Origin of the sequence: Burkholderia sp. BCC1988 (assembly GCF_905339895.1) — a bacterium.
GTDB lineage: Bacteria > Pseudomonadota > Gammaproteobacteria > Burkholderiales > Burkholderiaceae > Burkholderia.
The window spans coordinates 169,999-227,669 of sequence record NZ_CAJPHA010000009.1; the positions used below are offsets into that span (position 1 = coordinate 169,999).

The following is a 57,671-nucleotide window of genomic DNA, read 5'->3' on the forward strand; positions in this document are numbered from 1 at the left end:
ATCGGCCCGCCGAATCCCCAGATGTTCCGTTCGACGAGCGCGATCCTGCGCTCGCGCAGCGCGGGCACGAAACGCCACACCGGCGAATCGAGTTTCGACGACAGCGGCACGTCCATCCCCGTCGCGGTGACGAACAGCACGGCGAGATCGCGTTGCCGGAGCAGATCGGCGGACGTCACGTAGAGCGTGCCTTCCCGCGTCGGCTTCTTCGGCCACGGGTCGAGCCCGAGCGCGCGCGCGAGGCCGGCCGACGTGCTGTTGCCCGTATAGGCCCAGTAGCGGTCGGGCAGCCCGAGATCCTGCAGCAGTGCGATGCGTTCGCCGCCGCGGCCCGCGGCCGCGAGCCGCGCCGCATTGCGCGCGATCCCGGCGTCGAGTTGCGCTTCGACCGCCTGCGCGCGCGCCTCGCGCCCGGTCACGCGACCGATCGTCCGGAAGATCTGGCGCATCCAGTCGAGCTGCGTGACGGGCACACCGTCTTCCGACACGTTCGGGCTGAACTGGAACAGGATCGTCGGCGCGATCCGGTCGAGCGCGGCGAAGATCGGCGCATGCCGGAAGCCGACGCCGATGATCAGGTCGGGCTTCACCGCGGCAATCGCCTCGAGCCCCGGCTCCTGCCGCGAACCGATGTCGGTCACGTGCGCGAGCCGGTCGCTCTGGTAGCCGAGCCAGCCCGGATAAAACGCGGTATCGGCCATGCCGACCGGCACGAGGTCGAGCGCGATCACGCTTTCCGCGAACATGAAGTCGAGCGCGACCACGCGCTGCGGCCGCAGCGGCATCGTCGCGCTCGCCTGCGACACGACGGGGTTGGCGGCGAGCGAGCGGTCCGGTTGCGACGGCGTGCCGCCCTGCCCGGCGCGCGCGCCGTCCGCGATCGCGACGGCCGGCGCACCGCAGCACGCGGCGCCGAGCGCGGCCAGTGCCGCGAGCGCATGGCGGCGGCCGGCATGCGGTACCGGCATCACCGGATCGCATCCTGCCCGGCCAGCGCCGCGTCGTCCATCGTCAATAGCAGCGGGCAGCTTCCACACAGTTGCGTTTCTCCAGGAATTTCATAGCGCAGGCAGCACACGCGGCGCGCGCGAAACGGCGTCGGCAGCAGCGGCGAGCGCGGCACGGCGTCGCGCACCGGCATGCGCAGCGGATTCGGCTCGCCGGCGACGCACGACGCGCCGAACAGCCAGTCGGCATCGCGAACGGGATCGGCCGCGCACGGCAGCGCGCGGTACGTGTCGAGCAGATAGTCGAGCAGGTTGCCCGCGTTGCTCCACAGCACGCGCGGCGTGACGCGGCCCATCGCCGCGAGCACGTCGATCACCGCGCCGAGATGCGCGACGAGCCCCGCATAGCGCGGCGCAGGTTCGTCGCACGGCGCGCCGAGCGCGTCCGGCGCGACGTACAGCGCGGCCGGCATGCCGTCGTCGAGCGCGACGAAGGTGCGCTCCGGCGCCAGGTGGAGCGGCCGGCCGAGCGTCAGCGCGGCGACCACGCCGGCGGGCGCCGCGCGGCCGAAGTAGTACTTGCTCCATTGCGACACCAGCGCGCGCGCATGCAGCGCCGGATCGCCGCCGTAGTGGCGGACCATCGCGTCGAGCACCGCATCGCGATGCTCGGGCAGCGCGCTGACCGGCACGACGATCCGGCCCGGCGCGTGCGTGTCGTCGGGCGTCCCGAGCCACACGGCGTCGAGATGCGCGGCGAACGGTTCGGGCGCGAACGCGGAGAATCGCGTGGCGCGCGCGCCGTCGAGCGCCGGCGTCATCGCCCCGCGCGCCGGGCACGGCGCCCCTCGAGGATCAGCAACCCGAGCAGGTAAGGCGCGCCGATCAGCGCGGTCAGCACGCCGGCCGGCACTTCGCGCGGCGCGACGACCGTGCGGGCGGCCAGATCGGCGAGGCCGAGAATCAGCGCGCCGCATGCGGCCGCGAGCCACAGCCGCGTGCGATGCCGGCGCGCGCCGAGCATCGTCGCGACGTGCGGCGCCATCAGCCCGATGAAGCCGACCGGGCCGACCGCCGCGACGGCCGCGCAGGCGGCGAGCGTCGCGATCGTCAGCGCGAGCGGCCGCAGCGCGGCGACCGGCAGGCCGAGCGCGGCCGCCTGGTCGTCGCCGAGCGCGAGCATGTCGAGCGGCCGCGCGAGCCATGCGAATACCGGCAGCGCCAGCACGCACCACGGCAGCAGCATCGACACCTCGCCCCAGCTGCGGCCGTAGGTGCCGCCGACGAGCCAGACGACGAAGCGCGCGGGCTGCACGCTTTGCTGCGTGATCAGCCATTGCGCGAGCGTGGTCCACAGCGCGCCGATCACGATGCCGGTCAGCGCGACCGCGAGCGGTGCGTAACGATGCCGGTGATTCAGCACGAGCGTGATCGCGAGCGACGCCGCACCGCCGCTCAACGTGGCCGCCGCGAGCGTCACGTGCCCCATCAGCGGCCACGTCGACAACGCGAACAGCGTGACGAGCCCCGCGCCCTGCGTGACGCCGAGCACTTCGGGGCCGGCGAGCGGGTTGCGCACGACGCTCTGCATCGCGACCCCGCTCACCGCCAGCAGCGCACCCGCTAGGAGCGCACACAGCAGCCGCGGCATGCGCAGGTCGATCAGCATCCGCGCGACGGCATCGTGACCCGACAGCGCGGCGGACCAGCGTGCCGGCGACAGCCATTCGGGGCCGGCCGACACGCCGACGAACACGACGAGCGCGCCGGCCACGACGAACAGCGCGGAGCGCAGCGGCCAGCCGAGCCGTTCGAGCCAGCCGACCATGCGCGTCGCCCCGCCGCCGGCCGCGCGTTCGGCTTGTGCGTGCAGCACGCCCGACCATGCGGCGCCGCGCCGGATCATCGCGAGCATCAGCGGCGTGCCGACGAGCGCGATCGCGACGCCGGTCGACAGCGTCGCGTCGAGGCCCGACGCGAGCACCGCGCTGTCGGTGACGAGCACGAGCGCACCGCCCGCGAGCGCCGACAGCGGCACCAGCACGCCGAGCCGCGCCGCGCGTGCGCCGCGCACCTGGCGCAGCAGGTTCGGCGCGACCAGCCCGACATACGACAGCGGGCCCGCGATGCTGACGGCCACGCTGGTGAACGCGACGGCGACGATCGTCGCCGCGAGCCGCGTCGCGTCGACACGCACGCCGGCCGCGGCCGCCGCCTCGTCACCGAGCGCGAGCGGATTCAGCGGCCGGATCACGAACGGCAGCGCCAGCAGCGGCACGACGAGCCAGCGTGCGGCGAGCGCGAGCCCGGTCGCGCCCGGCTGATAGAGACTGCCGTTGGTCCACAGCGCGGCGCCCGCGATGTTCTGCTCGAAGAACGCGAGCACGAGCGTCGACAGCGCCGCGAACAGCAGCATGCAGACGCTGCCCGCGAGCACCAGCCGCAGCGGCGTCGCGCGCCAGCCGCCGGCCGCGACGATCGCGCACGCGGCGGCGACCAGCCCGCAGACGAACAGCAGCGGCACCGATGCGACCCCGGCGAGCGCCGGCACCAGCATCGCCGCAAGCAGGCCGAGCTGGGCGCCGCCCGTCACGCCGAGCAGATCGGGCGACGCGAGCGGGTTGCGCGTGAGCGACTGGAACAGCGCGCCCGCGATGCCGAGGCAGCCGCCCGCGACGAGCGCGGCCGCGACGCGCGGCAGGTTGAGATCGAACAGGAACACGCCCGCGAGCGCGGCCGCGTCGCTGCCCGGCACAGCGTTCCACCACACGCGCAGGTCGGGTGCGATGCGCAGCACCGCCAGCACCGCGATCAGCGCGACGAGGCCGAGCGCGAGCGCGCCGGCGCGGCGGCCGGCTACCGCACCGTGGGCGCCCTGCCCGCTCGCGGCGAGCCGCTTGCGCATCGCGAACGTCGTCATACGGCGATATCCCGCTGGACTGTGCGATCGAACGCGTCCGGCGTGCCGGATGCCGGCGGCCCGTAGGCCGGCACGCACATCGGCGCGCCCGTCTGCGGATGCGCGAGCTTCAGCATGTCGACGCCGAACGCCGCGCGCAGCCGCGCCGGCTCCAGCATCGCGTCGGGCGAGCCCTGCGCGACGAGGCGGCCGGCACGCATCAGCACGATCTCGTCGCTGTACGCCGCCGCCTGGTTCAGGTCGTGCAGGACCCACACGATCGTCAGCCCGCGCGCGCGGTTCAGCGCGCGCAGCGCGTCGAGGATGTCGAGCTGGTGATGGATGTCGAGATAGGTCGTCGGCTCGTCGAGCAGGACGATCGGCGCCTGCTGTGCGAGCGCCATCGCGATCCACGCGCGCTGCCGCTCGCCGCCCGACAGCGCACCGACGTCGCGCCCGGCGTCGCCGGCGAGGCCGCTCGTGTCGAGCGCCTCGTCGATCGCCGCATGATCGGCGCGCGACAGCCCGCGCAGGAAGCCGCCGTACGCGTAGCGCCCGTACGCGACGAGCTCGCGCACCGTCAGGCCCGACGGAATCTGGTTGAACTGCGCGAGCATCGTGAGCTCGCGCGCGAGCGCGCGGCGGCGAAACGACGCGAGCGGCTTGCCGTTCACGTCGACCTGGCCCGCACGCGCGGGCTGCAGGCCCGCGAGCGTGCGCAGCAGCGTGCTCTTGCCGCAGCCGTTCGGGCCGCACAGCGCCGTGACGCGGCCGGCCGCGATCGACAGGTCCAGCCCGTCGATCACGACATGGTCGCGATAACCCACGCTCAGCCCGCGCGCGGCCAGCGCGGCGGTACTACGCGTCATCGGTCCTCCGTTCGGTCGCGCGCGGGACCGTGTAACTCTGCGCCATCGCGACGACCACCTTGCGCGGCCCCTCGAACGGATCACGCGCGTGCGCGGTCAGCATGTTGTCGAGCATCAGCACGTCGCCCGTCCGCCACGGGAACACGATGCGCTGGCGGTCGAGCACGCCGCGGATCTCCGCGAGCGCGTCGGCCTCCAGCGGCGCGCCGTCGCCGTAGTACACGTTGCGCGGCACGTTCTCGAGCCCGACCGCGTCGACGAGCGCTTCCTGCATGTCGTCGTCGAGCGCGGACAGGTGAAACAGGTTCGCCTGGTTGAACCACACGCGCTCGCCCGTGCGCGGATGGCGCGCGACGGCCTGGCAGCGTTCGCGCGTGCGCAGCAGCAGTTCGCCGTCGTCGTCGGTGCGCCATGCGCATTCGATCCCGCGCGCCGCGCACATCCGCTCGACCTCGGCCGGCACGTCGGTGCCGAACGATTGCTGCCACGGCAGGTCGAGCCCCTGGCCGAAATTGCGCACGTACAGCAGCTCGCGCTGCTCGAAGCGCGCGATGAGCGCCGGATCGAGCGCGCGATAGACGGCGCGGCTGTCCGCGATCGGCGTCGCCCCGCCCTTCGGCGCCGCGAGCGCGCAATGAAACCAGATCCGCAGCGGCCACTCGCGCGTATACGACTGTTCGTTGTGCAGCGGAATCGCGCGGTGCGGCGGGTATTCGGTCGACGTGTAGACGGCGCCCTCGACCTGGCTGCGCGGCGTCGACGCGTATTCATAGCCGATCAGCGGATCGCCGAACGATGCCGCGAACCGCTGGAACGCATCGATCGACGGCACGTGAAAGCCCGTGAACAGCACACCGCCCGCCCGTTCGAGCGTGTCGGCCGCGATCGCATGCGCGAGCGGCGCGATCTCGTCGATCGAAATGCCGTCGGCGCTGCGCGGCGACACGACGGTGGGCAGCCCCGGCTCGATACGCAGGTCGTCGAGCGTCGGCAACGAAAGCAGAGTCATGCAACGTCCTCTTCAGGTGACGCGCCGGATCGCGGCGCGGCGGGTCACGACGTGCGCGTCGCGCGCTCGCCGTCCATCGCGCGGCGCAGGCTCGCGGGGCGCATGTCGGTCCAGACGGTCTCGATGTGCGCGAGGCAGTCGGCTTTCGGGCCGCGCACGCCGACCTCGCGCCAGCCGGCCGGCACGGGCCGGAACGTCGGCCAGATCGAATACTGTTCTTCGTCGTTGATGACGACCGTGTAGACGAGGTCGTCGGTATCGGCGGAAGGCGTCGTGGCTTGCGTCATGATCGAAAAAACGGGAAGCGGTTGAAGGATGCGAAGCGGCAAGTGACCGGACCGTCGGATCGTTGGACCGTTGAATCGGCCGCTCCTGTCTTGAAGACGATTGGCCGGCGCGTTTTTTTACCGTCGCCGCGCGCGCCCGCCGAGAAACACCGGGCACGCGACGCCGCGATGGCATGCGTCGAGGCATTCCGCGCAGTGCCGCTCCGCGTCGCGCACCATGAAATGCACGAGGGTTTGCGACACGTTCAGCGCGCGCGCCGCGGTCTGCAGCGTCTCCTCGCGCAGCCGCACCATCTCGAACGCCGCACGGCTGCGCGCCGGCAGGTCGTCGAGCGCGGCCCATACGCGGCGCAGCGTGTCGCGCGTCAGCAGCGCGGCCTCGGGCGTCGGTTCCGGCGACGGCACGTCGAAGCCGTCGTCCTCTTCCGTGTGATAGACGTTCTCGAGGCTTTGCCGGCGGCACGCGTCGATCGACGCGTTGCGCACCATCCGCGTCACGTACGCGACCGGCTGGCGCACGGCGTCCTGGTTCGGGAATTCGACGAGCTTCACGAACACGTCGTGCACGACGTCCTCGGCCTGGCTCGCACAACCGACGAAGCCGTGCGCGACGTTGACGAGCATCGCGCGATGGGCGATCAGCACGTCGAGCAGCGCGCCCTGCGCACGCGGCTGCGCGCCGCGATGCGCCCGCGGTGCGGGACGTGACGGGAGGTCCGGACAACTGCCGAGGAACGGGTTCGCCGCTGTGGCCGCCGGCCGTTCGAGCACTTCCGCCATTGCCATCGATCTGCTCCGTCAGATTTCGAGATAGCGCAATTTAACGTAAACGCAAATCATTCTCAATACGATTACGAAATGCCCCTTCAGATCATCAGGATTTGTCTGATTAATTGACGGGATCCGTGTTTTTGTCGGACGGGATGGCTGGCGCGGAGCGGTGGCGTGGGGAAAGCTTTCCGCGGGAAGGAATTGGCATGGCACCGTAAACGGCCCGCGGCGCCTGGTGGGTGTGGCACGGTGTCGGGAGCGCCGCAAAGACGCGCCGGCATGCCGGCGCTTCTTTCATGGCGCGCGCGGCTCGTCCGGCCGCGCACGCAGCGCGCGTCAGTAGATGAACAGCCGGATCGTTGCGGTTGCATCGAACCGCCCGATCTTCGGCGGCCCGAACGATTTCAGCACCGCGTCCATCCGCACGCTTTGATTCATCACGTTCGACGGAAACTGCGCGAGCGTGAACTGCTGGTTGAACGGAATCGCGTTGCCCTTGCTGTCCTCGATGCCGATCCCGAAATTGCTGTCCTTCGCCGGCACCAGCAGGCCGTTCTGCAGCGGATAGCTCGTTTCGAAATAACCGTCGACGCGCACCGCGACGTTGCACTTCTTGGACAACGACAACGAGAACGGCTTGCGCGGCACCGCGGGCAGGAAGCCGTTACCCACCGCCTGCACCTGACCGAAGTTGACGATGCCCGGTTCGGGCGTCACGAGCACGTCGACGAAGCACGGCGTCGGCTTGAGGTTGCGCAGGCCGCTCAGGCGGTACTGGAAGCTCGTGCCGAATGCATTCAGCCCGAACTCGCCGTCGAACTGGAACACCGTGTAGATATCGCTCGGCGGCTGGACCCAGTTGCCCTTCTTGCGCACGACGACCTGGTAGTCGATGCTGATGCGGGTCTGCTCGCAACGCCTGTGATCGAAGTCTTCCCTGCTGCACGGCGGCACCGCATAGCCGGTAAACACCCCGCCGCCGCGATTGCTCGTCTTGTCGAAGTAGTCGACGCCCTTGTAGCGGATACCGATCTCCAGCCCCCACGCCGCCGGGTTCGTGCGGTTCGGATTCGCGTAGAAATAAATGTTGTCGACGACTTTCAGGCTGTCGGCATCGCCGAGGTCCTTGTAGCAATACCCCGACGTCGTGCGGACCGGCGACACCCAGATCACGTAGCCGTCCGGCGCGTCGGTCGGATACGACGCCACGCCGCCGATCGGTTCGGTCAGCGAGGTCGCGCCGCTGTTCGTCAGGCATCGCAGCGCCCACGCCGGCTGCGCCGCCGCGACCAGCAACGCAAGCACGAGCCAGCGCAGCCACGCTGCCGGCCGTTGCCGTTCGCGCATCCCGCCGCTCATCGCTTCACGCTCTTGCACGCACCGGCGTCGCACGCGTATTCGACCGCCACCTGGCCGCCGTAATCGTCGATATGCGTGACGAACAGCGTCGACGGCGTCGCGGCCTTGAACGGCACGTCGGCCGTGCTCATCGGGCTCACCATCACCGGCTCGATCGGCACCGGCGTCTTCTGCGCGCCGGCCGTCACCTCGACCACCGTCACGTGATACGGCGTCGGGTTGTCGAACACGAGCCTGTGTGCAGCCGGGTCCACCCGCAGCGTCATCGGCAGCGTCCAGTCCTCGTCGCGCGCGGGCTGCACGGCCTTCGGCCGGTAGAACAGCTTCATCTGCGTATGCAGCGCGATCTGCAGCGTGTTCGGTATATCGGACTTCGGCGGCACTTCGCGGATGTTCAGGTAGAACACCGATTCGCGATCGGCCGGCAGCGCGGCACCGGGCAGCTTCGCGATCCGCAGCACGTTGCGCTCGTTCGCCTCGATGCGCTGCAGCGGCGGCACGACCATCAGCGGCGACGCGATCTTGTTGCCCTTCGCGTCCTCGAGCCACGACTGCACGAGATACGGATACGTCGTGCTCTTGTTCGTGATCGTGACGATCGCGGCCTGTTCGCCTTCGTTGAAGATCACGCGGGTGCGGTCCGGGACGATCGCCGCGTGCGCGACACCGGCGAGCAGCGCGCTCGCCGCGCTCAGCATGCACGACGCGCGTCGCAGGAAGGAAAGGGAGAAAACGTGGTTCATCGCTGGATCCGTGAAATCATCGTTCGATCCGTGCGGCCGCTGCGTGCGACTCGCCGGATGCCTGGCACGTCACCGGAATCGGCGTGCCTTCGAGTTGAAGCTGGTTCGGCAGCACGTCCACCGTGCACAGCGTGCGTTCGCCCGCGCGCACCGCGAGCGCGGATTTCGGCTGAACCTGGGTCAGGAACGCCGCGCCGCCCTCGCCGACGATGCCGAGCTCCTTGCCGTTCGCCGCGTCCTGCACCGATGCGCCGAACGGCAGCGGCTTGCCGGCCGCGTCGGTCAGCGTCAGGTACAGGTTGCTGCCGCGCGCCGCCGAAAACCTGACGAAGCCGATCGCGCCGTCGGTCAGCACCATGCGCTGGATCGGGTTCGACACCTGCACTTCGAGCGGCAGCTTCTCGACGTTGACGGTCGCGTCGTACACGTTGTACGGCGAGATCCCGTCGAGCACCGCATAGCCGCGCGAGTCGGTGTGCGTGAGCGTGCCGGACAGCGGCACGTCGCGCACGCCGTCGGTCGAGACCAGGAGGCGCGTATCGCCCGCGTTGCCGTTCGCGTGTGCGGCCAGCCCGTACTGCGTCGCGACGAGCGAGCCGTCGACCTCGAGCGACGCGGCCGCATACGCGTTCGCGACCGTCGACGCCTGTGCGGTCAACTGGTAGGTCGACGTGCGCTGGCGGAAACTCGCGTTCGCCGATGCGCGGCCATCGGTCGCGCCCGCGTTGACCTGGTAGGTGCGGCCGTCCGGATCGTCGTAGATATAGCCCGCGTTCGCGCTCGTGCTGCCGTTGCCTGTCGTCAGGTTCGACGTGACCGTGTGACGACCGCCGATCGGCAGCGTCGCGGTCACCGAGAACTGGTTGCCGCTCGTGCCCGCGCTTTGCGTCCGGAACGCCGACAGGCTGACGTTCAGGTTGCGCAGCGCACCGATCGAGAACGCACGCGTCAGCGTGAGGCCGATGCGCTGCTCGGACGAGCGCGCCCAGTAAGTCGTCTGGTCGTACGAAAAATAGGTCGACGTATCGCCGAAGCGCTTCGACAGCGTCGCCGAATAGCGCTGCTTGCTGTTGGCGAGGCCGTATGCGGTCGGGTCGCCCGAGAACTGCGCGAAGTTCGTGTATTCGCGCTCGGAAAAGCGGTAGCCGAAAAAGCGCACGTCGGCATCGAGCGTGTCGAAATGCTTCGAATAGTTGATCCGGTACGAGTTGCCGTTGCGCGTCGCGCCGTTCCACCACAGGCGCGCACGCGCATGCGTGACGTCGGCCGAGACTGCGCCGAGCGTGCCGAAATCGCGCCCGACACCGAGCGCGATCGACGTATAGCCCGACGCGGCGATGAAGCCGCCGTACACGGTGAAATCCAGCGGCAGGCCGTACGCCGCTTCACCGAAACCGAAGAACGGCGTGATGCCGGCGCCCCCGAACTGCCGCGGCTTGCCGACCGCGGCCTTGTAGCGCAGCTGTCCGGTGCGCGCGAGAAACGGCACGGCGGCCGTCGTCACCTGGAAGCGCTGCACGCTGCCGTCTTCTTCCTCGACCGCGACGTCGAGCGTGCCCTGCACGCTCGTGTTGATGTTCTGCAGCGCGAATGCGCCCGGCGACACGCGCGTCACGTACAGCACGCGGCCCGCCTGCGAGACGGTCACGGTCGCATTGGTGCGCGCGACGCCCGCGATCAGCGGCGCATAGCCGCGCAGCGAAGGCGGCAGCATGCGGTCGTCGCTGCGGATCGACGCGCCGGTCAGCGCGAACGTGTCGAAAATGTCCGAACTCAGGTAGTCGTCGCCGAACGTCACCGTCGACTGGATCGACGGCAGCGCACGAAATGCGTAAAGCCGGCTGAAGCGGAACGTGCGATCCGCGTACGCGCTGCTGCCCGCGTTCGACTGCGCCTGGTAGTCGCCGCGAAAGCGCCACGCGTCCCAGTTCGCCCCGATCGTTCCGTAGGCCTGGATCGAATTCGTCTGCTCGCCGCCCGAACCGAAGTTGCGGTTCGTGTTCGCGATCACGCGATAGTCGAGCATCGCGCCCGGAATCCCTTCGGACCAGCGCTCCGGCGGCAGGTAGTTCGAATCGGTGAATTCGAGCGCGGCCTGCGGAATCGTGATCTTGAGCCGACCGTCGCTCTTCAGGTAACGCACGGTGACGCCCTCGATCGCGCCGAGATCGACGCAGCGACCGCCCTGGAAGCGCGGCAGGTCCTTCGCGAGCGACGGCTTCAGCCCGAACTGCGCGACGAGTTCCGGAGGCAGGCACGGCTTGCCTGCGCCGGACGGGTCGAGCGCGATGAACTGGATCGCCTGCAGCCCGTAGAACAGGTCATTGACCTGCACGTCGAGCATGTATTCGCCCGGCAGCGTGAAGTCGGCCTGCGCGAACTGCGACAGGTCGACGTTGTTCGAGCCGTCGATGTCGAGGAACGACGAATTGAATTCCGTCGCATGGCTCTGGCTGCCGACCACCAGCACGGAGACGCAAAGGAAGGAATGTCTGATTCGCACGCGGCGCTACCGGAAGTCCGAGAAAAAGCTGGGCAGGAGGACAAGCCGGAGAAAGGGTGCGCGCACCCCTCCTCCGTGACGGCCGCTTACTGGTAGCGAACCGTGAAGTTCGCGACGCCGTCGGCCGTACCCGGCGTCACGTCGGCTGCCGTCGCTTCGTAGCGTGCGGCGAAGCGCACGGTGTTGTTGCCGTTCTGCAGCAGGGTTGCAGCGGCCTGTTCGACGCCGTTGTCGAGGTCTTCGCCCGTTGCGCCCTGTACGCGGATGCCGACGTTGGTTGCCGAGCCGATCGTGGCGAGCAGCTTCGGCTGGGCCGCGTTCGACGTACCCGTGAACGTGAAGAACGCGTTCTTCGAGATGCTGGTGTCGCAGTCGGTCAGGACGATGTCGAACTTGACCGGCTCGGACTTGTCGCCGGCCTTCTTGAACGTGTGGGTCGGCACCTTGCCGAGGTTCACGGTCTGGTTGACCGAACCCGAGTCGATACCGCACGCGCCCGCGACGATCTCGCCCGTGAAGTTGATCGTGCCGGTGCCGGCTGCGAAGGCCGAGGTGGACAGGGCTGCGAGTGCGACAGCGGCCAGGAGGGATTTTTTCATGACGTTTTCCGTGAGAATTGCAAAGGGAATGGACGACGTGGCGGATACAAAAGGCAGCGTGTGGTTGGCTCCCGTCCGTCACGAGGCGGCATTATCGAGATATGAATGAAAGAATTCTGTAAAGCATTGTCAAATCGCAAATGACAATCTTCGCCTTGCGTACTTTCAAACCCACTGTTTCCTTGAAATTCTCAATCCAGATATTTTCATCCGCAGTTCTTTTTGATTTTCTAGAACCGACTGAAAATTAAAGACATTTTCTTTTCGAGATCGCTTATTCACCGCCTTTCCTTGCTGGATATGGCTTCGCCGGATTACCAATCAAAAAGGCCAAAATTCTGTCCGATCCTGCCATCGTTGCCCGACCGCAACGAATGCATTCATCGATTTTCAACTGAGAGGAAATTAACGGCCGATTTTCGGTACTGCGGACTTCTCGCGCAAACGATTGCGCAATCCGCACAAACGTTTTACCGCGACATTTCGTCACCCGTCATTATTTTCGATACAAGAATCAATTGAATCGTCAAGCCGGGATTAAAAGCCGCATGTAATGCCGTGCGCCGTCACGACATTCGGCGTACCTGCGCGACAACGCGCACGCGACGTTTCGGCGCCCTGGATGGAATCGAAAAAGGAGGAAGTCCGGCACGCTCGGAGCCGTGTGACGACGCGATCGGTCGCCAGGATGCGTGACGGGTTGAAGGCGCGCTTCAGCTCGACAGCGGGGAGAAACAACGTGGATGACGACGACGCGCGGATGCGTTCATCGTCGATCCGTGCCGATGGCCGGATGGAGGCCACACCGGCCGGGGTGGCGACGACACATGAGCGATCGCCACCCGCACGGCTACCGGATCACGCGGCGGCCTCCCCGGCTGACGCCGGCGTCCAGCCGCCGCCCAGTGCGCGATACAGCGCAATCGCATTCGCGAGCCTCAGTTCCTTGAGCCGGATCAGTTCCTGTCCCGACTCGTACGTGCTGCGCTGCGCGTCGAGCAGTTCGAGATACGTCGCGACGCCGCCCGCATAACGACGCTCGGCGAGCCTCAGCCGCGCGCCGTCGGCCGCGTACACATCCTGCTGCGCGGCAAGCTGGCGATCGATCCAGTCGCGCGCGGCGAACGCGTCGGCCACTTCGCGAAACGCGGTCTGCACGGTCTTCTCGTATTCGGCGACCGCGATGTGCTTGCGCGCGGTCGCGACGTCGAGATTCGCGCGATTGCGGCCGCCCGCGAAGATCGGCAGCGTGATGCGCGGCGCGAACGTCCACACGCTCGTGCCGCCCGCGAACAGGCTCGAGAACGCGTCGCTGACCGAGCCGTAGTCGGTCGTCAGCGCGACGCGCGGGAAGAATGCGGCGCGCGCGGCGCCGATCTGCGCGTTCGCGGCCTTGAGCCGCGACTCGGCCTGCCGGATGTCCGGCCGCCGCTCGAGCAGCGCGCTCGGCGCGCCGGGTGCCACCGGCGCGATCGCGAGCGCGTCGAGCGCGGTGCCGTCGGCCGGCACCGTGCGCGCGAAATCGCCGGCAAGCAATTGCAGCGCGCGCACCGACTGCGCGTGTTCGCGCTGCAGCGCGGCCTGCGACGCACGTGCGGACGCGACCAGCATCTCGGCCGAGCGCAGCTCGATCGCATCGCTCGTGCCGGCCGCATAGCGGCGCTGCGTGAGCGCGGCGATGCGCTCGCGCGCGTCGAGGGTGTGCTGCGCCAGCGCCAGTTGCGCGTGCAACGACCGTTCGGAAACGTACGCGCCGGCGACTTCGGCAATCACGCCGATGCGCACCGTGCGCTGCGCGTCGGCCGTCGCGAAATACTCGGCGAGCGCTGCATCCGACAGATTGCGCACGCGGCCGAACAGGTCGAGCTCGTACGCGCTGATACCCACGCCCGCGCGATACAGCCCGCTCACCGCGCTCTCGCGCACGACCGGGTCGTACTGGCGCGTGCGCTCGTAGCCGAGGTTCGCGTCGAGCGACGGCATCCGGTCCGCGCGCTGCACGCCGTACAGCGCGCGCGCTTCGTCGAGCCGGCCGGCCGCGATCCGCAGGTCGCGATTGTTCGCGAGCGCCGCGTCGATCCAGGCCTGCAGCGCCGGGTCGGTGAAATATGCGCGCCAGTCGTCGAGCCGCGCGGCATCGACAGGCGCCGCGACCGACGCCGGCTGCGTGCCGCCGTCGACCGGCGCATAGCTGGCCGGCACCGGCGCCGCCGGCCGCTCGTAGCGCGGCGCGAGCGAGCAGCCGGCGAGCGCGAACGCGAGTGCAGCGGCCAGCGCGACCGGGGCCCGCGACGTCGCGCGCGCCTTCAGGTGAAACGTCATTGCGCACCCTCCATCGTCGCCGGCCGCGACCCGCCGCGCCGGCGCGGGCTGACGTCGAACAGGCGGCCGACGATCACGAAAAACAGCGGGACGAGGAATACCGCGAGCACCGTCGCCGTGATCACGCCGCCGAGCACGCCGGTACCGATCGCCATCTGCGCGCCGGACGCGGCGCCCGATGCGAACGCGAGCGGCAGCACGCCGACGCCGAATGCGAGCGACGTCATCACGATCGGCCGCAGCCGCAGGCGCGCGGCCTCGAGCGCCGCGTCGACGAGCGACATGCGCTGCGCGACCAGGTCCTTCGCCACTTCGACGATCAGGATCGCGTTCTTCGCGGACAACCCGATCGTCGCGATCAGCCCCACCTTGAAATAGATGTCGTTCGGCATCGCGCGCAGCGTGACGCCGAGCACCGCGCCGATCACGCCGAGCGGCACGACCAGCATCACCGCGAACGGGATCGACCAGCTCTCGTACAGCGCCGCGAGCGCGAGAAACACGACGAGCACCGACAGCGCGAACAGCATCGGCGCCTGTGCACCCGACAGCCGCTCCTCGAACGACTGCCCCGACCACGCGTAGCCGATGCCTGCCGGCAGTTTCGCGGCGAGCCGCTCGATCGCGGCCATCGCTTCGCCGCTGCTGTGCCCCGGCGCGGCCGAGCCGTTGATCGTGAACGACGGATAGCCGTTGTAGCGCGTGAGCTGCGGCGGCCCGAGCGTCCAGTGCAGCGTCGCGAACGCCGCGAGCGGCACCATCTCGCCGCGCGCGTTGCGCACGCGCAGCTTCTGCACGTCGTCCGGATCGAGCCGGTGCCGCCCGTCGGCCTGCACGATCACGCGGCGCACCTGCGTGCCGTGCATGAAGTCGCCGATATAGTCGGAGCCGAACATCACCGCGAGCGTCGTGTTGATCTCGTCCATCGACACGCCGAGCGCCGACGCCTTGGCACGATCGATGTCGAGCTTGAGCTGCGGCGCGTCCTGCGTGCCGGCGAACATCAGGTCGGTGAGCGCCGGATCCTTGCCGCCCGCCGCGAGCAGTTGCTCGCGCGCGGCGCTGAACGCCGCATGGTCGAGCCCGCCGCGGTTCTGCAGCCGGAAGTCGAAGCCGCCCGTCGAACCGAGATCGGGCAGCGCCGGCGAGTTCATCGCGAACACCGTGGTGTTCGCCGTGCCCGCGAAGCGCGCGTTGATGCGCGCGACGATCGCCTGCACGTGATCGCGCCCGGCCTTGCGCTCCTTCCAGTTCTTCAACGTGACGAAGATCATCCCGCCGTTCGGCCCCTCGCCGTACAGGTTGAAGCCGCCGAGCGCGAACGTGTACGCGGCCGGCTCGTCGCGACGAATGTACGACTCGACCTCGCGCACGCTCTGCATCGTTTCCGCGAGCGGCGTGCCCTGCGGCCGGATCACCATCACCATGAAGTTGCCCTGGTCCTCGTCGGGCAGGAACGCGCTCGGCAGTTGCGTGAGCATCAGCGCGGCCGCCGCGGTCAGCGCACCGTACACGACCAGCCAGCGCAGCGGCTTGTTCAGCATCGCGCCGACGCGCGTCGCATAGCGCTGCGTCGAGCGCGCGACGAAGCGGTTGAACCCGCCGAAGAAACCGCGCTTCTCGTGATGGTCGCCGGACACCGGCTTGAGCAGCGTCGCGCACAACGCGGGCGTCAGCGACAGCGCGAGAAACGCCGAGAAGCCGATCGAGACCGCGAGCGCCAGCGCGAACTGCCGGTAGATGTTGCCCACCGCGCCGCCGAAGAACGCCATCGGCACGAACACCGACGTCAGCACGACCGTGATGCCGACGATCGCGCCGCTGATCTGCTGCATCGCCTTGACGGTCGCGTCGTAGGGGCCGAGCCCTTCCTCGACCATCAGCCGCTCGACGTTCTCGACGACGACGATCGCATCGTCGACGAGGATGCCGATCGCGAGCACCATCCCGAACATCGTCAGCACGTTGATCGAGAAGCCGGCCGCATGCATCACGCCGAACGTGCCCGCGAGCGCGACCGGCACGACGAGCGTGGGGATCAGCGTCGCGCGCAGGTTCTGCATGAACAGGAACATCACGAGGAACACCAGCACGCCGGCCTCGACGAGCGTCGTGACGACCTTGTTCATCGACACGCGCACGAACGACGACGTCTCGTACGGGATCTGGTATTTCACGCCCGGCGGGAAGTAGGCGGACAGCGCGTCCATCGCCGCGCGCACGCGCTGCTCGGTGGCCACCGCGTTCGAGCCCGGCGCGAGCTTGATGCCCATGCCCGTGGCGACCTTGCCGTTCACGTACGACGGATAGTTGTAGTCGTTGCCGCCGAATTCGATGCGCGCGACGTCGCGCAGGTAGAGCGCGGCGCCGTCCGGCTGCGTGCGCAGCGCGATCGCGCCGAAGTCGGCCGGCGTCTTCAGCGGCGCGTCGGCGAACACCGTGGCCGCGATCGGTGCGCTGTCCGGCACCGCGCTGCGGCCGATGTCGCCGACCGTCACGCGTGCGTTGTGCGCGCGCACGGCCGACGCGATGTCCGACGCGGTGAGGCCGTGCCCGGCCAGCTTCACCGGGTCGGGCCAGATCCGCATCGCATATTCGGCGCCCCAGAACTGCACCCGGCCGACGCCGTCGACGCGGCGCAGCGCCTGCACGACGTTCGCCGACGCGTATTCGCCGAGCTGCACGTCGCTCATCCGGCCGTCGTCGGAGGTCAGCGACACGACTAGCTGGATGTTGTCCGCGGCCTTCTCGACCTGGATGCCGTCGCGCCGCACGGGTTCGGGCAGCCGCGCCTCGACCGTCTTCAGCCGGTTCTGCACTTCGACGGCCGCGAGATCGGCGTTGACGCCCTGCTTGAACGTCAGATAGAGCGACGCCATCCCGGCGCTGCTCGTCGCGGACGTATATAGCAGCCCCGGCGCGCCGTTCATCTCGCGCTCGATCAGCGCGGTCACCGATTCCTCGACGACCTGCGCGGACGCACCCGGATACGTCGCATAGATGCTGACGACGGGCGGCGCGATGTCCGGATACTGCGCGACGGGCAGCGCGCGAATCGCGAACACGCCGCCGAGCATGATGAAGAGTGCGATCACCCACGCGAAGACGGGGCGATCGATGAAGAAACGTGCCATGTTGGTCTATGTGAACCGGTCAGGTTTGACGGGCGGCCGCCGGTGATGCGGCCTTCGGCGAGGCCTGCTCGACGGGCTTGACGGCGGTGTCGGGCGCGAACTGCGCGGCGTTGTCGACGATCACGCGCTCGCCGCCCGCGAGACCGCGCGTGATGCGCCAGTCGCGGCCGCTCATCCGGTCGGCGACGACCTCGACGTCCCTCACCTTGCCGTTCTCGCCGACCACGCGCACCGACGTGCGATCGGCCGTGCGCAGCAGCGCATCGCGCGGCACGAGGATCGCGCGCTGGTCGACGGCCGCGTCGAGCGCGATCCGCACATACGCGCCCGGCAGCAGTTCGCGCTCGGGATTCGGGAACAGCGCGCGCATCGCGACGGTATCGGTGGTCGGATCGACCGCGAGATCGCTGAACAGCAGCTTGCCCTTCAGCGGATACGCGGTGCCGTCGGCACGCAGCAGCGTGACCGTGACGTCGTGCTGCGCGATGCCCGTCGCGCGCCCGCTCTTCACCGCGCGGCGCAGTGCGTCGACGTCGGCCGCCGGCTGCGAGAAATTCACGTAGATCGGGTCGAGCTGCTCGACGGTCGTGAGCGGCGTCGCCTGGTCCTGGCCGACGAGCGCGCCTTCGGTCACGAGCGCGCGCCGGGCGCGGCCCGAAATCGGCGCGGTGACGGTCGCATAGTCGAGCTGCAGTTGCGCGCGGGCGAGCTCGGCCTGCGCGGACGCGACGTCGGCCTTCGCCTGCGTGTCGCCCGCGACGGCCTCGGTGTGATCGCGCTCGCTGACCGCGCGGTCGCGCACCAGGTCGTCGTAACGGCGGCGCTTGTCGCTCGCCGCCAGCGCGGCGGCCTGCGCCTTCGCAAGCGCCCCTCTCGCGGCGTCGCGCGCGGCCTTCAGCGGTGCGGGGTCGATGCGGAACAGCACCGCGCCCTGCTTCACTTCCTGGCCTTCCTCGTAAGTCCGCGCGGTGACGATGCCCGCGACCCGCGCGCGCACTTCCGCCTGCCGATATGCGTCGAGCCGGCCCGGCAATTCGACGGTCATCGGTACGGCCGTCGGACGCACCGTCACGACCGTCGCGTCCTGAATGGCCTCCGGCGCCTTGTCCCGTTCGCCCTTTCCGCAGCCGGTCGCGGCCAGCGCGGCCGCGAGCGCGAACGACGCCAGCCGCAGCCGGCGCCCCAGGGAGCGTTTGTTATTCATGTGCTGACCTCGGATCGTTCGCCGCCATACAATGCGGCGGCTCAGGGTGGCCGATTATAATCAGTCACGACTGATTAAATACAGGCGGTTGCAATCCGGCCGCCATACTGTCTCAATAAAACGACAGCGAACTGTAAGGAAATTCACGACATGGCCCGCAAGACCCGGGAAGAATCGCTCGCCATCAAGCACCGGATCCTCGACGCCGCCGAGCTCGTGCTGCTCGAAAAAGGCGTCGCGCAAACCGCGATGGCGGACCTCGCCGAGGCCGCCGGAATGTCGCGGGGCGCCGTGTACGGCCATTACCGCAACAAGATGGAAGTGTGTCTCGCGATGTGCGACCGCGCATTCGCGCGTACGTCGGAAGGGTTCGACGCGGTCGACAGCCTGCCCGCGTTCGCCACGCTGCGCCGCGCGGCATCGCATTACCTGCGGCAATGCGGCGAGCCGGGCGCGATGCAGCGCGTGCTCGTGATCCTCTATACGAAATGCGAGCAGAGCGAGGAGAACGGCGCGTTGCAGCGCCGCCGCATGCTGCTCGAGCTGCAGATGCTGCGCATCACCAAGGCGCTGCTGCGCCGCGCGATCGCGGCCGGCGAACTGGCCGCCGATCTCGACGTGCATCTCGCTGCCGTCCATCTCGTGTCGCTGCTCGAAGGCGTGTTCGCATCGATGATCTGGACCAACCGCTTGCGCGGCAATCTGTGGAACGACGCGGAAGCGATGCTCGACGCCGGCTTCGACGCGGTCAGGACATCCGCCGCGTTACGCCTGCGCACGCAAAAATTTCCTGTCTGACGAAAAGCCGCGCAATAAATGCTGATTTAACCCGATTTACCGCAGTGCGAAACGAATGAGCCGACCCTCTTTAAAATTTTTAACGTTTCGCGGAACATCGGTAGACTGACGCTGTCATCTTTCTTTAGCGTCTTCGTGATAAACCGGGTTCGACCCGGAAAGGTCACGCCGCCGTTCGAAGCGGGCCTGCCCGCGAGTTGGGTCGAACGGAAACGACACAGGCCCCTGGCGGGGCCTGTTTTGTTGCACGCCCGTCGCCCGCCCCGTCGTCACCCGACGGATCTGCCGCCGATGGTTCCCGCCCACACCTCTTTGAACCGCTTTTCCTGGATGTGGACACCTTTGGTCAAGCCTGCCGCAATTCCTGATGCTTTCGCGCCCGGGCGCGCGCAGCGCCTCGTGCGCGCGCTCGTGCCGGCCGCCGTGCTCGGCGCCCTCGCCGCCTTCGGTCTCGCCGCGGCGCTGCCGGCCGTCTCGCAACTGCCGGGCGCCGCCGATTCGGGCACGGCCGCGCTGCCGCAGCGCGTGCTGTCCGACACGCCGTTTCCCACCGCGCAGCATTTCGTGACGAGCGAACTCGCGCGCACGATCGGCGAGCGCAACGAACGCGATGAACGCACCGACCGCAACCTGCAGCCGGGCCTGTTCGCGCCGCTCAGCGCGCACCGCAACGACATGCTCGGCTATACGAGCCTGTTCCAGCTCGCGCCGCCCGAGCAGCAGCACGGAATGCGCGCGGGCGACATCGAACTCACGCTGTCCGATACGCTGAACCGTCTCGACGTGCCGCCCGAAGTGCGCATCCAGCTCGGCGATCTCGTCACCGGCAAGGTCGCGCTGCGCGCCGGCGCGCAGCGCGGCGACTACTACCGCATCGCGTACGACACCAACAACGGCACGCCGCACCTCACCGCGCTCGAGCTGCGCGTCGCGGGCCGCACGTTCGGTGCGATCTGGTTCCGCGCGCCGGGCGCCGACCACGGCGCGTACTACACGCTCGACGGCGCGCCGCTCGAAGCGGCCGCGTTCACGATGCCAGTCAAGTGGACGCGCATCAGCTCGTTCTTCGGCGAACGCGTCCACCCGCTGTCGCAGGCGATGGCATTCCATACCGGCGTCGACCTCGCCGCACCGTCCGGCACGCCCGTCAATGCGGCGGCCGACGGCGTCGTGTCGTTCGTCGGCACCGATCCGGGCGGCTACGGCCACTACGTGATCGTCGATCACGCGGACGGTTATTCGACCTACTACGCGCATTTGTCCGCGTTCGCGCGCGGGCTGAAGACCGGCGAAACCGTCAGGCAGGGCCAGCGCATCGGCTCGGTCGGGATGACCGGCGCGGCCACCGGTCCGCACCTGCATTTCGAAGTGCGCGTCGCGAACGACCCGGTCGATCCGCTCGTCACGCTCGCGAGCGCGCAGACGGGGCTGTCCGACATGCAGCTCACCGCGTTCCGCCAGGAAGCGGCGCAATGGCGCTTCCGCCTCGCGTCGATCAGTACGACGCCGTTTGCATTCGCGCAGAGCGACGGCCCGCTGTGGGGCGACTTCGCGACCGGTCCGTCGACGCTGCGTTCGGTGTTCGATACGCACTACAGCGCGTCCTGACGCTGACGCTGACGCGCTGAAGTGCTGAAGTTCTCAAGCACCGAAGTTCTGAAGCACCTTCACGCCCGTCGCCGCTCGCTCGGCGACGACGCGGCCCGCTGCGGATAGCCGCACGCTCTCACCTTCATCACCGGAAACGCGCCGCATGCATCGCACGCGGCGCGCACGCCGTCACCGCACCGGTTCCGTGCGTTCAGCCGCAGCCCGCGCGATGCGCTCCGCGCGAGGACGACGCGACAGCAACCAGCGCGCCGCACCGTCGAGCGACGTGCACAGCACCAGATAGATCGCCGCGACGAACAGGAAGATCGGCGCCGGATACACCATCAGCCGGTTGTTCACCTGCGTCGCGACGAACGACAGTTCCGGCACGCCGACGATATACGCGAGCGACGTGTCCTTCACGAGCGCGACCCACTGATTGACGAACGACGGCGTCATGATCCGGATCGCCTGCGGCAGCAGCACGTAGCGCACGGTCTGCCAGCGCGTGAGCCCGAGCGACAGCCCCGCCTGCCACTGCCCGTCGCCGGCCGCGACGATGCCCGCATGCACCGCATGCGCGAGATACGCGCCGCCGATCAGCGCCAGCGCGCACACGACCGTCGCGAGTCCCGGCACGTCCATGTGCAGCAGCATCGGCATCAGGAAGTACGTCCAGAAGATCAGCATCAGCACCGGAATCGCGCGAAAGAAGCCGATGAACGCGAGCAGCAGCACGCGCAGCGGGCCGCGCGCGAGCGCCATCGCGACGCCGAGCGCCACGCCCAGCACCGCCGATGCGATGGCCGACGCGATCGCCAGCACGAGCGACAGCGCGGCGCCGCCGAGCGGACCATCCGGGAATGCGCCGACGAGCAGGTACGGCAGGTTGTCGAGCAGCAGCGAGAGATCCATCGTCAACGCCCCGCCCCGAGCCGGTCGCGCCATTGCGTGGCCGCATAGGCACCGGCCTCGATCGCGGCCACCGCGGCGATGTACAGCACGGTCGCGACACCGAAGGCGGCAAAGGTCTTGAACGTCTCCGTCTCGACCTGCCGCGACGCGTACGACAGCTCGGCGACACCGATCGCCATCGCGAGCGACGAGTTCTTCACGAGATTCATGTATTGGCCGAACAATGGCGGCAGTGCGATGCGCACGGCCTGCGGCAGCACGACGTAGCGCAGCGACTGCATCGGCGTGAGGCCGAGCGCCGCGGCCGCATCGTGCTGCGCACGGCGCACGCCGCGCAGCCCGGCTTCGCATTCCTCGGCGACGAACGCGGCCGTGTACGCGCTCAACCCGAACCAGCCCGCGACGAACTCGAACGACGGCCATGCGAGCGTGAACGGGCCCGCGCTCAGCTGATGGCGCGCGTTCAGCCACGCGACCCAAGTGTCGGGCAGCAACGACGCGACGCCGAAATACCAGAACAGCAACTGCACGAGCAACGGCGTGTTGCGGAACGCGACGACATAGCCGGCCGCGAGCGTGCGCGGCGCCGTGCCGCGCGCATGCCGCATGACGGCGAGCAGCAGTCCGCCGACCGTCGCGGCGAGCGCCGACGCGGCCGCGAGGCCGAGCGTCAGCAGGAAGCCCTGCCAGAGCCAGGACAGATATTTGGGAGCCAAGCCGAGCATGGTGGTGCGGGCGCGAAGCAAGCGATCGAGAGAAACGGAAAACGCCGCGATTCCCGCGCACCGGCACGACCGATGGCGGAACGCGGCGCGTCCTGCATGCGACTCAGGTCTTGTCGCCGATGCGGAAGATGCGCGTGAGCGGCGTCTTCGTCGTCGGACCGAACCACGCGTCGTAGATCTGGCCCGCGCGGCCATTCGCCTCGAGCCCCTTCAGCGTGTCGTTCACGAAGCCGAGCAGGCGCGTCTCGCCCTTCGGCACGCCGACGCCCATGTAGTCGTTCGAGATCGTGAATGCCGGGATCTCGTAGTTCTGCTTGTCGGGCACGTTCGCGAGCAGGCCGATCAGCTTCGGGCCGTCCTGCGTGATCGCCTGCACGTTGCCGGCGCGCAGCGCGGCGAACGCGAACGGCGTGTCGTCGTACGCGACGATCGTCGCCTTCGGGAATTTCTCGCGCAGCGTGATCTCGTTCGTCGTGCCCTTGTCCGCGCCGACGCGCAAGCCGTTCAGCTGGTCGGCCGATTTCAGCACGCCCTTCTTCGCGAGAAACTGCTGGCCCGACGAGAAATACGGGATGCTGAAGTCGACCTGCTTCGCGCGCTCGTCGGTGATCGTGAAGTTCGCGAGCACCAGGTCGACCTTGCCGGAGGTCAGGAACGGAATGCGGTTCGCGGGATTGGTCGGCTGCAGCTGCAGCTTCACGCCGAGCTTGTCGGCCAGCGCCTTCGCATAGTCGACGTCGAGGCCGACGATGTGATTGCTCTTGCCGTCGACATAGCCGAACGGCGGATTGCTGTCGAAGGTCGCGACGCGCAGCACACCGGCCTTCTTGATGTCGTCGAGGCGGTCCGCGTGCGCGACCGTGCCGGCCGTAACGAGTGCGGCCCCGACGAGCCACGTAGCGAGAGTGTGGAATTTCATGAGCACGACCTGATTTGTTATGAAGGCCGGCGCGGATCGCGCGGCGGCCGGTTCGAGGAACATCGCGACGCTGTGTGTCGTCGCGAAGCCGCTAACGTATCAGCGCGTGCGGCGATTCCGAACCAACAAATGGTGCTTTGCTCTGCGGGTTTCGTGATGAGGCTTGCAGCGGCTGCATGCGGCGCATGCGCACAAAAAAACGCCCGCTGCACGCAGCGGGCGCGAATCCCAGTCAAGGAGGTGTCACACGAACTACGCGTTCAGAATAAGCGCATCGTCCGCTGCGGACAACGAAGCGATTCCGATATCGATATCGTGCGCCCCGCGATGAGCTTGCACGCGCCCATGCGAAAACGCCGCGCATAAAAAACGGCGCTCCGCCTGCATGGCGGAGCGCCGTCCTGTTGCACGTTGCCGGTCGATGCGGGCAGCCCGGCGGGCTGCCCTGCCGATCACGGTTCGTGACGCAGGTACCCTTCCTTGCTCGGATCGCGCATCCGCCACGACACGATCAGCGAGATCGCGCACAGCACCGTCACGTACCAGTAGAAGGTTTCCTCGCTGCCGATCGACTTGAACCACAGCGCGACGTACTCGGCCGAGCCGCCGAAGATCGCGTTCGCGACCGCATACGACAGGCCGACGCCCATCGCGCGCACTTCGGGCGGGAACATCTCGGCCTTGATGAGGCCGCTGATCGACGTGTAGAAGCTGACGATCGCCAGCGCGATCGTGATCAGCACGAACGCGGCCGTCGGGCTCGTGACGGTCTTCAGCGCGTGCATCAGCGGCACCGTGCCGATCGCCGCGAACGTGCCGAACAGGATCATCGACGTGCGGCGGCCGATCTTGTCGGACAGCGCGCCGAACACCGGCTGGATCAGCATGTAGACGAGCAGCGCGACGGTCATCACGTTGCTGGCCGTCTTCGCATGCATGCCGGCCGTGTTCACGAGGTATTTCTGCATGTACGTCGTGAAGGTGTAGAAGATCAGCGAGCCGCCGGCCGTGAAACCGACCACCGTGAAGAAGGCGCCCTTGTGCTGCCACACGCCGCGGATCGTGCCCGCGTCCTTCTTGTCACGCGATGCGCTCGTCGACGTCTCGTCGAGCGATTTGCGCAGGTACAGCGAGATCAGCGCGGCCGCCGCCCCGCAGACGAACGGAATGCGCCAGCCCCACGCCTTCAGCTCGTCGTTCGACAGCGCCTGCTGCAGGATCACGAGCACCAGCAGCGCGCACAGCTGGCCGCCGATCAGCGTCACGTACTGGAACGACGCGAAGAAGCCGCGCCGCCCCTTCAGCGCGACCTCGCTCATGTAGGTTGCGCTCGTCCCGTATTCGCCGCCCACCGACAGCCCCTGGAACAGGCGCGCGACCAGCAGCAGCGCCGGCGCCAGCGCGCCGATCTGCGCATAGGTCGGCAGCACCGCGATCACGAGCGAGCCGCCGCACATCATCAGCACCGAGATCATCATCGCCGTGCGACGGCCGTGACGGTCGGCGATGCGGCCGAACAGCCAGCCGCCGATCGGACGCATCAGGAAGCCGGCCGCGAACACGCCGGCCGTGTTCAGCAGCTGCGTGGTCGTGTTGCCGCTCGGGAAGAACGCCGGTGCGAAATACAGCGCGCAGAACGAGTAGATGTAGAAGTCGAACCACTCGACGAGGTTGCCCGACGAGGCGCCGACGATGGCGAACACGCGCCGCCGGGTGTCATGCGCGGACAGCGCAGCTTGGTCGGTCTGGACGTCCATGGGTTGGTCTGTTCCTTTTAGTGCTTTCTGGGCGAGACGGCTCGCGGGCCGTCGCGTACGGTCGCACGTGGCACCGGTTCCGGCGGCACGGCGCTACGGGATTTTAGCGAAATGTAAAGTAACGGGCTTTCCGGGTTCGTCCGGATGTAGAAAATTTTTCTCCCGGTACGCGTTCGTCATATGAAAACGCCAGCCCTCAGGCTGGCGTCCGGTGCAAACTGTTCTCGGGCGATCGTCAGACGCGCACCTCCGGCGGCACGTAGCGGCACTCGTAGCGCTTGCGCACGGTCCCGGCCTCGTCGACGCTTTCCAGGAACACGTCGAACTGCCAGAGCCGCGCCATGTGCTTGAGCACTTCCTCGCTGTCGTTCGACAGATGGCGGTTGTCGGTCATGAAATGGCGCAGCGTGAGGCTGCGGTCGCCGCGTGTGTTCACGGCCCACACCTGGATGTTCGGCTCGCGGTGATGGATGTCGTACTGCCGCGACAACGCCTGCCGCACGTACTGGTAGCCGGACTCGTCGTGGATCGCCGACACCTCGAGCGAATCGCGCATGTCGTCGTCGAGCACCGAGAACAGCCGCATCTCGCGGATCAGGTTCGGCGACAGGTACTGCGCGATGAAGCTCTCGTCCTTGAAGTTGCGCATCGCGTAGTGCATCGCCGGCAGCCACGGGGTGCCCGCGATCTCCGGAAACCACTTGTAGTCCTCTTCCGTCGGCGCCTCGCAGATCCGGCGGATGTCGCTCATCATCGAGAAGCCGAGCGCATACGGGTTGATCCCGCTGTAGTACGGCTTCGTGACGGGCGGCTGGTAGACCACGTTGCTGTGCGAGTGCAGGAACTCCATCATGAAGCCGTCTTCCAGCTTGCCCTGGTTGTACAGCGTATTCAGCAGCGTGTAGTGCCAGAACGTCGCCCAGCCTTCGTTCATCACCTGCGTCTGCCGCTGCGGATAGAAGTACTGGCCGATCTTGCGCACGATGCGGATCACTTCCCGCTCCCACGGCTCGAGCAGCGGCGCGTTCTTCTCCGCGAAATACAGCAGGTTCTCCTGCGGCTCAGGCGGATAGCGTCCTTCCTGCTCCTCCATCTGCTCGGGCTTCTTGCCCGGCAGCGTGCGCCACAGCTCGTTGACCTGCGACTGCAGATACGCCTCGCGCTCGCGCCGCAGCGCGGCCTCCTTCGACAACGACGGCTTCTGCGGCCGCTTGTAGCGGTCGACGCCGTAGTTCATCAGCGCATGGCACGAATCGAGCAGTTCCTCGACGCGATCGAGGCCGTAGCGCTCCTCGCATTCGGCGACGTAGTTCTTCGCGTACACGAGATAGTCGATGATCGCGTGCGCGTCGGTCCACAGCCGGAACAGGTAGTTGCCCTTGAAGAAGGAGTTGTGCCCGTACGCCGCGTGCGCGATGACGAGCGCCTGCATCGTCATCGTGTTCTCTTCCATCAGATACGCGATGCAGGGATTCGAGTTGATGACGATTTCGTACGCGAGGCCCATCTGGCCGCGGCGATAGCTTTTCTCGGTCGCGAGGAAGTGCTTGCCGAACGACCAGTGGCGATAGTTGACCGGCATCCCGACCGACGCGTACGCATCCATCATCTGCTCGGCGCTGATCAGCTCGAGCTGGATCGGATAGATGTCGAGCTCGTACTGCTCGGCGACCTGCGAGATGTGCGTGTCGTATTCCTCGAGCAGCTCGAACGTCCAGTCGGACGGGCACGGCAGCGGCTTGCGTTCGGCAACGTTCATACGCGCTTCCTTCTGCCCGGCACCGGGCAAGTCGGCGGCCGGCGCCGCCGGTTCGGTCCGGCCGCTTTGCTGCGATGCGGCAGGGCCGGCCGTGTCGTCGCCGGAAGGGCGCGGCGCGTAGCCGCGCGACTCGTTGTGCAGATGGCGGGTCGTCATGACATTTCCACCTGCTTTTCGAACAATTCGCGAAATACCGGGTAAATGTCGGCAGCCGATTCGACTTTCTTCATCGCGAGGTGCGGTTGCGACAGCGCCAGCTGTGCGTACTCCAGCCACAGGTTCTGCTCTTCCGGGGCGACCTGGATATACGCGAAGTAACGCGTCTTGGTGAGGATATCCTCTTCCAGGATTTTGCGACACTTCGGCGAATCGTCAGTCCAGTTGTCGCCGTCGGACGCCTGCGCGCCGTAGATGTTCCACTCGGTCGGCGAGTAACGCTCGTTCATCACCTTGCGCATCAGCTCGAGCGCGCTCGACACGACGGTGCCGCCGCTTTCGGTCGAATGGAAGAAGGTGTCCTCGTCGACCTCCTCGGCGCGCGTGTGGTGACGGATGAACACGACCTCGATGCGCTCGTAGTTGCGCTTCAGGAACAGGTACAGCAGGATGAAGAAGCGTTTCGCGAGATCCTTGCGCTGCTCGTCCATCGAGCCCGACACGTCCATCAGGCAGAACATCACGGCCTGGCTCGACGGTTGCGGCTGCTTCACGCGGTTGATGTAGCGCAGGTCGAACGGATCGATGAACGGGATCCGCCAGATGCGCCCCTTCAGGTGATGGATCTCGGCCTCGAGCGTCGCGATATCCTCGCGACGGTCTTCCGGATCGAGCTTCATCACCTCGAGCCGCGCTTCGAGTTCGCGCAGCTCGTTGACGAGCGGCGAACCGAGCGCGATGCGTCGCCCGAGCGCGCTGCGCAGCGAGCGCACGACGTCGATGTTGTTCGGCGTGCCTTCCGCCGACCAGCCCGCGCGCACGTTCTTCCAACTCGGCACCGTCAGCAGGTGCGTCTTCACGAGGCGCGGCAGTTCGAGGTCGTCGAAGAAGTACTGCATGAATTCGTCGCGGGACAGCTCGAACACGAAGTCGTCCTGCCCTTCGCCTTCGTTGCTCGCCTGACTGCCGCCGCCGCCCGAGCCGCCCTGCGGACGCGGAATCTTGTCGCCGCGCACGTAGTCCTCGTTGCCCGGGTGCACGTATTCGCGACGCCCGCCCGGCGCGTGCCGGAAATTCGGCTCGGCGATGTCCTTGCGCGGAATCGTGATGCTTTGCGTGCTCTGGATATCCTTGATGCTACGGTCGCGCACCGCGTCGGACACGGCACGACGAATGTAGTTCTTGACGCGACGCAGAAAGCGTTCGCGGTTGGCGATGCTCTTGTTCTTGCCGGCCAGCCTGCGGTCGATGATTTGATGAAGCACTCCCGGTCTCCCGCTCGAAAGTCGATCTGCCGGGGCACTCGCCGCGCATGCCGTCTGCCGTCATGCGGGCGGCGCCTCTGAAAGCGCCCGTACGGACTCGCCGCACGGGCGCGGTACCGCGCGCGTCATGACGACTTGCGCACGCGCAGGTACCAGTCGCAAAGCAGCCTCACCTGCTTCGGCGTATAGCCCTTCGCGACCATGCGGTTCACAAAGTCCTCATGCTTGCGCTGCTCCTCCGCCGAACCCTTGGCGTTGAACGAAATCACCGGCAACAGTTCCTCGGTGTTCGAGAACATCTTCTTCTCGATCACGACGCGCAACTTCTCGTAGCTCGTCCACACGGGGTTCTTCCCGGCGTTCGCCGCCCGTGCACGCAACACGAAGTTCACGATCTCGTTGCGGAAATCCTTCGGATTGCTGATCCCGGCCGGCTTCTCGATCTTCTCCAGTTCCGCATTCAGCGCGGCGCGGTCGAAGCTCTCGCCCGTGTCGTGATCGCGGAATTCCTGGTCCTGGATCCAGAAGTCCGCATACGTGACGTAGCGGTCGAAGATGTTCTGCCCGTACTCCGAATACGACTCGAGGTAAGCCGTCTGGATCTCCTTGCCGATGAACTCCGCGTAGCGCGACGCGAGCACGTCCTTCACGAACGACAGGTACTTCTGCTCGGTCTCCGGCGGGAACTGCTCGCGTTCGATCTGCTGTTCGAGCACGTACATCAGGTGCACGGGGTTGGCCGCGACCTCGCTCGAGTCGAAGTTGAACACGCGCGACAGGATCTTGAACGCGAAGCGCGTCGACACGCCGGTCATCCCTTCGTCCACGCCCGCGTAGTCGCGATACTCCTGGTACGACTTCGCTTTCGGATCGGTGTCCTTCAGGTTTTCGCCGTCGTACACCTGCATCTTCGAGAACAGGCTCGAATTCTCCGGCTCATGCAGGCGCGACAGCACCGAGAACTGCGACATCATCTTCAGCGTGCCCGGCGCGCACACGGCCTCGGCCAGCGACGAGTTGCGGATCAGCTTCTCGTAGATCTTGATCTCTTCCGACACGCGCAGGCAGTACGGCACCTTCACGACGAAGATCCGGTCGAGCAGTGCCTCGTTGTTGCGGTTGTTGCGGAAGGCCTTCCATTCCGATTCGTTCGAGTGCGCGAGGATCACGCCGTCGAACGGAATCGCGCCGAATCCTTCGGTGCCCTTGAAGTTGCCTTCCTGCGTCGCGGTCAGCAACGGGTGCAGCACCTTGATCGGCGCCTTGAACATTTCGACGAATTCGAGCAGGCCCTGGTTCGCCAGGCACAGGCCGCCCGAGTAGCTGTACGCATCGGCGTCGTCCTGCGCATACTGTTCGAGCTTGCGGATGTCGACCTTGCCGACGAGCGACGAGATGTCCTGGTTGTTCTCGTCGCCAGGTTCCGTCTTCGCGATGCCGATCTGCCGCAGGATGGACGGAAAGCGGCGTACCACGCGGAACTGGCGGATATCGCCGTTGTATTCGTGCAGGCGCTTGACGGCCCACGGACTCAGGATGCTCTTCAGGTAGCGGCGCGGAATGCCGTACTGCTCTTCGAGGATCGGGCCGTCTTCGTCGTAGTCGAACAGCCCGAGCGGCGATTCGTTGACGGGCGAACCCTTCAGCGCATAGAACGGCACACGCTCCATCAGCTGCTTCAGGCGCTCGGCGATCGACGACTTGCCGCCGCCCACCGGGCCGAGCAGGTAGAGAATCTGCTTCTTCTCTTCGAGCCCTTGCGCAGCGTGGCGGAAGTACGCGACCACCTGCTCGATCACTTCCTCCATTCCGTAGAATTCACGGAATGCGGGATAGACCTTGATAACCTTGTTCGCGAAGATCCGCGACAGGCGCGGGTCGATGCGGGTATCGATTTGTTCGGGTTCCCCGATTGCAGCCAGCATGCGTTCGCCAGCCGTGGCGTACGCTGACGGATCGTTCTTGCAGAGCGCGAGGTACTCCTCCAGCGAGAACTCTTCCTCTCGCGTTTTTTCGAAGCGGTTCGCGAAGCTGCTGTAAATATCCATGCTACCTCCCTCGCCTGAGTCTGAAGACGTGCCTGCCTTCTATGACTGCGCAGAAGCAAAGCGCGTTCGAATTCATCCTAAACCCTTTCTTATTTTTTTTCACGAACTCTTCGTATGAAGTTCGTCATTCTCGACAACACCGCTTGGACAACGCATTTCGACGCTTTACAATCGATCTCCCGTGTCGCAGAAACGGCATCCGCCACCTCTCGTCGAGCATCGGAACGTCTCGTGCGTTGGACACCTCCGTCGTCGTCGCGGCACCCTTCACTTCCCCCTTCATCCCTATACGTTCGAGCGGACGTTTACGACGACACGCTGCGCGCGCCGTTACAAATTTTTTTCGCATCGTCCGGAGATACCCGTAGTGCGGATGCGAACACGCAGCGCGCGGCGACGCACGAACTTTCACGTGCGCTGTCACAATCCGTCGGTCGAAACGACGACGCCCGCATGTCGCGGGCGTCGTGTGCTGCCAAATGGGGAGAGATACGGGGAGAGATACCGGGGAGCGTTACCGCGAAAAGATGCGCGTCACGCGCGAATCAGAACGTTTCCCAGTCGTCGGCGCCGGCAGCCACCGGAGCGGGCGCGGCGGCCGCGGCAGCCGGCTTGCGCGCCGGCGCGGCGCGCTTCGGCGCTGCATCACGATCGTTGCGCGCCACGGCCGGCGCGGGCGGCGAAACCGGCACCGCAGCCGCTGCGGGCACCGCGCGCGGCGCCTGACGTGCGGCGGCAGCGGTCGCCGGCTGCGCCGCGTCGTCGTCGATCCGGAACACCGACGCCGTCTCGCGCAGGCGCGCGGCCTGTTCGTCGAGCGATTGCGCGGCGGCCGCCGCTTCCTCGACGAGCGCGGCGTTCTGCTGGGTGACCTCGTCCATCTGCGCGACCGCGCGCGCGACCTGGTCGATGCCGCCGCTCTGTTCCTCGGACGCCGCCGCGATCTCGCCCATGATGTCGGTCACGCGCTGCACCGCACCGATCACGTCGCTCATCGTGCGGCCGGCTTCGTCGACCAGCGTCGACCCCGTCCGGATGCGCTCCACCGACGCGTCGATCAGCATCTTGATCTCCTTGGCCGCGCTCGACGAACGCTGCGCGAGACTGCGCACCTCGCCCGCCACGACCGCGAAGCCGCGGCCTTCCTCGCCGGCGCGCGCGGCCTCGACCGCCGCGTTCAGCGCCAGGATGTTGGTCTGGAACGCGATTCCCTCGATGATCGCGATGATGTCCGCGATCTTCGCGGAGCTGTCGTTGATCTCGCCCATCGTGCCGACCACCTGGCCGACCACCGTATTGCCCTTGTTTGCAATCTCCGACGCGTTCGCGGCCAGCGAGCTTGCCTGCCGCGCATTGTCCGCGTTCTGCTTCACGGTGCCGGTCAGCTGCTCCATGCTCGATGCGGTTTCCTGCAGCGCGGACGCCTGCTCTTCCGTGCGCGACGACAGGTCGATGTTGCCGGCGGCGATCTGGCGCGCCGCGGTCGCGATCGACTCGCTGCCGCCGCGCACGGTGCGCACCGTGTCGACGAGGCCGCGCTGCATCCTCGCGAGACCGTCCAGGAGCTGGCCCATTTCGTCGCGCCGATGCACGACGATCGAGCGGCGCAGGTCGCCCGCGGCGATCGCGTCGAAATGCGCGAGCGCGTCCGCGAGCGGACGGCCGATCGCACGGCTGAGCGTCAGCCAGGAAAACGCGGCGGCAACCAGACCGGCCGCAAGCAGGACGATCGACAGCACGCGCAGCGTCTCGTACAACGATTCCGCGCGGTTGAAGCCCGCCTGCCCGTCGGTGAACTGGAAATTGCGCAGTGCTTCGCCCGCAACCGAGAGCTCGTTATAAAGCGTCGAGAGCTGCTTGGCGCCCTCGCCGATCCGGTCGTGGTCGCCCGCCGCGACCAGCCCTCCGAACGCGTCGCAACTGCGCTGCAGCGCCTGCCGCTTCGCGGCGACGTCCTGCGCGAGCCGGTCTTCCTCCGGGCCGCGCGGCAGTGCAAGGTATTTTTGCCACCACGCGTCGGACTGCGTGCGCATCGCGCGGCTGCGTTCCACGGCCGCAGCCGAGTCGGGCGTGCCCGCCAGCAGCGCGGCGCGATCGAGCGCCAGGCGCTCGCGCGCCGCGTACATTTCGGCAACGGCCACGTCGACCGCGCTCGGCATCTGGTTCGTGAAAATCTCGCGCGTCGCATCGTTCGAGCGCGTCATCCCGTACACGCCGAGTACGCCAATCACGCCCAGCAGTACCGCGAGAAACGCCATCGTCAAACCGATGCGCGCACGTATCGTCAGGTTTCCGATCACCATCATTCTTCCTGTATTGCGTCGTCGTGAACGGGCAAGGCCCGTTTTTCGAAACAGTGTTTCGCCCAGGTGTATTTACGACCGGATGTTGCGCAGCTTGATGGTATTCACATCAATTTTTTCAGCAATTCACCAGTTCATTACAGATTCCAGAATAATAGGGGCGAAGCATCGCCGGCCCGCTTCGCGAACGCGCACGGCAAGCAATCGAGGTCAGACAAGTGGGGAAAGATGGCCGGCCGCCTGTTGTCGCACGCGCCGGCCGGGATGCGCGATCCAGCCCTATTCGGCCAGTTCGGCGAGCGTGGGAATCGACGGCTGCGCGCCTGCGCGCGTGACCGACAGCGCCGCCGCGCGTTGCGCGAAGCGGATGGCGGCATCGACGTCCGCGCCGGCCGCGAGCCGTGCGGCGAAACCGCCGATGAAGGTGTCGCCCGCCGCGGTCGTGTCGACCGCCTTGACGACGGGGGCCGGATAGTGGCGCGCCGCGCCGTCGGCCGTCAGCGCGAACACGCCGCGCGCGCCGAGCGTGATCAGCACGTTGCGCGCGCCGGTTGTCCGCAACGCACGCGCCGCGGCTTCCGCCTCGGCCGGATTGCGCACCGGCAGCCCGGTCAGCGCGGCCGCCTCGACTTCGTTCGGGATCAGGTAATCGACCAGCGGCAGCCAGCCGTCCGGCAGCGGCGCGACGGCAGGCGCCGGATTGAGCACCACGGTGCGGCCGAGCCGCCGCCCGGCCGACAGCGCTGCGAACACGGCGTCCGGCGGCGTCTCGAGCTGGCAGATCAGCACGTCGGTCGCGGCCAGCGCCGCCTCGTGCCGCGCCACCGTATCCGTCGTGACTTCGCCGTTGCCGCCCGCGACGATCACGATCGTGTTCTGGCTGGCGTCGTCGACGACGATCAAGGCGACGCCGGTCGACGCCGTCTTGCTCGTCGCGAGCCGCGAGCAGTCGATGCCTTCGGTCTCGAGGCCGGCCCGCAGCGCGGCGCCGTGCGCATCCGCGCCGACGCAGCCGATCATCGCGACCTGCGCGCCGAGCCGCGCGGCCGCGACGGCCTGGTTGCCGCCCTTGCCCCCCGCGGCCTGCGCATACGCGTGACCGGCGAGCGTTTCACCCGGCAACGGCAGCCGCGACGCCCGTACGACGAGATCCATGTTGAGGCTGCCGACCACCGTCACGCGGCCGGCGCCTGCCGCACGCGCCGTCATGGGCGAGCACCGGGCGCGGCCGGCTCGCGGTAGACCGCCGTCGATTCGCGCAGCACGAGGCGCGGCGACACGACGCGACGACGGCTCGGCGCGGCCGTCGAGCCGCCGCCGATCCGCTCGATCAGCGTCTGCGCGGCCATTTCGCCGAGGGCGCGCACCGACTGGCCGACCGTCGACAGCGCCGGATAGGTATAACGGGAGAATTCGATGTCGTCGAAGCCGATGATCGAGCAGTCGTCCGGCACGCGCATGCCGCGCTCGGCCGCCGCGCGCAGCGCGCCGACGCCCATCAGGTCGTTGCCCGCGAAAATCGCGCTCGGGTGCACCGACTCGAACAGCCGCGATGCCGCGTGATAGCCGCCCAGGCACGAAAAATCGCTTTCCGCGATCGCGCCCGGCACGATGTCGATCCCGCGCTCGGCCATCGCGCGGATGAAGCCGTGCACGCGCATCGCGCTGACGGCCGTGTCGGTCGGCCCGGTGATGCAGCCGATCTTCGCGTGCCCGAGTTCGAGCAGGTGACGCGTCGCCAGGTAGGCGCCGCGTTCGTGGTCGATCTGCACGAGATCGGCCGCCAGCCCCTCGATGTTGCGGTCGACGACGACGAGCGGCGCATGCGCATCGGCGAGCGTCTGCGCGAGCACCGCGTCCTCGCCGGCCGACGCGACGATCAGCCCGTCGATGCGCTTTTCCTGCAGCACGCGCAGGTAGTTGCGCTGCTTCACGGGATCGTCGTCCGAGTTGCAGAAGAACACGCAATAGCCGTTGGCCGCGCACTGGTCCTCGATGCCGCGCGCAAGCTCCGCGAAGTACGGATTCGTGCTGTTCGGCACGACGAGGCCGATGGTCGCCGTCGAGCGCGCCTTCAGCGAGCGCGCCACGGCCGATGGCACGTAGTTCAGCTCGCGGATCGCGCCTTCGACCTTCGCACGCACATCCGCGGACACCGGCCGCGAATTGTTCACCACGTGCGAGACGGTCGTAAACGACACGCCCGCCATGGCCGCCACATCCTTGATCGTCGCCATTTCCCGTTTCTCTCTGGTCTGCTTTCTGTGTAGTTTTACCGGGCGCGCGCGCGCCGGCTGCGATACGTATCGAGCACGACCGCCACCACGATCACCGCCCCGGTGATGATCCGTTTGGTCGGCTCGTTCGCGCCGATCTGCGCCAGCCCCGCGGCCAGCACGGAAATGATCAACACGCCGAAGAACGTGCTGATCACCGAGCCGCGCCCGCCCATCAGGCTCGTGCCGCCGATCACGACGGCTGCGATCACCTGCAGTTCGAGGCCCACGCCCGCGTTCGGGTCGGCGGCCTCGAGCCGCGAGATCTGGAACAGCGACGCGAGCCCCGCGAGCGCGCCCATCAGTGCGAATACGAGGATTTTATACGGCCGCGGGTTAACCCCGGCAAGCCGGACGGCTTCTTCATTCGTGCCGATACCGACAAGATAGCGCCCGAACACGGTGCGCGTGAGCACGAACTGCGCCGCGATCATCACCGCGACCGCGATCAGGAACGCCGGCGAGATGCCGAGCGCGATCGGGTTCGACAGGAAATCGAATGCGTCGCCGATGTAGGCCGTGCGCGAATTCGTCAGCTGGTACGCGACACCGCGCGCGGCCTCGAGCACGCCGAGCGACACGATGAACGACGGAATCCGCCAGCCCACCGTGATCGCGCCCGTCAGCGAGCCGGTCACGGTCGCGACCGCGATCCCGATCAGCGCGGCGGGCAGCGGCCCCCAATGCCATTTCAGCGCGGCCACGCTGACCATCGACGCGGCCAGCGCGAGCACCGAGCCGACCGACAGGTCGATGCCGGCGATGATCAGCACGAACGTCATCCCGACCGACATCACGACGAGATCGGGGATCTGGTTCGCGATCGTGCTGAACGTATCGTAGGTCAGGAAATGCGAGCTGAGCGTCGAGAACAGCGCGATCATCGCGGCGAGCGCGCCGGCGAGCCCGAGATAGTTCGACACGCCGAGCCGCGTGCCGGACAGCGTGCGCGCGCGGCGCCCGGTCACGTCCTGCTGCGCGCCGGCGTCGCTCGGGGATACGGGAGGCTGGGTCATTGCTGTCGTCCTGTCGTCGAAGAGGCGGAAGCCGCGCGCGGCGCGCTTTCCGCATCCGGATGGCGTGCGCCGTCCGGCAGCGCTGCGCGGCCGAAGCCGGCGAACGCCGCGGCCAGCAGCGCATCCTGGGTCCAGTTGCCGCGTTCGAACACGGCGGTCATGCGGCCGGCCGACATCACGCCGATCCGGTCGCAGATCAGCATCAGCTCGCGCAGGTCGCTCGAGACGACCACCAGCGCACGGCCCTCGCGCGCGAGCGCGCCCATCAGCGTGTAGATCTCGAATTTGGCGCCGACGTCGATCCCGCGGGTCGGCTCGTCGAACAGCAGCACGCCCATGTCGCGCGCGAGCCAGCGGCCGATCACGACCTTCTGCTGGTTGCCGCCCGACAGTTCGCCGACCGCCTGCGCGGCGCCGTGGGTGCGGATCCGCAGCGCGTCGATCTGCTGCTCGGCGAGCGCCGTCTCGCGCGCCGTATCGACGATGCCGCCGCGCGCGAGCCGGTCGAGCTGGCCGAGCGACACGTTCGACGTGACCGACTGCGACAGCAGCAGCCCTTCGCCCTTGCGGTCCTCGGTGATCAGCGCGATGCCGTGCTTCACCGCGTCGACGGGCGAGCCGATGCGCGCCGGCTTCAGCGGATCGCCGACCGCGATCATCCCGGCGTCCGGCGTGTCCGCGCCGTAGATCAGCCGCAGCAATTCGGTGCGCCCGGCACCGATCAGCCCCGAGATGCCGAAGATTTCGCCCGAGCGCACTTCGAGCGACACGTCCTGCACGGCCGTGCCGCGCGTCATGCCCGACACGACGAGGCGCGGCGCGCCGATGCGGCGCGCGCCGAGGTCGATGTGCTCGCCGACCTCGCGCCCGACCATCAGCGTGACGAGCCCGTCGGACGTCGTCGCGGCCATGTCGCCGACGTGCACGAGCCGGCCGTCGCGCAGCACCGCGACACGCTCGGCGACCCGCGCGAGTTCCTCGAGCCGGTGCGAGATGTAGACGATCGCCACGCCGCGCGCCTTCAGCCGGTCGATCTGCTCGAACAGCAGTTCGACCTCGCGCGCGGTCAGCATCGCGGTCGGTTCGTCGAGGATCAGCACACGGCAGTCGCCGATCAGGTTGCGCGCGATCTCGACCATCTGCTGGTGGCCGATGCCGAGCGCACCGACCGGCGTATCGGGATCGACCGCGTCGAGCCCGACCTGCGCCATCGCGGCACGCGCATCGTCGCGCAGCCGCGCGCGATCGATGATGCCGAAGCGCCGCGGCAGACGGTTCAGGAACAGGTTCTCGGCGACCGTCAGCGTCGGCAGCAGGTTCAGCTCCTGCATCACCATGCGCACGCCGAGCGCCTCGGCCTGCGTGCGGCTCGCCGGTGCATAGGCCTGGCCGCCGAGTTGCATCGTGCCGGCGGTCGGGTCGACGAGCCCGCCGATGATCTTCGACAGCGTGCTCTTGCCGGCGCCGTTCTCGCCCGTCAGCGCGAGCGCTTCACCCGGCACGAGCGTCAACGTGACGTCGGCGAGCACCGGTTCGGCGTAGGTCTTGCCCACACCGGAGACGGACAGCACGGGAACGGCTGAACGGGAGGGTTGGAAGGTCGGTTCCATCGCGATCCTGGTTGCGGCCGCGCGCACGCGGCGCGCGGGTGTGACGCTCACAAGTGCATGTGCATGCAGTGGCCGTGATCGCGCTCACTCCGTATAACGGCCGCCGGGCCCGCTTCTTGAGGCCGGCGGCCGCGACGGGGCGGCGTTACTTCGTCACGAGATCCACCGGCGTCTCGACCACGCCGGACATGTCGGCCTGCTTGCGATGCTCGGCGATCGCCTTGAGCGCCGTGTCGATGCCGAACACGGCCTGCTTCGCCGCGTACTGGTCGGCGGTCGCGAGCACGCGGCCGTCCTTCAGCATCGGCCTGATCGCGTTGATGTTGTCGTAGCCGACCACGAACACCTTGCCCTGCTTGCCCGCCGCGCGCACGGCCGACACGGCGCCGATCGCCATGTTGTCGTTGCCGCACAGCAACGCGCGCAGGTTCGGGTATTCGTTGAGCATCGCGGACGCAACCGCATTGCCCTTGTCGATCTCCCATTCGCCCGACTGCACCGACACGACCTTCATCCCGCCCGCCTTCATCGCGTCCTCGAAGCCGGCCGTGCGCTGCTGCGCGTTGGTCGTCGTCGACACACCTTCGAGGATGCCGACCTGGTCGCCCGCCTTCAGCCGCTTCGCGAGGTAGTCGCCGATCTTGCGCGCGCCCTTGCGGTTGTCGGGGCCGACGAACGGCACGTTCAGGTTCTTCGATTTCAGCACGTCCGGGTCGAGCCGGTTGTCGATGTTCACGACGGTGATGCCCGCGTCGACCGCCTTCTTCACGACCGGCACGAGCGCCTTCGAATCGGCCGGCGCGAGCACGATCGCATCGACCTTCGACACGATCATTTGCTCGACGATGCGGATCTGGTTCGCGGTGTCGGTCTCGTCCTTGATGCCGTTCGTGATCAGGTCGAACTGGCCGGCGTTGTGCTTCTGGTATTCCTTCGCGCCGTTTTCCATCGTCAGGAAGAACTCGTTGGCGAGCGACTTCATCACGAGCGCGACCTTCGGCTTGGCCGCAGCCTGCGCATGGACGGCCGGTGCGGCAGCGACCGCGACGGCGGCAAGCGCGGCGGTCAGGAAGCGACGGCGAAAGAGGACATTCATACACATCTCCTGGCGACTGGCCCGACGGGCCAGATTATTGTTTGACTGTTGTTTTAATGTGAGCAAACGTTTGCGCTACACTTCCCGGGCATTGGCCATCGTTGCTGCTTGTCGGTACCACGGAATGGAAGCGAGGCAGACGGCCGACTGCCTGGCGCGTGCTGTCGTCGACGCGCCACCGCCGGCGGGACGCCGGCGGAGTGGAAGCTATGCTGTACCGTTTCGGATCGACGCGCAACCCGTCTGATCAATATTTAAGGGTTTATTCGGAGTGCGCGGTTGCACGTGCCGATTGCGGCGCGTTACATGATCGAAGCGAGGCACGCGCATGCGCCGTCTTGTTTTTCTGTTGACCGGCGATCAGATGACGGTCGCCGCTCACGGCAACCCGGCTTGTGAGCGACAGCTTCGATCGAAGGACCGACGCGTCGGCACGCCCTGAAATGGCGGATGCAGCATCGGCGCCTGATGCAACGCGTCCGAAGGGCGCCTGCCGCGCCCCCGGAACATCCTCCCGCCGTCAGACTGCTTCGCGCAGCAGCCCGGCGATTTCCGCTTCGTTCAGGTGCGGCGCGAACATCTCGATCAGCCGGTACGCATACGCGCGCAGGAATGCGCCCTTGCGCAACCCGACCCGCGTCGTGCTCGCCTCGAACAGGTGCTGCGTGTCGAGCGCGACGAGCCCGGTGTCGCGCTGCGGATCGAAGGCCATTGCCGCGACGACGCCGATCCCCATCCCGAGCTCGACGTAGGTCTTGATCACGTCCGCGTCGATTGCAGTCAGCACGACGTCGGGCACGGCGCCGGCCTGCGCGAATGCCTGGTCGATGTGCGAGCGGCCCGTGAAGTCCTGGTCATACGTGATGATCGGGTACTCGGCGATTTCGTCGAGCGTCAGGTTCTCGCGACCGACGAGCGGATGCCCCTTCGGCACGACGACCGTGTGGTGCCACGAATAGCACGGGAACGTGACGATGTCCGGATAGCGATCGAGCGCCTCGGTCGAGATGCCGAGATCGGCTTCGCCGTTCAGGATCATCTGCGCGATCTGCTGCGGGCTGCCCTGGCGCAGCGCGAGATGCACCTTCGGAAACACCTCGGTGAACTGGCGGATCACCTTCGGCAGCGCGTAGCGCGCCTGCGTGTGCGTCGTCGCGACGACGAGGTGGCCGCTGTCCTGGTCCGCGAACTGGCGCGCGACGCGGCGCAGGTTTTCCGCATCCAGCAGCATCCGCTCGATCAGCTGGTGCACGGCCTTGCCGGGCTCCGTGAGCCCCGTGAGCCGCTTGCCGCGCCGGATGAAGATATCGACGCCCAGTTCATCCTCGAGATCCTTGATCTGCTTCGACACGCCCGACTGCGACGTGTACAGCACGTTCGCGACTTCCGTCAGGTTCATGTTCTGGCGCACGGCCTCGCGCACGAAACGCAATTGCTGAAAATTCATGGGTATGCCTCTTAGGCTGTCGTTGTTTGAATGTCGATTCGGAGCGGTATCCGCCCTCTTCTCTTTACCGCGGCCGGGCGTCAGTGCGCGGGAAACACGCGGACCGCGCGCGGCACGGCCGTCGCGCCGTCGCCGACCTGCAGCGCGAGCGCACGCCACGCGTCGCGATCGAGTTCCGCTTCGAGTGCGCCGCCCGTGCGCGCCTCGAGTTCGACCCGCACCGAGCCGCCGAGCGGGATCACACGGCGCACGTCGACCGCGATGCCGTCGCGATGGTCGTCGCCGGCCGGCCACAGCTGCAGGTCGTGCGGCCGCACGTATGCGTTCGCGGGGCCCGCGAAATCGGCGTCGACCGCGATCGGCGCGGCCGCCCCCTCGGCCACGAAGCCGCGCCCGGCGACCGTGCCCGGCAACCGGTTCGCCGCACCGAGGAATTCGTAGACGAACGCGCTTTGCGGATGATCGTAGACGTCCTGCGGGCTGCCGACCTGCTCCACATGACCGCGGTTCAGCACGACGATCCGGTCGGCCACTTCCAGCGCCTCCTCCTGGTCGTGCGTGACGAAGATCGTCGAGATGTGCAGGTCGTCGTGAAGGCGCCGCAGCCAGCCGCGCAGTTCCTTGCGCACCTTCGCGTCGAGCGCGCCGAACGGCTCGTCGAGCAGCAGCACCTTCGGCTCGACCGCGAGCGCGCGGGCCAGCGCGATCCGCTGGCGCTGGCCGCCCGACAGCTCGGACGGGTAGCGCTGCGCGAGCCAGTCGAGCTGCACGAGCTTCAGCAGTTCGTGCACTTTCTCGCGGATCACGGCTTCCGACGGCCGCTCGCGGCGCGGCTTCACGCGCAGCCCGAACGCGACGTTCTCGAACACGGTCATGTGGCGGAACAGCGCGTAATGCTGGAACACGAAACCGACCTGGCGCTCGCGCGCGCCGACCGACGCGACGTCGAGCCCCTGCAGCACGACCTGGCCGGCGTCCGCGTGCTCGAGGCCCGCGATCACGCGCAGCAGCGTGGTCTTGCCGCAACCGGACGGCCCGAGCAGGGCGACGAGCTCGCCCGGCGGAAAGTCGAGCGACACGTTGTCGAGCGCGGTGAAATCGCCGAAGCGCTTCTGAAGGTGACGGACGGTGATACCCATTCTGGTTGCCTCTTTACGATTTCGACGAAATGGCGGCGGCGGGGCCGGCATGAGCGGGAACGTCATCGCGTGCGCCGGCCAGTTCGGCGGCGAGGTGACGCTCGGCGAGCAGCTTCAGCGCGAGCGTGACGAGCGCGAGCAGCGCCAGCACCGACGCCACCGCGAACGCCGCCGCGAAGTTGTATTCGTTGTACAGGATCTCGACGTGCAGCGGCATCGTGTCGGTCACGCCGCGGATGTGGCCGGACACGACCGACACCGCGCCGAACTCGCCCATCGCGCGCGCATTGCACAGGATCACGCCGTACAGCAGGCCCCACTTCACGTTCGGCAGCGTCACGCGCCGGAAGATCTGCCAGCCCGACGCGCCCAGCACGCGCGCGGCCTCCTCCTCGTCGGTGCCCTGCGCCTGCATCAGCGGGATCAGTTCACGCGCGACGAACGGGAACGTGACGAAGATCGTCGCGAGCACGATGCCCGGCACCGCGAAGATGATCTGCACGTCGTGGCCCTGCAGCCACGGCCCGAGCCAGCCCTGCGCACCGAACAGCAGCACGTAGACGAGGCCCGAGATCACCGGCGACACGGAGAACGGCAGGTCGATCAGCGTCGTCAGCAACGCCTTGCCGCGGAATTCGAACTTCGCGATCGCCCACGACGCGCACACGCCGAACACGAGGTTCAGCGGCACCGCGATCACGGCGACGGTCAGCGTCAGCTTGATCGCCGACCATGCGTCGGGATCCGCGAGCGATTCGAGATAGAAGCCGACGCCCTTGCGCAGCGCCTCGAAGAACACCGCGGCGAGCGGCACGACGAGGAAGAACGCGAGGAACGCCAGCGCGACGCCGATCAGCAGCCAGCGCACGGCGCGCGGCTCGCTGACGGGATCCGGTTGTTTCGCGGCGCGCACGCGCGCGGCGGACGGGTGGTTCAGCACGGCGGTGGACTCCTGGCTCATTGCTGGCCTCCGGCGGCAGTCGCGGCAACGGTGACGGTCGCGGGCGCGGGGCCGCTCGCGCCCTTGCTCGTGCGGCGCTGCAGATACCACTGCAGCGTGTTGATGAGCAGCAGCATCAGGAACGACACGACCAGCATCACGACCGCCAGCGCGGTCGCGCCCGCGTAGTCGTACTGCTCGAGCTTCGTGATGATCAGCAGCGACGTGATCTCGGATTTCATCGGCACGTTGCCGGCGATGAAGATCACCGACCCGTACTCGCCGAGCGCGCGCGCGAACGCCAGCGCGAAGCCGGTGAGCAGCGCGGGCAGCACGGCCGGCAGCACGACGCGGCGGAACGTCAGCCAGCGCGTTGCGCCGAGGCACGCGGCGGCCTCTTCCTGCTCGCGCTCGAAATCCTCGAGCACGGGCTGCACGGTGCGCACGACGAACGGCAGCCCGATGAAGGTCAGCGCCACCAGCACGCCGACCGGCGTGAACGCGATCTTGATGCCGAACGGCGCGAGATACTGGCCCACCCAGCCGTTGGTCGCGTAGACGGCGGCCAGCGAGATGCCGGCGACCGACGTCGGCAGCGCGAACGGCAGGTCGACGATCGCGTCGACGAGCCGCTTGAACGGGAACGTGTAGCGCACCAGCACCCACGCGACGAGAAAGCCGAACACGGCATTGATCACCGCGCCGCCGAGCGCGGAGGCAAACGTCAGCCGGTACGACGCGAGTACGCGCGGCGACGCGACGGCGGTGACGAACTGGTCCCACGACAGCGTCGCGGTCTTCAGGAACGTGGCGGCGAGCGGGATCAGCACCACGAGGCTCAAATAGGCCACCGTGATGCCGAGCGTCACGCCGAAACCGGGCAGCGCGCTCGGCTTGCGAAAGGTGTACGTCGTCATCGGATGCTCTTGCTGGGTCGTTGCTGCTCACGGGTCCGACGCAAACGCCGGCGCGGGGAGTCGCGCCGGCGGGCCGTCGGGGATGCGGCGCGCTGTCGTGGCGCGCCGCTGTCGTTATGGTTTGCTGCCTGGCGTTACTGCGGCTTGTAGATCGAGTCGAACACGCCGCCGTCCGCGAAATGCGTCTTCTGCGCATTCGTCCAGCCGCCGAACGTGTCGTCGACCGTGTACAGCTTCAGCTTCGGAAACTGCTTCGTCAGCTCCGCCGGCACATTCTTCGAACGCGGACGGTAGTAGTTGCGCGCCGCGATTTCCTGGCCCTGCGGGCTGTACAGGAAATTCAGGTAGGCCTCGGCCAGCTTGCGCGTGCCCTTCTTGTCGACCACCTTGTCGACCACGGCAACGGGCGGCTCGGCCAGGATGCTCACCGACGGCACGACGATCTCGAACTTGTCGGTGCCGAATTCCTTGATCGACAGGAACGCCTCGTTCTCCCAGGCGATCAGCACGTCGCCGATCCCGCGCTGCACGAAGCTCGTCGTCGCACCGCGCGCGCCCGAGTCGAGCACGCCCGCATTCTTGTAGAGCTTCGTCACGAATTCCTTCGCGCTCTGCTCGTTGCCGCCCGGCTTGTGGACCGCGTATGCCCATGCGGCCAGGTAGTTCCAGCGCGCCCCGCCCGACGTCTTCGGGTTCGGCGTGACGATGGAGATGCCCGGCTTGGTCAGGTCGTCCCAGTCCTTGATCCCTTTCGGGTTGCCCTTGCGCACCAGGAACACGATCGTCGACGTGTACGGCGATGCGTTGTCGGGCAGGCGCTTCTGCCAGTCCTTGTTGACGAGCCCCTTGTTGGCGATCGCGTCGATGTCGTAGGCGAGCGCCAGCGTCACGACGTCGGCCTGCAGGCCGTCGAGCACCGAGCGCGCCTGCGCGCCCGAGCCGCCATGCGACTGCTTGAAGTTGACCGTCTCGCCCGTCTGCGCCTTCCACGCCTTGCCGAACGCCTGGTTGAAGTCCTGGTACAGCTCGCGCGTCGGGTCGTAGGACACGTTCAGGAACGTCGTATCGGCCTGGGCATGCGTCGCGACGCCCAGCGCCGCCGCCGCGCCCAGCGCGAGTGTTGCGATCAGGCGGCCCACTCCGCCCACCAGCCCCGTATTGCGCTTCGCCATCCTTGGTTCTCCAGTGTTGTCGGTATTGCGATGTCGGGCCAGTCTAGCGAACGGGTTACATGATTAAAAATAATCGTTCCTTATTTTTTAATACTCAAAAGTGCTAACGCAGACGGGATGGACGGTTGAGGCAGATGAACCGGCGTCCGGGCGTCACGAAATCACGTCGGAACCGGCGCGATCGCGTCGAACCTCAAGTAACACTTGAAATTCGCGAAGTACTGTATAAAAATACAGCTCACTGTCTATCCATACAGTTCAGCCATGACCAAACTCACCGCCCGTCAGCAGCAAGTGTTCGACTTGATCCGCCGCGCGATCGAACGCTCCGGTTTCCCGCCCACGCGCGCCGAGATCGCGGCAGAGCTGGGCTTCAGCTCGCCGAATGCGGCCGAGGAACACCTCCGGGCGCTGGCGCGCAAAGGGGTGATCGAGCTGGCCGCCGGCGCGTCGCGCGGCATCCGCCTGCTCGGCATCGACGACGCCCCCCATCAGTTCACGCTGCCGCATGCCGGCCTGATGCAACTGTCGCTGCCGCTCGTCGGCCGGGTGGCGGCCGGTAGCCCGATCCTCGCGCAGGAGCACATCTCGCAGCATTACGCGTGCGATCCCGCGCTGTTCACCAGCAAGCCCGACTACCTGCTGAAGGTGCGCGGCCTGTCGATGCGCGACGCCGGCATTCTCGACGGCGACCTCCTCGCCGTGCAGAAGCGCACGGAAGCGAAGGACGGCCAGATCATCGTCGCGCGGCTTGGCGACGACGTCACGGTCAAGCGCCTGATGCGCCGGCCAGGCGGCCTCGAGCTGATCGCGGAGAACCCGGATTACGAAAACATCTTCGTCAAGGCCGGCAGCGCGGAATTCGCGCTGGAAGGCATCGCCGTCGGGCTGATCCGCTCGGGCGAACTCTGACAATCGGTCTCGCTGAGGAGAACATCATGGAACGCCTTTCCCGTTTGCTGCCTTTCCGTCAATTCGGTCGCCTGCGTCACCTGCGCGGCCGCACGCCCTGCGCGCCGCTGTCCGCCGCGGCGCCCGTGGTGAGCCAAGAAGTCGCAGTTGAACGGCAGGCGTCGCTGCTGCCCTCAGCGCTTCCCGCCTTCGCACGGGTCTCGCTGAACGCCGGCCTGCATCACGCGGAACCGGCGCGCCGTGCGCCCGTGCGCGTGTATCACGGCCGGTCGCGCCTGATCATGGTCGGGACGATCGATGCCGTGTGCCGGATGATCGATCGCTGCATCGACGAGGAACGATCGGCCACGCACGGCGGTCTCTGATTGCGGAACCTGTCCGCACCGGAGGCATCGTGACTGGATCTTCCGGCCGCGCGTGGCGGCTCAAGCCCCTGCTGATCGTCGTGCTGGCCGTCGCCGTTTTGGTAGCGATCGGCTATGCGTACGCATCGCCGTATGTCGCGCTCGGTCGCCTGAAATCGGCGATCGATGCGCGCGATGCGCAATCGGTCAGCGAATATGTCGATTTTCCGTCGCTGCGCATCAGCCTGAAGCAGCAGGTCACGGAAGAGTTGATGCACCGGATCGACGCGGTGAAGAAGGACAACCCGTTCGCGGTGATTGGCGCGCTGATCGGCTCTGCATTGATCGGCCCGCTCGTCGATGCGTATGCGACACCGGAAGGCGTCGCGGCGCTGATGAGCGGCATTCCCCCGCGCGGTAATCCGGGCGAGCGGCCACCCGAATGGTCGGGCCCACCGTCGAGTGGTGCGTCTGGCAACGCATCGGCCGCACCGCCGGCCAATCCGGCGAGCACCCCCGTACCGGGCAGCAATGCCTCGGTCGCGTCCGCGCCGGCCCCCGCATCCGCGCCAGCCGGCCCGGGCGACACGCGCCATCCGCAGCAAACGAGCGCCGGCTACCGGAATATCGATGAGTTTGTCGTGACCTACCAGCGCAGTGCCGACGGCACGCGCTATGCGGCGATCTTCCACCGCTTCGGCCTGTTTTCGTGGAAGCTGTCCGCGATCGACCTGCACGCGTGAGCGGTCGCGATCGGGATCGATGCCCCTGCGGCGGCATGGCGAGCGACCGGCGCGAGTCGCAGGACAACCCGGCCGGTCACACGATCACAGTGTCACTTGCCGCTCGCGGTGGCCGCTTCGCGTTCGCGCGCGATCTCGGCCTTTTGCTCTTCCGCCGACGAACACGCGACCAGAATGCTGCAGTTCACGCGATCGAGCAGTTGCGTATTGCCCGACCCCATCCACCATCTCGACAATCCGCTGCGGCACCGATGGCCGACAACGACGAGGTCGGCCTTCAACTCGGTCGCGAGATTTGCGATTTCGTCGATCGGATAACCGAACGCAAAATGGCCTTCCGCCTGGACGCCACGCTCGCGCAGCCAGTTCACGCCTTCCTGCAGGATCTCGCGCGCGGTTTCCTCGAAGCGGCCGCAGGCGACGTCGGTCAGCAGCCCCGCGCTTTGCGCGATGCTCGAGCGCATGTCGACGACCGACAGCAAATGCGTTTCCGCCTTCAGGTCCAGCGCGAGATTCGCACCGCACCGCAAGGCCTTGCGCCCTTCGAGCGTGCCGTCGTAGCACAGCAGAATCTTGTTGTAGCTAGCCATGAGACCTCCCTATCGCGACAACGTGCCCTATGCACTCATCATGGTGCGCCGCAATTCCGGACGCAAGGGATGGAAAACGCTGATTCGCCACGCGGGGCGCGTCGGCGATGATGCGGTGCACGATCCGTGCGCGCATGCACCGTCGCGCGCGTGCGCGCCCTGAAGAGACGCAGCCGATGCACTAGAATGGCCCGTTCGTGTCCTCGACGTGCGTTCGCCCCGGTCATGCCCATGTGACACGCATTCGCCCGATCCGTTCGCCGAGCGGCATGCCCATCCGGCCGGCCGCGAAACGCGTCCGCGCCTGCCTACAACGACAACCTGCCCATGTCCGTTGCACCGATCGATTTCCGGAACGTCGAAAAGCGCTATGGCGACAAGCTCGTCGTCAACGGCCTGTCCTTCCACGTGCAGGCCGGCGAATGCTACGGCCTGCTCGGGCCGAACGGCGCCGGCAAGACCACGACGCTGAAGATGCTGCTCGGCCTCGTGTATCCCGACGCCGGCACCATTTCACTGTGCGGCGAGCCGGTTCCGTCACGCGCGCGGCATGCGCGCCAGCGCGTCGGCGTCGTCCCGCAGTTCGACAACCTCGACCCCGACTTCACGGTCCGCGAAAACCTGCTCGTGTTCAGCCGCTATTTCGGGATGTCGGCGCAGGCTTCACGCGCGCTGGTGCAGCCGCTGCTCGAATTCGCGAAGCTGGAAAACAAGGCCGATGCGAAGGTCGGCGAGCTGTCGGGCGGCATGAAGCGCCGCCTGACGCTTGCGCGCGCGCTCGTCAACGATCCGGACGTGCTGGTGCTCGACGAGCCGACGACGGGGCTCGATCCGCAGGCGCGGCACCTGATGTGGGAGCGCTTGCGTTCGCTGCTCGCGCGCGGCAAGACGATCCTGATCACCACGCATTTCATGGAGGAAGCCGAGCGCCTGTGCGACCGGCTGTGCGTGATCGAGGAAGGCCGCAAGATCGCCGAAGGCGCGCCGCACGCGCTGATCGAATCTGAGATCGGCTGCGACGTGATCGAGATCTACGGGCCGGACCCGGTCGCGCTGCGCGACGAGCTGACGCCGTTCGCGAAACGCACCGAGATCAGCGGCGAGACGCTGTTCTGCTACGTGAGCGATCCCGAGCCGCTCAGCGCCCGGCTCAAGGGTCGCACGGGATTGCGCTATCTGCATCGTCCGGCCAATCTGGAAGACGTGTTCCTGCGGCTCACGGGCCGCGAAATGCAGGACTGATCTCATGGACGCACGCAACTATTCCGCCGCCGCGCCGTCCGCACCGCCACGCGAATCACGCTTCGCAGTCGCGCTGCCCGCGAATGCCACCAACTGGATCGCCGTGTGGCGGCGCAACTACCTCGTGTGGCGCAAGCTCGCGCTCGCGTCGCTGTTCGGCAATCTCGCCGATCCGATGATCTACCTGTTCGGGCTGGGATTCGGGCTCGGCCTGATGCTCGGCCACGTCGACGGCGTGTCGTATATCGCGTTCCTCGCGGCCGGCACGGTCGGTTCGAGCGTGATGATGTCCGCGAGCTTCGAGTCGATGTATTCAGGCTTCTCGCGGATGCACGTGCAGCGTACCTGGGAAGCGATCATGCACACGCCGCTCGCGCTGGGCGACATCGTGCTCGGGGAGATCGTCTGGGCGGCGAGCAAGGCGCTGTTGTCGGGCGTCGCGATCATGCTCGTCGCGGGCCTGCTCGGCTATGCGCGCTTTCCGTCGATGCTCGCGGCGCTACCCGTGATCGTGCTCGCCGGCCTCGCGTTCGCGAGCACGGCGATGATCGTCACCGCGCTCGCGCCGTCCTACGACTTCTTCATGTTCTATCAGACGCTCGTGCTGACGCCGATGCTGCTGCTGTCGGGCGTGTTCTTCCCGATCACGCAGTTGCCGCCGATCGCGCAGCATGCCGCGCACGTGCTGCCGCTCGCCAACGCGGTCGAACTGATCCGGCCCGCGATGCTCGGCCGGCCGGCGACGGACGCCGGCCTGCATCTCGCGGTGCTCGCCGGTTATGCGGTCGGCGGATTCATCGTCTCCGCATGGCTGTTCCGGCGGCGCATGATGCGCTGACGTCCGGCGCGCACGGCGCGCCGGCTCGCTGCGACGAAGTGGCGGCGGCGTTACTCGTCGTCGTCGCTCCACGGAATCTCGACGTCGGTCAGGAATGCGACGGTCGCCAGCGGGCCGCCTTCGTGGCGGCCGAGCTTGCCGTCCGCGCGATGCCATTCGACGCGGAACTGCGTACCCGGATCGTCGGCAACCAGATAGACCGCGCGCAATTCTTCGGCGTCGGCTTCGTCGACCGGACCGTCGAACGACACCAGCATCTTCTGCGGCCACAGGCCATTTACCGGATCGTAGATGCGGTCGCCCTGCGGAATCTCGATGCTGGCCTCGACGCCGATCGTGGCGGAGGCTTCGATGATCATCGTGCCGAGCGCGTTCAGCACGGCAGTCGCCCGCGCGGAATTGGCCTGGCGGATCGCGAGATCGCCACGTGTCAGCGCCTTTTCGAGTCGAGGATGAATCTTCGGTTGGGTCATGCGTTTTCCTGTTTGCTTCTTGTAAAGGGCACCGCGCGCGTGAGGCGGCGGCGCCGGATGAATACGACGGTCATGCGACGGGACCGGTCGGCGCACGCCGCGGCGGCCATCGCGCAGGGTCCGGTCGCCGGCAGCCGGGCATGTCGTGCCCCGCGCCTCGATCGGCCACGCGAGCCGGACGTGTCCGGCCGTCGCGCCCGCTCGCCGTCCCGTCCGCGAGTCCGTCAGAACCCGAATGCGATCGCGAGCAGCCCGCTCACGATCCCGAACACGACGACGAGGCCCGTGACGATCGCCAGCATGTAAGGCTTGAACGACCGCGCGAGCATCGCGAGCGACGGCACGCTGATCGGCGGCAGCGTCATCAGCAGCGCGGCGGCCGGGCCGACGCCCATGCCGAGCGACAGCATCGCCTGGATGATCGGCACTTCACCGGCCGTCGGGATCACGAACAACGTCCCCGCGACCGCGAACGCGATGATCCAGCCGAGATGGTTGCCGATGTCCGGGCCGATATGCGGGAACAGCCACGCGCGCGCCGCGCCGAGCAGCAGCACGAGCACGATGTATTCGGGCACGAGCCGCACGGCCATGCGGGCGAGCAGCTTCATCCAGCGGACGAACGGATTGCCCGCGGCAGCCTGTTCGGCCACCAGCGCGGCGAGTTGCGCGTCGCCGATACTGCGGTCCTCGGGACGCGCGATGCGGTTCAGCAGATAGCCGATCCCGAACACCATCGCGATGCCGAGCACGAGCCGCAACGCGCTCCAGTGCCAGCCGAGCACGAAGCCCATGAACACCAGCGCGGCCGGATTCAGCACCGTGTTACCGAGCCAGAACGCGACCGCGCCGCCCGGCGACGCGTGCCGCGCACGCAGGCCCGCGACGACCGGTGCCGCGCAGCACGTGCACATCATGCCCGGCAGCGACAGCAGGCCGCCCGCGGCGACACTGCCGAAGCCCGTGCGGCCGAGCACGCGCGCGACCCAGTGCGCGGGCAGCAGCGCCTGCACGGCCGAGCCGAGCAGCAGGCCGAGCACCATGGCCTGCCAGATCGCCTTGCCATACGCCCATGCGTAGTCGAGCGCCGCCTTCAGCGACGGCTCGGGCGCGCTCGCCGACGTGCCCATCAGGATCGACTGGCCGATCGAATGATGCTCGGCGGCGACGAACGCCTTGTTGTAGTACGGGAACCATTTCACGTAGAACAGTCCCGCGACCGCGATCAGCAGGAAGGTCAGCCAGCCGAGCGCCGGACTGGGTTGGGTGCGTGTGGTCGTCATCGTGCGGTGGTCGTAGGGTTGTGGTCGGTGTCGGCTCGCGCCGCCCCGCCGGCGGCGGGCGAGGCCGGTAGCCCGGCCTGCGCGAGCGCGTCGAGCAGCGCGCGCGCCTGCTCGCGCCCGTCGGCCGCATTCGGCCGGAAAGTGAACGCCAGTGCGCGGTTCGGCTTGTTGTACGTGGCGCGGTAGGTGCGCGCATAGGCGGGATCGTAATGCTTGTCGATCAGTTCGGTGAACAGCTCGGCCCGCGCGTCGGCATCGATCAGCGCATGCCAGTGCGCCACCTCGTCACGGCTGTGCAGGCCGATCAGCCGATTGAGCTGCGCCTTGAACGCGGCCGGCTCGTCGAACAGGTGGGCATAGTCGTCAAGGAGAAACGCGATGCGTTCGTCGTGCGCCGCCTCGACCTGCACCCACGGCCCGGCGTGAAACGCGTCGATCAACGCGATCGGCAGGTGCACGAGCCCGATCCTGCGGCTTTCCGATTCGACGAACACCGGCCATTCGGGGTCGAAACGCCCGAGTGTCTCGACGAGCCCCGAATCGAAGCCCTTCTGCGACGGTTGCGGCTGGCCCGGCAGCGCGCCGAGCAGCGAGCCGCGGTGGCGCGCGAGCGCCTCGAGATCGAGCGTCTGCGCCCCTTCGTCGCGCAGCGCGTTCAGCAGCCGCGTCTTGCCGCAGCCGGTATGACCGACGAGCGCGATATAGCGAAACCGCGTCGGCAGCGTGTCGAGCGTCGCGCACACCGAGTGGCGGTACGCCTTGTAGCCGCCGTCGAGCTGGCGCGCCTGCCAGCCGATCAGGTTGAACCAGGTCGTCATCGAACCCGAGCGCTTGCCGCCGCGCCAGCAGTAGATCAGCGGCCGCCAGTTGCGCGGACGGTCTGCAAACGTGGTGTCGAGATGGCGCGCGATGTTGCGTGCGACCATCGCCGCGCCGACGCGCGTCGCTTCATACGGCGACACCTGACGGTACATCGTGCCGACGATCACGCGCTCCTCGTTGCTGAGCACGGGCGCGTTCAGCGCGCCGGGGATGTGGTCCTCGGCGAACTCGAGCGGTGTGCGCACGTCGATGATCTCGTCGAACTCGCCGGCGCGATCGAGGGTGACAATCAGGTTCTTCAATTTGGCGTCGAACAGGGGCGATGCGGCTCGGCGAGCCGCACGGGCACGGAAGGCGGATTCGCGATTATCTCACGCCCGGGCGTCCCGGGCCGCGCGCGGCAACCGGGGGCGGCGACGCGGCGCTCATCACGTCGATCAGATGGTCGCGAAACGCGCGCACCGACGCGGGCAGATCGCGCCCCGCCATGGTCTGCACCTGGATGCTGCGCTCGCGCAGCTGGGGGTTCGTGACGGGCACGACGACGAAGCCGTCCGCGTCGAAGCGGTCCCGTACCGACAGCAGCCCGGTGAACATGACCGCGCCGGTACGCTGCGCGTAGCGGTACATCACCGCGGTGTTGTTGCTGGTCAGTTCCGGCTCGAGCATGAGCCCGTCGAGCACGCACGCGATGTCGATCAGCTGGCGCACCGTCGTGCCGGCCTCGGGCAGCACATGCGGGTGCCGGGCGACATCGGCGAGCGACACCGAGTCGCGCGCCGCGAGCGGATGGTCGCGCCGCACGAGCGCGAAGACCGGCGCACGCTCCGTGTGTTCGACGCGTACGCCCTGCTCCGGCGCCAGGCTGAACGTCAGCCCGATGTCGGCATCGCCGTCGCGCACGCGCCGCGTCGCCTCCGCCGGCGACACGACCCACACCGAGAAATCGACGCCCGGGTGGCGCGCCTTGAAGCCCGCGAGCGCACCCGGCAGGAAATCGATCGCGAACCCTTCCGAGCAGGCGACCTTCAGCAGGCTGCCGTGCAGCGCCTCCAGCCCGCCGATTTCCTTCATCACGTGCTCGGCCTCCAGCAGGCTGCGCTGCGCGAAGCCCAGCAACCGTTCGCCGGCCTCCGACAGCGCCATCCCGCGCGGCCGGCGCTCGAACAGCGGCGCGCCGAGCTCGCTTTCGAGCTTCGCGATCTGCCGGCTGATCGCCGAGACGGCCACGTGCAGCCGCGCCGATGCGTCGCTGATCGACCCGGTACGCGCGACTTCGACGAAATACCGCAACGCAAGACCATGCAGGAAAGCCGCCATCGTTCTGCCCCGGGCCTGTCGCCCAGGCCGCTCTGCTTTGCCTTTTCGGCAAAGAAATGTTCGAAATTCGATCATTGTGACAAAAAAAACGGCTTCCTAGAATCGATCGCACTCCCGGTCATGCGCGCCGCGCCCGCCGGAAAACCGATACAGGAGGTCGTCTTGAGCCGTACCGCCGCCATCCAGCACGCGCTGAACCAGTTCGAATCGGGCGCGTTCTTCACGACCCTGAGCCGCCGCGTCGGCCTGCGCACCGAAAGCCAGGACAGCGGCTCGGGCGCCGCGCTGCGCGCCTACCTGACCGACGAGATCGCACCGGAGGCCGCGCGCCTCGGCTTCACGTCGCGGATCGTCGAGAATCCGGCCGACGGCGGCGGCCCGTTCCTGCTGGCCTCGCGCCACGAGGACGACGCGCTGCCGACCGTGCTGATCTACGGCCACGGCGACGTCGTGCGCGGCTACGACGCGCAATGGCGTGCGCCGCTGTCGCCGTGGACGCTGACCGTCGACGGCGATCGCTGGTACGGCCGCGGCAGTGCCGACAACAAGGGGCAGCACACGATCAACCTGGCCGCGCTGGCGAGCGTGCTCGCCGCGCGCGGCGGCCGGCTCGGCTTCAACGCGAAACTGCTGATCGAGATGGGCGAGGAGACGGGGTCGCCGGGCCTCGACGCACTGTGCCGCCAGGAGCGCGACACGCTCGCGGCCGACGTGCTGATCGCGTCCGACGGGCCGCGCGTCACCGCCGAACGCCCCACCGTGTTCCTCGGCTCGCGCGGCTCCGTCAACTTCAAGCTCAGCCTGCGCGCCCGCGACGGCGGCCATCACTCGGGCAACTGGGGCGGCCTGCTGCGCAACCCGGCGACCGTGCTCGCGAATGCGCTCGCAAGCCTCGTCGACGCGCGCGGCGCGATCCGCGTCGCGGGGCTGCGCCCGCCGCCGATCCCGGCCGCCGTGCGCGCCGCGCTCGCCGACCTGTCCGTCGGCGGCGGCCCCGGCGATCCGGCGCTCGACGCCGACTGGGGCGAGCCGGGCCTCTCCGCCGCCGAGCGCGTGTTCGGCTGGAATACGTTCGAGATCCTCGCGTTCAAGGCCGGCAATCCCGACCATCCGGTCAATGCGATTCCACCCGTCGCGTATGCGCACTGCCAGCTGCGTTTCGTGGTCGGCACCGACTGGGAGGCGCTGCATGCGCACCTGCGCGCGCATCTGGATGCGCACGGCTTCGCCGACATCGAGATCGACGTCGAACGCGGCGCACCGGCGACGCGCCTGCCGCCGGACGATCCGTGGGTCCGCTGGGCCGTCGCGTCGCTCGCGCGCACGACCGGCAAGAAGCCCGCGATCCTGCCGAACCTCGGCGGCACGCTGCCGAACGAAGTGTTCGCCGACATGCTCGGGCTGCCGACGCTGTGGGTGCCGCACTCGTATCCGGCGTGCTCGCAGCACGCGCCCGACGAGCACCTGCTCGCGAGCGTCGTGCGGGAAGGACTGCAGATGATGGCCGGCCTCTTCTGGGATCTCGGCGACGCCGCGCCGCCCGTTCGCCGCGCGGCACCCGCCGCGGCCGGCGCCGCCCTGTAACGCGCTTCGCCCCCTTTCTCGGGACTGCTCACACGATGAATACGACCACCCTGACCTCGCAGGACGCCGCGCGCCCCAGCACCGCGAAGATCCGCCGCATCATCTTCGCCGCGTCGATCGGCAACGCGCTCGAATGGTTCGACCTGATCGTCTACGGCTTTTTCGCGGTGACGATCGCCAAGCTGTTCTTCCCCGCGACGAGCGAGGCGACCTCGCTGTTGCTCACGCTCGGCACGTTCGGGCTGTCCTACCTGATCCGGCCGATCGGCGGCTTCGTGCTCGGCGCCTACGCGGACCGCGCGGGCCGCAAGGCGTCGCTGCTGCTGTCGATCGCGATGATGATGGCCGGCACGCTGCTGATCGCGCTGATGCCGACCTATGCGTCGATCGGCATCCTCGCGCCGCTCGGGATCATGCTGTCGCGGCTGATGCAGGGCTTTTCCGCCGGCGGCGAATTCGCAAGCTCGACTGCGTTCCTCGTCGAACACGCGCCGCAGCGGCGCGGCTTCATGTCGAGCTGGCAGTTCGCGAGCCAGGGTCTCGCGACGCTGCTCGCATCGGGCTTCGGTGCACTGCTGACGTCGACGCTGAGCACCGCGCAACTCGAAAGCTGGGGCTGGCGCGTGCCGTTCCTGTTCGGCCTCGCGATCGGCCCGGTCGGGCTCTACATCCGCCGCTACGTCGACGAAGGCATCGAGTTCAAGACGCAGGCGCGCTCGGAAGCGCCCGTGCGCGAACTGTTCGCGGACCAGAAGATGCGCGTGCTGCTGTCGATCGGCGTGCTCGTGATCTCGACCGCGATCAACTACATGGTGCTGTACATGCCGACGTACGCGATCAAGCAGCTCGGGCTGCCGGCATCGACGGGCTTCGCGGCGACGCTCGCGACCGGTTTCGTGCTGACGCTCGTCACGCCGCTCGTCGGCCACCTGTCCGATCGCACCGGACGGATCCGCGTGATGGCGGCAGCCGCCGTGCTGATGCTCGTCACCGTCTGGCCGACGTTCGCGTGGCTCACGCATCACGCGTCGTTCGCGACGATGCTCGCCGCGTTGATCTGGATCGGCCTGCTGAAGGCGACGTACTGCGGCGCGCTGCCGGCGCTGATGGCCGAGCTGTTTCCGTCGCAGACCCGTGCGACCGGTCTCGCCGTCAGCTACAACACGGGCGTCACGCTGTTCGGCGGCTTCGCGCCGTTCGTGATCACGTGGCTGATCAGCGCGACCGGCAACCGGCTGTCGCCGGCGCTGTACCTGATCGGTTGCGCTGTGTTGAGTCTCATCGCACTGCTGGTCGCGCGCACGCGGCTCGGGATGCGCTGACCGCGCTCGCGAACCAAACGACGGCGCGGCATCCGTGCCGCGCGCCATTTACCGTGACGTTTACGGCGCCGGATTCGGCTGCAGCTCGTGCAGCGCGTCGATCTCGGCGAGGATCTCGTCGGACAGCTTCACGCCGATGCTGCCGATGTTCTCCTTCAGTTGCGCGAGCGAGGTCGCCCCGACCAGGTTGCTGCGCACGAACGGCCGGCTGTTGACGAACGCGAGCGCGAGCTGCGCGGGCGACAGCCCGTGGCGCTGCGCGAGCGCGACGTAGCGCGACGTCGCTTCGACCGCCTGCGGCTTGCTGTATCGCTGGAAGCGCTCGAACAGCGTGATGCGCGCGCCGGCCGGACGCGCGCCGTTCTCGTACTTGCCGGACAGCCAGCCGAACGCGAGCGGCGAATACGCGAGCAGGCCGATGCCGTCGCGATGCGTGAATTCGGACAGGCCGTTCTCGAACGTGCGGTTCAGCAGGCTGTACGGATTCTGGATGCTCGCGATGCGCGGCAGCCCGAGCTTCTCGGCCGCGCGCAGGAACTGCGCGACGCCCCACGGCGTTTCGTTCGACACGCCGATCGCGCGGATCTTGCCGGCCTTCACGAATTCCGCGAGCACGCCGAGCGTTTCCTCGATCGGCACCGTATACGCATCGTCGACCCACGGATACGCGGGGCGGCCGAACGTCGTCGTGCTGCGATCGGGCCAATGCAGCTGGTACAGGTCGACATAATCGGTCTGCAGGCGCTTGAGGCTGCCGTCGAGCGCCTCGGTCAGGTTCGTGCGATCGAACTGGTTGCCTTCGCCGCGAATATGGCGCGGATTGTGCGGCTGCCGCGCCGGGCCCGCGATCTTCGTCGCGAGCACGATCCGGTCGCGCTGCGCACGATGCTGCGCGAGCCAGGTGCCGATGTACTGCTCGGTGCGGCCCTGGGTATCGGGCTTCGGGGGGACCGGGTACATTTCCGCGGCATCGATCAGCGTGACGCCCTGCCCGAGCGCGTAATCGATCTGCTCGTGCGCGTCGCGCTCCGAATTCTGCTCGCCCCACGTCATCGTGCCGAGACCGATCAGGCTGACCTCGATGCCCGAATCGCCGAGTGTGCGGTATTCCATGCTGTTCCTGTCGCGTCAGTGGAAAGCAGAAACGCTATCACACTGAAGCGAATGCTTCAGATGGCCGATGCGTTCACTTACAGGCGGCCTTCGATGTGCGTTCAGCCCTCGCCGATACGGATACGGCCGCCTTCGCGCGCGTCGTCCGGTGGATGGCGCCGGACGGCCGCGCCGGGCGTAACGACGCCACGCCTCCCGTTACTGCGGCCGCTGAATGAAGCAGGTCGCCGATGCGTGCGCGACGATCTTGTCGTCCGGCGTCTTCAGCGTGCCTTCCGCGACACCGAGCGAACGCGACAGGTGAATCACACGCCCTTCGGCGATCAGGTCGACGTCGCGCGGCACGGGACGCAGCATTTTCACGTGCAGGTCGACCGTGCCGTAGCCGACGCCCGCGTCGAGCATCGAATGCACCGCGCAGCCCGTGACCGAGTCGAGCACCGTCGCGGCGAATCCGCCGTGCACGCCGCCGAGCGGATTCAGGTGCCGGCCGTCCGCCCGCGCCGAAAACTTCACGTAACCGAGCTCGACGCCCAGCGGCCGCATCGGGATCGTCTCCGAGATCGACGCGAGCGGCACGTCGCCCGCCGC

At 67.7% G+C, this 57,671-nt stretch carries 49 protein-coding genes (2 of these 49 only partly in view); 10 read left to right on the top strand and 39 right to left on the bottom strand.

Annotated features, from left to right (window positions below):
* The 14 genes from U4012_RS15240 to U4012_RS15305 all read right to left on the bottom strand — a co-directional run.
* Positions 1 to 968 carry the 5' portion of an iron-siderophore ABC transporter substrate-binding protein gene (locus U4012_RS15240; protein ID WP_321799632.1) on the bottom strand. 64 nt of this gene lie to the left of the window's left edge, so only the first 968 of its 1,032 coding nucleotides appear in the window; its start codon is at positions 966 to 968; its stop codon lies beyond the left edge, outside the window.
* Positions 968 to 1,768 carry a siderophore-iron reductase FhuF gene (gene fhuF, locus U4012_RS15245; protein ID WP_044843579.1) on the bottom strand — a complete coding sequence of 267 codons (801 nt, stop codon included), beginning with the start codon at positions 1,766 to 1,768 and terminating at the stop codon, positions 968 to 970. Before fhuF ends, U4012_RS15240 begins: the two co-directional genes overlap by 1 nt.
* Positions 1,765 to 3,867, bottom strand: coding sequence for a Fe(3+)-hydroxamate ABC transporter permease FhuB (gene fhuB, locus U4012_RS15250; protein ID WP_321799635.1), 2,103 nt, complete (start codon positions 3,865 to 3,867; stop codon positions 1,765 to 1,767). The genes fhuF and fhuB overlap by 4 nt, the downstream gene beginning before the upstream one ends.
* Positions 3,864 to 4,715, bottom strand: coding sequence for an ABC transporter ATP-binding protein (locus U4012_RS15255; RefSeq protein WP_321799638.1), 852 nt, complete (start codon positions 4,713 to 4,715; stop codon positions 3,864 to 3,866). Before U4012_RS15255 ends, fhuB begins: the two co-directional genes overlap by 4 nt.
* Positions 4,705 to 5,724, bottom strand: a complete 1,020-nt coding sequence (locus tag U4012_RS15260; protein WP_321799640.1) for a TauD/TfdA family dioxygenase — start codon at positions 5,722 to 5,724, stop codon at positions 4,705 to 4,707. Before U4012_RS15260 ends, U4012_RS15255 begins: the two co-directional genes overlap by 11 nt.
* Positions 5,725 to 5,768: 44 nt before the next feature.
* On the bottom strand, positions 5,769 to 6,011 hold the full coding sequence (locus U4012_RS15265) for an MbtH family protein (protein WP_044843583.1): 243 nt from the start codon (positions 6,009 to 6,011) through the stop codon (positions 5,769 to 5,771).
* A 117-nt stretch (positions 6,012 to 6,128) separates the two neighbouring features.
* The gene (locus U4012_RS15270) at positions 6,129 to 6,797 is read right to left on the bottom strand and encodes an RNA polymerase factor sigma-70 (protein ID WP_321799643.1); all 669 of its coding nucleotides are present in this window, start codon (positions 6,795 to 6,797) and stop codon (positions 6,129 to 6,131) included.
* Positions 6,798 to 7,118: 321 nt separating this feature from the next.
* A complete protein-coding gene (locus U4012_RS15275; RefSeq protein WP_124892228.1) occupies positions 7,119 to 8,141 on the bottom strand; it encodes a fimbrial protein in 1,023 nt (340 codons plus the stop codon).
* Positions 8,138 to 8,884 (bottom strand): molecular chaperone, encoded by a 747-nt coding sequence (locus U4012_RS15280; protein ID WP_044843586.1) that lies wholly within the window; start codon positions 8,882 to 8,884, stop codon positions 8,138 to 8,140. Before U4012_RS15280 ends, U4012_RS15275 begins: the two co-directional genes overlap by 4 nt.
* A 16-nt stretch (positions 8,885 to 8,900) precedes the next feature.
* Positions 8,901 to 11,354, bottom strand: coding sequence for a fimbria/pilus outer membrane usher protein (locus U4012_RS15285; protein ID WP_321799808.1), 2,454 nt, complete (start codon positions 11,352 to 11,354; stop codon positions 8,901 to 8,903).
* A gap of 119 nt (positions 11,355 to 11,473) precedes the next feature.
* Positions 11,474 to 11,986 carry a fimbrial protein gene (locus U4012_RS15290; protein WP_044843588.1) on the bottom strand — a complete coding sequence of 171 codons (513 nt, stop codon included), beginning with the start codon at positions 11,984 to 11,986 and terminating at the stop codon, positions 11,474 to 11,476.
* Positions 11,987 to 12,844: 858 nt separating this feature from the next.
* Positions 12,845 to 14,308: an efflux transporter outer membrane subunit gene (locus U4012_RS15295; protein ID WP_321799647.1), complete on the bottom strand. Its 1,464-nt coding sequence runs from the start codon at positions 14,306 to 14,308 to the stop codon at positions 12,845 to 12,847.
* Positions 14,305 to 17,442: a multidrug efflux RND transporter permease subunit gene (locus U4012_RS15300; protein WP_321799649.1), complete on the bottom strand. Its 3,138-nt coding sequence runs from the start codon at positions 17,440 to 17,442 to the stop codon at positions 14,305 to 14,307. Before U4012_RS15300 ends, U4012_RS15295 begins: the two co-directional genes overlap by 4 nt.
* A gap of 19 nt (positions 17,443 to 17,461) precedes the next feature.
* The gene (locus tag U4012_RS15305; protein ID WP_321799651.1) at positions 17,462 to 18,646 is read right to left on the bottom strand and encodes a MexX/AxyX family multidrug efflux RND transporter periplasmic adaptor subunit; all 1,185 of its coding nucleotides are present in this window, start codon (positions 18,644 to 18,646) and stop codon (positions 17,462 to 17,464) included.
* 150 nt (positions 18,647 to 18,796) lie between these two features.
* Here U4012_RS15305 and U4012_RS15310 point away from each other — a divergent pair, with 150 nt between their 5' ends.
* Both U4012_RS15310 and U4012_RS15315 read left to right on the top strand, forming a co-directional pair.
* On the top strand, positions 18,797 to 19,444 hold the full coding sequence (locus U4012_RS15310) for a TetR family transcriptional regulator (RefSeq protein WP_321799653.1): 648 nt from the start codon (positions 18,797 to 18,799) through the stop codon (positions 19,442 to 19,444).
* Positions 19,445 to 19,774: 330 nt separating this feature from the next.
* Positions 19,775 to 21,052, top strand: coding sequence for a M23 family metallopeptidase (locus U4012_RS15315; protein ID WP_321799655.1), 1,278 nt, complete (start codon positions 19,775 to 19,777; stop codon positions 21,050 to 21,052).
* 171 nt (positions 21,053 to 21,223) lie between these two features.
* Here the strand turns inward: U4012_RS15315 and U4012_RS15320 are convergent, their stop codons facing one another.
* The 18 genes from U4012_RS15320 to U4012_RS15405 form a co-directional block, all read right to left on the bottom strand.
* Positions 21,224 to 21,949, bottom strand: coding sequence for an amino acid ABC transporter permease (locus U4012_RS15320; RefSeq protein WP_044843594.1), 726 nt, complete (start codon positions 21,947 to 21,949; stop codon positions 21,224 to 21,226).
* Between the two features lie 2 nt (positions 21,950 to 21,951).
* The gene (locus tag U4012_RS15325; RefSeq protein WP_044843595.1) at positions 21,952 to 22,674 is read right to left on the bottom strand and encodes an amino acid ABC transporter permease; all 723 of its coding nucleotides are present in this window, start codon (positions 22,672 to 22,674) and stop codon (positions 21,952 to 21,954) included.
* 103 nt (positions 22,675 to 22,777) lie between these two features.
* Positions 22,778 to 23,593: an ABC transporter substrate-binding protein gene (locus U4012_RS15330; protein WP_321799658.1), complete on the bottom strand. Its 816-nt coding sequence runs from the start codon at positions 23,591 to 23,593 to the stop codon at positions 22,778 to 22,780.
* A gap of 452 nt (positions 23,594 to 24,045) precedes the next feature.
* Positions 24,046 to 25,350, bottom strand: a complete 1,305-nt coding sequence (locus U4012_RS15335) for an MFS family transporter (protein WP_321799660.1) — start codon at positions 25,348 to 25,350, stop codon at positions 24,046 to 24,048.
* Positions 25,351 to 25,585: 235 nt separating this feature from the next.
* Positions 25,586 to 27,265 (bottom strand): SpoVR family protein, encoded by a 1,680-nt coding sequence (locus tag U4012_RS15340; protein ID WP_044843597.1) that lies wholly within the window; start codon positions 27,263 to 27,265, stop codon positions 25,586 to 25,588.
* Positions 27,262 to 28,530, bottom strand: a complete 1,269-nt coding sequence (locus U4012_RS15345) for a YeaH/YhbH family protein (protein WP_044843598.1) — start codon at positions 28,528 to 28,530, stop codon at positions 27,262 to 27,264. Before U4012_RS15345 ends, U4012_RS15340 begins: the two co-directional genes overlap by 4 nt.
* 125 nt (positions 28,531 to 28,655) lie before the next feature.
* Positions 28,656 to 30,578: a PrkA family serine protein kinase gene (locus U4012_RS15350; RefSeq protein ID WP_044843599.1), complete on the bottom strand. Its 1,923-nt coding sequence runs from the start codon at positions 30,576 to 30,578 to the stop codon at positions 28,656 to 28,658.
* Positions 30,579 to 31,123: 545 nt separating this feature from the next.
* Complete coding sequence (locus U4012_RS15355; RefSeq protein WP_321799664.1) at positions 31,124 to 32,881, bottom strand: methyl-accepting chemotaxis protein; 1,758 nt, start codon at positions 32,879 to 32,881, stop codon at positions 31,124 to 31,126.
* A 279-nt stretch (positions 32,882 to 33,160) separates the two neighbouring features.
* Positions 33,161 to 34,090: a ribokinase gene (gene rbsK / locus U4012_RS15360; protein ID WP_321799666.1), complete on the bottom strand. Its 930-nt coding sequence runs from the start codon at positions 34,088 to 34,090 to the stop codon at positions 33,161 to 33,163.
* Positions 34,087 to 35,118 (bottom strand): LacI family DNA-binding transcriptional regulator, encoded by a 1,032-nt coding sequence (locus U4012_RS15365; protein WP_044843601.1) that lies wholly within the window; start codon positions 35,116 to 35,118, stop codon positions 34,087 to 34,089. The genes rbsK and U4012_RS15365 overlap by 4 nt, the downstream gene beginning before the upstream one ends.
* A gap of 35 nt (positions 35,119 to 35,153) precedes the next feature.
* A complete protein-coding gene (locus U4012_RS15370; protein ID WP_044843602.1) occupies positions 35,154 to 36,173 on the bottom strand; it encodes an ABC transporter permease in 1,020 nt (339 codons plus the stop codon).
* Positions 36,170 to 37,783: a sugar ABC transporter ATP-binding protein gene (locus U4012_RS15375; protein WP_124485539.1), complete on the bottom strand. Its 1,614-nt coding sequence runs from the start codon at positions 37,781 to 37,783 to the stop codon at positions 36,170 to 36,172. The genes U4012_RS15370 and U4012_RS15375 overlap by 4 nt, the downstream gene beginning before the upstream one ends.
* A gap of 145 nt (positions 37,784 to 37,928) precedes the next feature.
* The gene (locus U4012_RS15380; RefSeq protein ID WP_044843604.1) at positions 37,929 to 38,879 is read right to left on the bottom strand and encodes a sugar ABC transporter substrate-binding protein; all 951 of its coding nucleotides are present in this window, start codon (positions 38,877 to 38,879) and stop codon (positions 37,929 to 37,931) included.
* 520 nt (positions 38,880 to 39,399) lie between these two features.
* Entirely contained in the window at positions 39,400 to 40,326 is a 927-nt protein-coding gene (locus U4012_RS15385; protein WP_044843605.1) for a CysB family HTH-type transcriptional regulator, read from the bottom strand.
* A gap of 80 nt (positions 40,327 to 40,406) precedes the next feature.
* Positions 40,407 to 41,465, bottom strand: coding sequence for a sulfate/molybdate ABC transporter ATP-binding protein (locus U4012_RS15390; protein ID WP_044843606.1), 1,059 nt, complete (start codon positions 41,463 to 41,465; stop codon positions 40,407 to 40,409).
* A 13-nt stretch (positions 41,466 to 41,478) separates the two neighbouring features.
* Positions 41,479 to 42,426, bottom strand: coding sequence for a sulfate ABC transporter permease subunit CysW (gene cysW / locus U4012_RS15395; RefSeq protein WP_321799673.1), 948 nt, complete (start codon positions 42,424 to 42,426; stop codon positions 41,479 to 41,481).
* Positions 42,423 to 43,322, bottom strand: a complete 900-nt coding sequence (cysT, locus tag U4012_RS15400) for a sulfate ABC transporter permease subunit CysT (protein ID WP_044843608.1) — start codon at positions 43,320 to 43,322, stop codon at positions 42,423 to 42,425. Before cysT ends, cysW begins: the two co-directional genes overlap by 4 nt.
* Positions 43,323 to 43,456: 134 nt before the next feature.
* The gene (locus tag U4012_RS15405; protein ID WP_257773160.1) at positions 43,457 to 44,494 is read right to left on the bottom strand and encodes a sulfate ABC transporter substrate-binding protein; all 1,038 of its coding nucleotides are present in this window, start codon (positions 44,492 to 44,494) and stop codon (positions 43,457 to 43,459) included.
* Positions 44,495 to 44,758: 264 nt separating this feature from the next.
* Between U4012_RS15405 and lexA the strand changes: the two genes are divergently transcribed.
* From lexA to U4012_RS15420, 3 genes are read left to right on the top strand one after another with little or no spacing between them, the layout of a single operon-like run.
* Positions 44,759 to 45,406 (top strand): transcriptional repressor LexA, encoded by a 648-nt coding sequence (gene lexA, locus U4012_RS15410; protein ID WP_006754655.1) that lies wholly within the window; start codon positions 44,759 to 44,761, stop codon positions 45,404 to 45,406.
* Between the two features lie 26 nt (positions 45,407 to 45,432).
* Entirely contained in the window at positions 45,433 to 45,771 is a 339-nt protein-coding gene (locus U4012_RS15415; protein ID WP_044843610.1) for a hypothetical protein, read from the top strand.
* A 29-nt stretch (positions 45,772 to 45,800) separates the two neighbouring features.
* On the top strand, positions 45,801 to 46,493 hold the full coding sequence (locus U4012_RS15420) for a DUF2939 domain-containing protein (protein WP_321799676.1): 693 nt from the start codon (positions 45,801 to 45,803) through the stop codon (positions 46,491 to 46,493).
* Between the two features lie 92 nt (positions 46,494 to 46,585).
* On the opposite strand, the gene U4012_RS15425 is transcribed toward U4012_RS15420, so the two are convergent.
* Positions 46,586 to 47,083, bottom strand: coding sequence for a universal stress protein (locus U4012_RS15425; protein WP_044843612.1), 498 nt, complete (start codon positions 47,081 to 47,083; stop codon positions 46,586 to 46,588).
* Here U4012_RS15425 and U4012_RS15430 point away from each other — a divergent pair.
* The 3 genes from U4012_RS15430 (at position 47,082) to U4012_RS15440 (ending at position 49,163) form a co-directional block, all read left to right on the top strand.
* Complete coding sequence (locus U4012_RS15430; RefSeq protein WP_185500322.1) at positions 47,082 to 47,246, top strand: hypothetical protein; 165 nt, start codon at positions 47,082 to 47,084, stop codon at positions 47,244 to 47,246. The genes U4012_RS15425 and U4012_RS15430 overlap by 2 nt on opposite strands.
* 164 nt (positions 47,247 to 47,410) lie before the next feature.
* Entirely contained in the window at positions 47,411 to 48,325 is a 915-nt protein-coding gene (gene nodI, locus U4012_RS15435) for a nodulation factor ABC transporter ATP-binding protein NodI (protein WP_044843613.1), read from the top strand.
* Positions 48,326 to 48,329: 4 nt separating this feature from the next.
* Positions 48,330 to 49,163: an ABC transporter permease gene (locus tag U4012_RS15440; protein ID WP_044843614.1), complete on the top strand. Its 834-nt coding sequence runs from the start codon at positions 48,330 to 48,332 to the stop codon at positions 49,161 to 49,163.
* 50 nt (positions 49,164 to 49,213) lie between these two features.
* On the opposite strand, the gene U4012_RS15445 is transcribed toward U4012_RS15440, so the two are convergent.
* From U4012_RS15445 to U4012_RS15460, 4 genes are all read right to left on the bottom strand, one after another.
* Positions 49,214 to 49,636 (bottom strand): hypothetical protein, encoded by a 423-nt coding sequence (locus U4012_RS15445; protein ID WP_044843615.1) that lies wholly within the window; start codon positions 49,634 to 49,636, stop codon positions 49,214 to 49,216.
* Between the two features lie 224 nt (positions 49,637 to 49,860).
* A complete protein-coding gene (locus U4012_RS15450; RefSeq protein WP_321799679.1) occupies positions 49,861 to 50,919 on the bottom strand; it encodes a permease in 1,059 nt (352 codons plus the stop codon).
* Positions 50,916 to 52,043: a tRNA 2-selenouridine(34) synthase MnmH gene (gene mnmH, locus U4012_RS15455; protein ID WP_044843617.1), complete on the bottom strand. Its 1,128-nt coding sequence runs from the start codon at positions 52,041 to 52,043 to the stop codon at positions 50,916 to 50,918. The genes U4012_RS15450 and mnmH overlap by 4 nt, the downstream gene beginning before the upstream one ends.
* Positions 52,044 to 52,107: 64 nt before the next feature.
* Positions 52,108 to 53,061: a LysR family transcriptional regulator gene (locus tag U4012_RS15460; RefSeq protein WP_124485544.1), complete on the bottom strand. Its 954-nt coding sequence runs from the start codon at positions 53,059 to 53,061 to the stop codon at positions 52,108 to 52,110.
* Positions 53,062 to 53,223: 162 nt separating this feature from the next.
* Between U4012_RS15460 and U4012_RS15465 the strand changes: the two genes are divergently transcribed.
* Complete coding sequence (locus tag U4012_RS15465; RefSeq protein WP_321799683.1) at positions 53,224 to 54,645, top strand: M20 family metallopeptidase; 1,422 nt, start codon at positions 53,224 to 53,226, stop codon at positions 54,643 to 54,645.
* A 35-nt stretch (positions 54,646 to 54,680) separates the two neighbouring features.
* Positions 54,681 to 55,967 (top strand): MFS transporter, encoded by a 1,287-nt coding sequence (locus U4012_RS15470; RefSeq protein ID WP_124522215.1) that lies wholly within the window; start codon positions 54,681 to 54,683, stop codon positions 55,965 to 55,967.
* A gap of 60 nt (positions 55,968 to 56,027) precedes the next feature.
* On the opposite strand, the gene U4012_RS15475 is transcribed toward U4012_RS15470, so the two are convergent.
* Both U4012_RS15475 and U4012_RS15480 read right to left on the bottom strand, forming a co-directional pair.
* Positions 56,028 to 57,080 (bottom strand): NADP(H)-dependent aldo-keto reductase, encoded by a 1,053-nt coding sequence (locus tag U4012_RS15475; RefSeq protein ID WP_321799686.1) that lies wholly within the window; start codon positions 57,078 to 57,080, stop codon positions 56,028 to 56,030.
* Positions 57,081 to 57,278: 198 nt separating this feature from the next.
* A protein-coding gene (locus tag U4012_RS15480; RefSeq protein ID WP_006757989.1) for a PaaI family thioesterase crosses the window boundary here: on the bottom strand, positions 57,279 to 57,671 show its 3' portion. It continues 45 nt past the right edge of the window; 393 of the gene's 438 nt are visible here — the last part of the coding sequence; its start codon lies off the right edge, out of view; it ends in the stop codon at positions 57,279 to 57,281.

Coding starts and splice junctions, on each gene's coding strand:
- fhuF (WP_044843579.1), bottom strand. CDS start 1,768: ATGACGCCGGCGCTCGACGGCGCGCGCGCCACGCGATTCTCCGCGTTC.
- fhuB (WP_321799635.1), bottom strand. CDS start 3,867: ATGACGACGTTCGCGATGCGCAAGCGGCTCGCCGCGAGCGGGCAGGGC.
- U4012_RS15255 (WP_321799638.1), bottom strand. CDS start 4,715: ATGACGCGTAGTACCGCCGCGCTGGCCGCGCGCGGGCTGAGCGTGGGT.
- U4012_RS15260 (WP_321799640.1), bottom strand. CDS start 5,724: ATGACTCTGCTTTCGTTGCCGACGCTCGACGACCTGCGTATCGAGCCG.
- U4012_RS15265 (WP_044843583.1), bottom strand. CDS start 6,011: ATGACGCAAGCCACGACGCCTTCCGCCGATACCGACGACCTCGTCTAC.
- U4012_RS15270 (WP_321799643.1), bottom strand. CDS start 6,797: ATGGCAATGGCGGAAGTGCTCGAACGGCCGGCGGCCACAGCGGCGAAC.
- U4012_RS15275 (WP_124892228.1), bottom strand. CDS start 8,141: ATGAGCGGCGGGATGCGCGAACGGCAACGGCCGGCAGCGTGGCTGCGC.
- U4012_RS15280 (WP_044843586.1), bottom strand. CDS start 8,884: ATGAACCACGTTTTCTCCCTTTCCTTCCTGCGACGCGCGTCGTGCATG.
- U4012_RS15290 (WP_044843588.1), bottom strand. CDS start 11,986: ATGAAAAAATCCCTCCTGGCCGCTGTCGCACTCGCAGCCCTGTCCACC.
- U4012_RS15295 (WP_321799647.1), bottom strand. CDS start 14,308: ATGACGTTTCACCTGAAGGCGCGCGCGACGTCGCGGGCCCCGGTCGCG.
- U4012_RS15300 (WP_321799649.1), bottom strand. CDS start 17,442: ATGGCACGTTTCTTCATCGATCGCCCCGTCTTCGCGTGGGTGATCGCA.
- U4012_RS15305 (WP_321799651.1), bottom strand. CDS start 18,646: ATGAATAACAAACGCTCCCTGGGGCGCCGGCTGCGGCTGGCGTCGTTC.
- U4012_RS15310 (WP_321799653.1), top strand. CDS start 18,797: ATGGCCCGCAAGACCCGGGAAGAATCGCTCGCCATCAAGCACCGGATC.
- U4012_RS15315 (WP_321799655.1), top strand. CDS start 19,775: ATGTGGACACCTTTGGTCAAGCCTGCCGCAATTCCTGATGCTTTCGCG.
- U4012_RS15320 (WP_044843594.1), bottom strand. CDS start 21,949: ATGGATCTCTCGCTGCTGCTCGACAACCTGCCGTACCTGCTCGTCGGC.
- U4012_RS15325 (WP_044843595.1), bottom strand. CDS start 22,674: ATGCTCGGCTTGGCTCCCAAATATCTGTCCTGGCTCTGGCAGGGCTTC.
- U4012_RS15330 (WP_321799658.1), bottom strand. CDS start 23,593: ATGAAATTCCACACTCTCGCTACGTGGCTCGTCGGGGCCGCACTCGTT.
- U4012_RS15335 (WP_321799660.1), bottom strand. CDS start 25,350: ATGGACGTCCAGACCGACCAAGCTGCGCTGTCCGCGCATGACACCCGG.
- U4012_RS15340 (WP_044843597.1), bottom strand. CDS start 27,265: ATGACGACCCGCCATCTGCACAACGAGTCGCGCGGCTACGCGCCGCGC.
- U4012_RS15350 (WP_044843599.1), bottom strand. CDS start 30,578: ATGGATATTTACAGCAGCTTCGCGAACCGCTTCGAAAAAACGCGAGAG.
- U4012_RS15355 (WP_321799664.1), bottom strand. CDS start 32,881: ATGGTGATCGGAAACCTGACGATACGTGCGCGCATCGGTTTGACGATG.
- rbsK (WP_321799666.1), bottom strand. CDS start 34,090: ATGACGGCGCGTGCGGCAGGCGCCGGCCGCGTGACGGTGGTCGGCAGC.
- U4012_RS15365 (WP_044843601.1), bottom strand. CDS start 35,118: ATGGCGACGATCAAGGATGTGGCGGCCATGGCGGGCGTGTCGTTTACG.
- U4012_RS15370 (WP_044843602.1), bottom strand. CDS start 36,173: ATGACCCAGCCTCCCGTATCCCCGAGCGACGCCGGCGCGCAGCAGGAC.
- U4012_RS15375 (WP_124485539.1), bottom strand. CDS start 37,783: ATGGAACCGACCTTCCAACCCTCCCGTTCAGCCGTTCCCGTGCTGTCC.
- U4012_RS15380 (WP_044843604.1), bottom strand. CDS start 38,879: ATGAATGTCCTCTTTCGCCGTCGCTTCCTGACCGCCGCGCTTGCCGCC.
- U4012_RS15385 (WP_044843605.1), bottom strand. CDS start 40,326: ATGAATTTTCAGCAATTGCGTTTCGTGCGCGAGGCCGTGCGCCAGAAC.
- U4012_RS15390 (WP_044843606.1), bottom strand. CDS start 41,465: ATGGGTATCACCGTCCGTCACCTTCAGAAGCGCTTCGGCGATTTCACC.
- cysW (WP_321799673.1), bottom strand. CDS start 42,426: ATGAGCCAGGAGTCCACCGCCGTGCTGAACCACCCGTCCGCCGCGCGC.
- cysT (WP_044843608.1), bottom strand. CDS start 43,322: ATGACGACGTACACCTTTCGCAAGCCGAGCGCGCTGCCCGGTTTCGGC.
- U4012_RS15405 (WP_257773160.1), bottom strand. CDS start 44,494: ATGGCGAAGCGCAATACGGGGCTGGTGGGCGGAGTGGGCCGCCTGATC.
- lexA (WP_006754655.1), top strand. CDS start 44,759: ATGACCAAACTCACCGCCCGTCAGCAGCAAGTGTTCGACTTGATCCGC.
- U4012_RS15415 (WP_044843610.1), top strand. CDS start 45,433: ATGGAACGCCTTTCCCGTTTGCTGCCTTTCCGTCAATTCGGTCGCCTG.
- U4012_RS15430 (WP_185500322.1), top strand. CDS start 47,082: ATGAGACCTCCCTATCGCGACAACGTGCCCTATGCACTCATCATGGTG.
- U4012_RS15425 (WP_044843612.1), bottom strand. CDS start 47,083: ATGGCTAGCTACAACAAGATTCTGCTGTGCTACGACGGCACGCTCGAA.
- nodI (WP_044843613.1), top strand. CDS start 47,411: ATGTCCGTTGCACCGATCGATTTCCGGAACGTCGAAAAGCGCTATGGC.
- U4012_RS15440 (WP_044843614.1), top strand. CDS start 48,330: ATGGACGCACGCAACTATTCCGCCGCCGCGCCGTCCGCACCGCCACGC.
- U4012_RS15445 (WP_044843615.1), bottom strand. CDS start 49,636: ATGACCCAACCGAAGATTCATCCTCGACTCGAAAAGGCGCTGACACGT.
- U4012_RS15450 (WP_321799679.1), bottom strand. CDS start 50,919: ATGACGACCACACGCACCCAACCCAGTCCGGCGCTCGGCTGGCTGACC.
- U4012_RS15460 (WP_124485544.1), bottom strand. CDS start 53,061: ATGGCGGCTTTCCTGCATGGTCTTGCGTTGCGGTATTTCGTCGAAGTC.
- U4012_RS15470 (WP_124522215.1), top strand. CDS start 54,681: ATGAATACGACCACCCTGACCTCGCAGGACGCCGCGCGCCCCAGCACC.
- U4012_RS15475 (WP_321799686.1), bottom strand. CDS start 57,080: ATGGAATACCGCACACTCGGCGATTCGGGCATCGAGGTCAGCCTGATC.